Source organism: Caldinitratiruptor microaerophilus (assembly GCF_025999835.1).
GTDB classification, from domain to species: domain Bacteria; phylum Bacillota; class Sulfobacillia; order Symbiobacteriales; family ZC4RG38; genus Caldinitratiruptor; species Caldinitratiruptor microaerophilus.
The window spans coordinates 1,600,393-1,658,063 of the sequence record NZ_AP025628.1; the positions used below are offsets into that span (position 1 = coordinate 1,600,393).

Consider the following 57,671-nt stretch of genomic DNA (forward strand, 5'->3'; position numbering starts at 1 on the left):
ACTGCCCCGGCCCCAGGAGCGAACCGGCGCCCTCGATGGCAAGCACCGGGTGCACGTGCCACTGGCCCGGCCGGCGCCCTTCGACCGTCATCCGGAACTCGTAGACCCCACCCTTCCGGACGAAGATCGAGCCGGGCGCCGGCTTGCCGTTCACGATCCTCTCCTTCATCACCACCACCGGACCCGGCGCCACCACGCCCAGGTACGCCACCTCGGGCTCCGGTAGCGTAGGCGGCCAGGTCTCCAGGATCTTCGCCGTGCCCGTGATGGTCAGGGACTCGCCCTGCTTCACCGTGTCCGCGGAGAACCTCACGTCGAAGAAGGCGACGGTCTTCTGCCTCAGGAATGCCTCCTGAGCGCGCTCGCCGTGGGCGAACACGCCCGAGGTCAGTCCCACCGAGAGCCCGATGGCCAGGGCGAACGTGAAAAGAAGCCGCTTCATTCTCATTCCCGTTCACTCTCCCTGCCGTTCCGGGGACCGTCCCCGCGCGGCACCACCGGTCCGCCCCGGATGACCTCCGCCAGTCCCGGCACGACCTCGTCCCACGCCATGACGAGAAACCCTGCAACACCCAGAAGCACCGAGAGAAGGGCCGGGCGGGTGATGTCGACCTCTGAGTCCGCACCGCCGTGCGCCAGGGCGAGCGGCGCCTGCAGCCACAACGACCCCATGACCGTCAAGACGACGGATACGAACCGGCGCCTCACCGATCACCCCGCCTTTCTATACCTGCTTCAGGAACCTGCGGATGGGCCAGACGGCCAGGTAACGGCCGATGAACTGGCCAACCCAGTACCCGGCGATCGCCAGCGTAGCGCCGAAGGCGAAGGCGACGTACTGGGCCTCCTGCAGGAAGGTGCGCAGCGACCCGTGCTCGATGACGCGCAGGTATTCCGGGGTCTGCATTCGGAGATAAGCGATGCCCTGGACGTCCGCAAGAGTGACGACGTGCCCCATGAACTGCACGGGTTGCAGGAAGGGCGCCAGCGGAACATAGTTGCCCACCCACAGGGCGAGGGTCCACACCATCCCGCCGATCAGGGAGGTGAGCACGAAGCTCCGGGTCTTCAGGAGGATCCAGTCCATCAGGATCCCGGCCAGGATGGTCGACTGCGGCCACACGAAGTTGAGCGGATAGGAAACGAGGACCTTCCACTGCAGCCACCGGCCGATCCACGAAGCGAGGAACAGGCACACGGACGTATAGGTGGCGCCCGTGGGGAACCGCCACGCCGCCCACTGGATGTACTGGAGCGCCGACGGAATGATGATCATGGCAAAGGGCGTGATGGTCATCCACCACTGCCGGTCCTTCCAGTCCGTCCACATGTCCCAGTCGCCCGCGAACAGGAGCTTCGTGATGTCCGCGGCGGCCGCCACCACGAACGCCGCGGTGACCCAGAAGACGAGATCCCACTTGCGGTCGATGAACCGGTACTTCTTGTTCACGAGCTGCCGGAGCTCTTCCACCCGCGCGACCGTCGCCACACCGCTCCCTCCTCCACATCCAAGACTCATCTTGATCGTGCGGCCCTGCCGGCGCCACGCGGACGGCGGCAGGGCCGCAACCACAGGGGGTCAGCTGGCCGCCCCCACCTCAGTGGGCATCTCGATCTCCTTCTCGATCTGGTACAGACGGATGATCGTCTCGGCCCACAGGGCGAAGATGCCGCCCGCCAGCCACCCGTACGTCACGAACGGCCAGTGGAAGGGGGCCGCGAAGAACTCCTCCGCCCACCACAGGCTGTGGCCCCATTCGTTGAACGCCACCTGCAGCATCTCGGTGACCGAGGCGGCGATGAGGAAGGCGAAGGACCAGGGGAACCCCCTGGACGGGCCGTACACAGCTGGCAGACGCGTACGGCCGTAGAGGTAGGTGCCGATGCTGAACGTGATGCCGAGGGGGAATGCCATGTAGAACATCACCACGTGCGGCGGCGTGATTGCCGTGTCACGGACCACGGTCTGGTGCCACGCACCGTCCTGGTTCGGGAAGAAGCTGGCCATGAAGTAAAGGATGAGGCTCGTGATCCCCACGAGGCCCCAGAAGGTGGCGATCCGGCGCACCTCCTCCCGGGCGTCGACCTTCTCCGCGGCCAGCGCCCGGCCCGACTTGACGAGCCACCCCCACCAGAGGCCGGTGAACGCACCCACAGACAGGATCTCCGCGACGAACAGGCTACGCCAGTACAGGGTGAAGTCGTAGCTGGCGGAGTCGAGCCCGGCGGTCCAGAACCGGAGCACGTACAGCTCGAGCCCCAGGAAGAGCGCCAGCACGGCGGCGTAGCCCCACAGGAGGGTCCGCCAGCCACCGAGCCAGTCCGTCGGGCCGTATCGCTCGGAAACCACCCGCCGTTCCTTCACGGATGCCAGGGTTGCCATCGTTCCTCCTCCTCCCGAAATACCGATCTGTTCATCAAACGATACGATCGCAGCCCGCCGTTGTCGGTAGTCCGGACCTTCGCCTTTACGGGGTCCTCTGTCCCACCCCCTATGGTCGTGGCGCCGCGCCCCGGCCAGGCAGAATTCACGGCCTGCGTCACGGGACCAGGACCGCCCGTCCCTTGACGCGGCCGCCGTGGAGGTCGGCGATAGCCTGGTTCACCTGGTCCAGGCGGTAGTGCACCGTAGCAAGACGCACCCGGCCCTCACCCGCCAGGGTCATGAGCTCCACGAGGTCCGTGTAGGTGCCCACCAGGTTCCCGACGATGTTCTTCTCGCTGAAGATCATGTCGATCGCGGGCACCCGGATCGTTCCCCCGTACCCGATCACGAAGTAGTAGCCCGCGTTCCTCGTCATGGCGAGCCCCTGTTCGATGGAGCCTCCCTCCCCCACGAAGTCCAGCACGGCCTGCGCGCCCCTTCCGCCGGTGAGGTCGAGAACCTCGCGGACGGCGTCGTCGCCGCCCTTGACCCGGTACTCCGCCCCGAGCTCCTGGGCAAGGCTCAGGGCCAGGTCGGAGCGGTCGACCACGATGATCCGGGCGGGCGACAGGGTCCGCAGCACCTGGAAGGCGATGTGCCCCAGGCCGCCCATGCCGATGATCACCGCGTGGTCGCCCGGCTCGAGCACCCTCACCGCCTTCTTGGCCGCGTGGTAGGCCGTGAGGCCGGCGTCGGCGTGCGGGGCGACCTCCCTGGGCTCCACTCCGTCGGGCAGGCGGACGAGGTTGCGCTCCTTGACCAGCAGGTACTGGGCGAAGCCCCCGTCCCGGTTGATGCCGGGGAACACGCCGTTCTCGCAGTGCATGTCGTTGCCCCGGCGGCAGGCCGGGCAGACGCCGTCGGTGATGAGGGGGTGGACGATCACCGGGTCGCCCCGCCGGAAGCGGCGCACCCCGCGCCCCACCTCCTCCACCCAGCCGGCGTTCTCGTGGCCGAGGATGTAGGGCAGGTCGACCTCGACCTTGCCCCGCCAGATGCCCTCGATGATGTGCAGGTCCGTGCGGCAGAGCCCGGCGCCACCGATGCGGATGATCACGTCGTCGGGCTCCTGGATCTCGGGGTCGGGCACCTCTTCCACCTTCAGGAACTCGGGCCCCCGGAACTCCGGATCGTATTCGTACAGCCTGGCGGCCTTCACGCGGCATCACCTCGGTTGGACAGTCTCGGGTTCGGCGGACCCGTATCGCGTCCGGAGCAGCCCCTGGCAGAACTGGGCGTTGAACTCCATGCTGATGCGGGTGCGCCGGGCCTCCCGGAGCACATCCCGGAGCTGCGCGGGGTTCAGCAGTAGCCCGTTCTCCCGCGTGAAGGCCGGGGCGGTGGGGAGATCCTCCAGGCCCATCTCGCGGCAGATGCCAAGGTACCGGTCCACCAGGTCGCCCGCTTCCGCGTCGCTTTCCGCGAGGCGGCGAAGGTCGGCTACGCACATCGCCACGATCTCGTCGTCGGACAGCCCCCGGCGGATGAGGAGGCGGACAAGGCGCTCCTGGCGGGCGAGGAAGGCCTTGAGGCGGAACAGCCAGCGCAGGTCCTCCAGGTTCCCGTCGGCGAGGCCCGAGAAGGCGGCGCCAAAAGGTCTGCCGGTCGCCACCCCGGCGTTCACCTCATCGGCTGCGAAGTGGTCCTCCAGCCGGACCTGCACCTCGGATACCCACGGCAGCTCCCGGACCCGGTCCCGGATATCTTCGGCCATGATGTAAGCGAAGTTCGGCGAGCACCAGTACGTGGGCAGGCGGAACCGGACACGCACCACGGGGCCGTCGACGTCCACCCCGCTGATGAACCCGAGGTCCGTGACAGGGCGGTCGAGCTCCGGGTCGTAAACCTGCTGGAGCCGGGCGTAGACCTCCTCCACTCGCATCCGCGTCCCCCCTGGCGGCCTCACGCCATCATGGCGGCGACCGCGTCCCCCTGAAGCCGGGCCCTGTGAGCGGCGATGTCGATCCCGTAGAGTCGGGCGGCGTTCTCGCCCAGGATCTTCTTCTTCGCGGCGAGGGTCAGGTCGACCCCGGTCTCCTCCCTCAGGTCCTCCGGAAGCTCGAAGGCCATGAACTTCTCGATGATCCACCGCGGCGTCCATATCGCGTAGTCGCTGCCGAAGAGGAGCCTGTCCTCGCCCACCCACCACAGTAGCTCGGCCATGACCTCCGCGAAGTACCGCGGCCGGGCGTGGACGAACGGCATCACGACAGCCAGCCCGCCGTAAACGTTCTTCTCCTGCGTCGCGATCCAGCAGAAGTCTTCGAGCCGCGGCAGACCGCAGTGGTCGACGATGAAGTTGAGGTCCGGAAAGGCGGTCGCCACCTCGTCCACATCGTGCACGTCGAAGGCGTCCTTGTTGAGCGGCCAGACCGTCGGGCCCTTGTGCACGTGGATGTTCGTGATGCCAAGCTGGCGGCACTTCTCGAGGTAGCGGATGGCCCAGGGGTCGGTGAGCCGCCAGCCCTTGGAGTCACCGCGCCACTCCGCGGTGTAAAGCTTCACGCCCTTGATGTGGTAGCGCGAGGCCAGGAACTCCAGGTACTCCAGCCCCCGCTCCCCGTCCCGGGGGTCCCAGGCACCGTTGAGGATGAAGCGGTCCGGGTACATCTCCTTCAGGACTGCGTTCTGCTCGGTCGTGTTGAAGCCGCTGCGGAAGAACTCCTTGAGGTACGTCGGCTGGAAGATCCCGATGTCTACATAGCCCTCCACGAAGAGGTCGTGGACCATCTGCTGCGGTGTGTACTTGCGGAATTTCTCGATGGGCCAGATCGCTTCCCTCGGGCTGAGGTTGCGATGGTAATCGTAGAAGCAGTTGATCCACCCCGTGCCGTACTGGTTCGCCTGGTTCTCGGGCGAGCCGTCCCACAGATGCACGTGGGCGTCGATGACGAAGATCTCCCCGCCGTCTGGTGTGCGGAACACGTCAGGCACCTCCCAGCAGAGTAAGACAGGAACCCATGGTCGCCAGGCCGGAAACCGGGACACCGTCCCCGTCAGACCGGCACTCGTTCACCGCGCACCATGCGGACGAACTCGCGCAGGAGCGCGGGATGGTCCGGCCAGGCGCGGGCCGACACCAGGTTGCCGTCCACGACGGCCTCCTGGTCGACGAACGTACCGCCCGCCGCCTCGACGTCGGGCTTGAGGGCCCAATACGCCGCCATCTTCCTGCCCTTCACCACCCCCGCGGCAACGAGTACCAGGGCGGCATGGCAGATCGCGCCGACGGGCTTCTGGTTCTCGAAGAAGTGGCGCACGATCTCCAGGGCACCGGGTTCGTTGCGGATCCACTCGGGTGCCCTGCCGCCCACCAGGTACAGGGCGTCGTAGTCTGCAGGCCTGACCTCTAAGAAGCCGAGATCGGCCTGCACCCGGTAGCCGGGCTTCTCCGTGTAGGTCTCCATGTCGGGTTCGAAGTCGTGCACCACCGTTTGCAAAACCTTCTTGCGCGGCGCCGCGACGTGAACCTCGAAGCCCTCCTCCCTGAGCCGCTGAAGCGGGTACATCGTCTCCAGGGCTTCGGCGCCGTCCCCGGCCATCAGCAGTACCTTCACGCGACTTCACCTCCGGACGGTCCGATGGTCTGGAAAACCACCTTGCGGAGAATCCCCGCAAGCCTTCGTCCCTCGACCTGAAACCGTCTTGGCGTCACCGCGATCCCCATCGCGCCAGCCACTGTCTCGCCGCCGTCCCGGGCCAGTACAGGCGCCGCCAGGCAGCAGATCCCCTCCTGATACTCCTCCCGGTCCACGGCCAGACCCGTCCGGCGGACCCGTGCCAGCTCGGCTCGGAGCCGCTCCGGGTCGGTAATGGTGCGCGGCGTGAAGCCCCTCAGGCCCAGGAGGCGTATGTAAGTGTGCAGGGCGGTGTCGGAGAGGTGCGCCAGCAGGATCTTGCCCACCGCGAGGGCGTGCGCCTCGCCGCGGATTTCACGGCCCATCCGCAGCCCAGGCTGACCTTGGTGCCCCTGCACCGCCTCGACCAGCGCCGCCTGTCCGTCGTACACGACGAGGTAGGCCCGGCAGCCGGTGGCTCTGTTGAGGTCCCGCAAAGCGTCGCGGAGGACCGGCAACGGACAGGAGCCGGATGGCCTGACCGGGGACAGGAGGTCTTCCCGGAACGCGCTGACGTAGTGACGACCGTCTGCGGGGCTCCGGTAAGCGAATCCTTCCTGGCAGAGGCTGTTCAGGAGGTAATAGGCCGTGTGGGGGCTCTTGCCCAGATGCTGGGCCACCTCGGCAGGGGTGACGCCGGCGGGATGGTCCGCCAGGTAGGAGAGCACCCTCAGCACCGCTCTCGCCGTGCTCAGGGCCCGCTGACGCCCCGGATCCGTCGGAACGCGGGGCACGGTGTCCACCTCCCGAACCCCTCGGGATCGAGTTCAGTGTAGAAAATTCTACCCTATCTCTCAACAAAGCCACTTCCGTTGCAACATGTGCAAGGCATGCCGCCGAACCCGGCCCTTGTGCATCACCTCCCGCGCCGGCGTGCGCGGCGAGGCCGCCCACCGGCCGGCTGCCCGGATCACCCTCGTCGCCGCAAGCCTCCGGAGATGCAAAGCCCGTGCCGGGAGGGGCACGGGTACACACGCGGTCGGCGGCTCGCGGATGCCCCTGTCGGTGTCGCGCCCTGCGACACCGGCCGCCAACAGGCCGCAGTGTCGCAAACGGCGACACGTAGCCGACGAAACCGCGTTCGTCGTGATAGTTCATGATAGTTTTCGGTAGATGGTGCTCCGGTGGATGCCCAGTCTCCGGGCGGCAGCCGTCACGTTCCCACCCGACTCGGAGAGAGCGACCCGGATGAGCTCCCGCTCCTGTTCTTCAAGGGTACCCACATCCGAGCGAACCGGCAGAGACAGGGACCGAGTCCTGCGAACCGCCGGCCCAGCCGGCGCGGGGTGGGTTGCCGGGGGGCCAGGCGCGGCGAACCGGTCCCGGCTCGCGGCGTATACCTCCGGGGGCAGGTGCTCGGGCCGCACGACCGGACCATCGACCTGGAGGGCCAAACGATACGCGACGTTGCGCAGCTCCCGAACGTTGCCCGGCCACGGGTACTCCCAGAGAAGGGCCAGGGCCTCCGAACTCACGTGGAGCGGCGGCCGGGCCAGCTCCTCGCACGCGCGGCGGAGGAAGTGGTCGAGGAGGAGGGGGATGTCGTCCCGGCGCTCGCGCAAGGGGGGCAGGGTGAGGCACACCACCGACAGCCGGTAGAACAGGTCTTTCCGGAAAGTACCCTCCCGCATGGCCTTCTCCAGATCCCGGCTCGTCGCTGCGATCACCCGGATGTCCAGCCGGATGGGGGCACGCCCGCCGATGCGGACGACCTCGCGTTCCTCCAGCACCCGCAACAGGTGTACCTGGGCGTCGGGCGGCATCTCGCCGATCTCGTCGAGAAAGATGGTACCGCCACGCGCCAGCTCGAACTTGCCAGGCTTTCCCTCCCGGCTGGCACCCGTGAAGCTGCCGGGATCATACCCGAAGAACTCGCTGGCAACGAGTTCGCGCGGGATTGCCCCGCAGTTCACGGCCACAAACGGTCCGTGGGCGCGGGAACTCGCCGCGTGAATGGCCTGGGCGAGCCGCTCCTTGCCGGTTCCGCTTTCCCCGAGAATGAGCACTGGAAGCGAATGGGCGGCAGCCTGTTGCCCGGTCAGGATCACGCGGCGGAATGCCTCGGACTGACCCATCAGTTCCTCGAACCGGCACCGGGGCAGAGCCTTGGTCCCGCTGCCGCGCCCACTCACCGCACCTGCCCGCATCAGCGCGCCGACTACCCGGCCGCCCTGGATGACGGCACGGAGCTCACACCGGTACCGGCCTCGCCGGCCCTCCACATCCCACTCCACTGCCGATCCCAGTTCCAGCCACCGGTTCGCCTCCGGCAACCCGAACGGTCGGCCGTTCGGATCCAGAAGTCCCTCCTCCATGAGCGCGTCCGAACCGGCGAGGACCCGGCCGCCCCGGTCCAGGGCCGCCAGCACCTCCTGTGCCTGTCTACGGGCGGAGGAATAGGCCGCGATGACCGCCGCTCGTTCCCACTCGGCTTCCCTGTGCAGTTCGCCTTCGACGGCCCGGGCCACGGACGTCACCAGCACCAGGGAGTGGGGATGCACCGCCGCGAACGGCCCCGTGAGATCGATCACGCCGAGCAGAGACCCGGTCACCGGATCGCGCACGGGGGCGGCCGAACACGTCCAGGAGTGGACGATCTGGCACCAGTGTTCGGCGGCGAAGATCTGCACCGGCAGGCCCGTGGCCAGCGCGGTGCCGATCGCGTTCGTGCCGGCGGTCGCCTCGGCCCAGCGGGCGCCCGGCACGAAGTTCATCCTCTCAGCCCGCCGGCGGACCAGGCGATCCCCCTCGACCGACAGGAGCAGGCCGGACGCGTCGGCGATTACCACGAGGTGGCCAGAGTCGGCAGACGCGGCCTTCATCTCATCGAGCCAGGGCTGAGCGACCTGCAGGAGCCTGTCGTACCGGCAACTCCGGGCGATCTCCTCCTGGGATGCCACAATGGGGGCACGATGGTTCAGTGGGTGCACGCCGCCGCTCCGGCACCGGGTCCACGATGCAGCTACGACCTCGCGGACGCGTTCGGCGCCCCCTTCACCTGACACAAATCGCTCCCAGAGACCTTCGAGCACTTTGTTGTGGCGCTTGGGACTGGTGTAGATGTCGATGGCGATGTTCGGGTTCCGCACGCTCCCCCCTCCCCGCCTGCTGGTTGCGGACAGGGTTTCCTGTGTTGTCAGGCAACAATTATTCTACCGAAGTGAGCAAACTCCTCCGTCCCAAAGCACTTTCCGTCGACCATATCGATCAACGCATGCAATTTGATCAAAACAGTACGTCCCCGTACCCACGCGCAGGCCGCCCGCACCCCGACTCCCGTTGCCACACGTGCCAGAACGGTGCTATGATGAAGGCGCCGGGCGGCATCCGGAAGAGCCGCACCGTACGTACAATGCATGCGCCGCATCCCACGCTTGGACCCTGTCACGGGCCGAGACGAGCGGGCCGTCTGCGGCGTTTCGGAGCCGGGGTCCGCCCCGCCTCCCGGACGCGCACGACCGAGGGCCTCCTGCCGGCCAAGGCAGGGGGCCCTTTCCCGTGGGGCGGCGAAGGGAGGGGCTCCGCATGGCCACACGGGTCACCGTCACGCGGCTGCGGGAGATGAAGCGCAAGGGCCAGAAGATCGTGATGCTCACGGCGTACGACTACCCCACCGCCCGCCTGCTCGACGAGGCGGGGGTGGACGTGCTCCTGGTGGGCGACTCGCTCGGCATGGTCGTCCTGGGCTACGAGTCAACCCTGCCCGTGACCCTCGCCGACGTCCTCCACCACACCCGCCCGGTGGCCCGGGCGGCCGAGCGGGCCCTGGTCGTGGCGGACCTGCCTTTCATGACCTTCCAGATCTCACCCGAGGAGGCCCTCCGCAGCGCCGGCCGGCTCATGCAGGAGGGCGGCGCGCACGCCGTGAAGCTGGAGGGCGGGCGAGAGGTGGCCCCCACGGTCGCCCGGCTGGTGCAGGCCGGCGTCCCGGTCATGGGACACCTGGGCTTCACGCCGCAGTCCGTGCACGCCCTGGGCGGCTATCGGGTGCAGGGACGCACCGAGGACGCCGCCCGCCGGCTCCTCGACGATGCCGCTGCGCTGGTCGAGGCCGGGGTGTTCGCCATCGTCCTGGAGATGGTCCCGCGCCAGGTGGCCCGACTCGTCACCGAGCGGGTCCCCGTGCCGACGATCGGCATCGGGGCGGGGCCCGAGTGCGACGGCCAGGTCCTGGTCCTGCACGACCTCCTCGGCCTCTACACCCGCCAGTCGCCCCGCTTCGCCCGGCGGTACGCCGACCTGGCCAGCGTCATCCGGACGGCGGTGGGCGAGTACGCGGACGACGTCCGCGGGGGGGCCTTCCCCGGCCCCGAGCACAGCTTCGACATGGATGACGCCGTCCTGGAGCGCCTGTACTGAAGGAGGTCTCGCCTTGGAGGTCCTCACCACCGTCGCGACCATGCGTGAGCGGAGCCGGGCCTGGCGCGCGGCGAAGTGCCGCCACGGGTTCGTGCCGACCATGGGCTACCTGCACGAAGGCCACATGGCGCTCGTCGAGCGGGCCCGGGCGAACTGCGACGTGGTCACCGTCAGCATCTTCGTCAACCCGCTGCAGTTCGGCCCGCAGGAGGATTACGCCCGGTACCCCCGCGACCTGGACCGCGACCTGGCGATGCTGCGGGAGGCCAGGGTGGACGCCGTCTTCGCGCCGTCCGTGGCCGAGATGTACCCGGAGGAGCCCCTCGTCTTCGTCGAGCCCACGCGGCTCTCCGACCACCTCTGCGGAGCCAGCCGGCCGGGACACTTCCGGGGCGTGGCCACGGTGGTCCTCAAGCTCTTCAACATCGTCCAGCCGGACGTCGCCTACTTCGGCGAGAAGGACGCGCAGCAGCTCGCCATCATCCGCCGCATGGTGCGGGACCTGAACGTCCCGGTGGAGATCGTCGGGGTCCCCACCGTGCGGGCGGCCGACGGGCTGGCGCTCTCCAGCCGCAACGCCTACCTGGGGCCCGAGGAGCGGGCCGCCGCGCCGGTACTGTACCGGGCCCTGCAGCTGGCCCGGGACCGGATCCTGGCCGGCGAGCGCGACCCCGGCCGCGTCAAGGCGGCGATGCGGGAATGCATCGCCGCCGAGCCCCAAGTCCGGATCGACTACGTCGAGATCGTGGACGCCGGGAGCCTGCAGCCGGTCGAACGCATCGAGGGGCGCGTGCTGGTCGCCGTGGCGGCCTTCGCCGGCCCGAGCCGGCTCATCGACAACGTCACGGTCGACGTGCCGGCCGAAGACTGAAGCCGCTCCTGTCGTCCCGCGCCTCCTTCTCACCTCCGGCGGCCTGCTCCCTGGAAACCCGGCTACCGCCCGATCCGTGCCGCTTGCAGGCACGCCGTGTCGCGTTCCAGTAGCGCCACCAGAACCTCCAGCAACGGAAGGTAGGGCCAGGGCACGTTCTCCCGCCTGGCATCCGCCAGGAGTCCCGGCACCCAGTCCAGGTGCTCGGTCAACATGCGAGCCTGGTCCTGTGGAGTGCCCCACCGGGCCAGAAGAGCCATGAACTCAAGCTCCAGCACCAGGTGGTCTGGGGTGCCCTGAAACTCCGGCGGGACCGTCACACCGGCAGCCCGGTACAGTTCGGCCACGTGCAGGGCGTGGTCGCTGAGGAGAAACCCGGTTTCGCCCGCAAGCGAAGCCGCCTCCCCCCTTTGCGTCCATGGCCGGTAGCAGGACTCGACCGGGACGAGGAGCCCTCCGGGCCGTCCGAAGGTACGCTCCCACGCCTCCCGCAGGGGGAGCCTGTCGGCAGGCGGCTCGGTCAGGTCGGCCGGCGGCTGCATCCCCACCTCTGCGAGTGCGTCCGTCAGCTCCCGGATCAGGTCTCGAGGCGGCTGGTCGCCGGGCGGTGGGGCCATGAGCGCCGCAATCGCGCTGTACAGCCGGGCGCGGCTCGCCCTGCGGTCGCCGTGTCTGATCGTTCCCAGCGCCTCCACCCGGGCTCACCTCCCGGGCTCTGGACCGCCCGCGGCCCTTTCGCCCAACTGGATGAGGCTCTCGTACCACTTGCGGTGGTGGCTCCGGGCGAAATCGCGGCTCACCTTGCCCGTGATGATGCCGGAGAGGGCTGCCCGGCTCCCGGGGTGGCCGACCGCGAGGTAGATGTGCCCAAGGGCAGCGGCGCCGAGGAGGAAGGCGAACAAGGTGTGAATGGGTTGGGCCCACATGACGATCACCCTGGGGAGCACATCACGGTAGACGAGCATCCAGCCCGTGATCACCATCACGGGGTAACCGGCGATCTGAAGGAGCGAGTTGACCTTCTCACCGGCGTTGAACTTGCCCTGTGGCGGGAGTTCGACGTGAAGACCGAAGAACTCCCGCGGAAAGAGGCGCAGGAACCGGCGGTCGTCGGCGTCCCAGGTGCAGCACTCCCGGAGCCACTCGCGCACGGCGGGCCGGGCTCCCAGGAGAAGGATGGGGACGGTCAGGAACGTGAAGGGCCACGCGGCCCAGCGGTGGATCTGGCCGAAGAGCCGAAGCGTGTCGGGACCTAGAAGGCCGGGGAGCCCCGACACCACCAGGGCAGCCCCCGTCACGAGAAGCACCAGGAACGTGATCGCGTGGTTCCAGTGCGCCAGGCGCTCGGCCAGGCTGAAACGAACCACCTCGTTGGATGCGCTCACCTCAGGCCCCTTCATGCTGCTTCCTCCTTTCCCGCAGGGCCCGGAGCCCGTGCACGGCGAGGCTCAGCGCCGCTGCCGAGGCCGCACCGGCCAACACGATCTGCCCCAGGGGTTGGATGACGCTCTGCCAAGGGTACAGGTAGCGCGGGGCCTCGAAGTCTGCAGGCAGGAGGTCGCGTTCCATGCCTTCGGGCAAGCGGTAGTAGAAGCTGGTGCCGGCCACCCGGATCACGTCAGCCTCACGGATCGCCCTGGCGATGGCACTCTCGGGGTCGTCCAGGTCCCCGAAGAGGCGCGCCCCACCGATGCAGGTGCGCACGCAGGCCGGCTCCCGCCCCTTCTGCAGGTCGGCATAGCAGAAGGAGCACTTCCGGACGATCTTCCGCTCCTCGTCGTAGGTGCGGGCGTCGTACGGGCAGGCCGTGACGCAGTACCGGCAGCCGATGCAGTCCTCCTCCCGCACGACCACCGGTCCCTCGGCGGTCTTGTACGTCGCGCCTGTCGGGCAGACCTCGGCGCACGGCGGTGCTTCGCAGTGCATGCACTGCGTGGTGACGAAGGTGCCCTTCAGGCTGGGGTACTCACCGGCCGTCGTGAGGTTCACCTTGGTGAACCGGTTCTCCGGCGCCAGCCCGTAACTGGCCTGGCAAGCCACCGTACAGGCGGAGCACCCGACACAGCGTTCGAGGTCGACGAACATGGCGTAGCGGCTCATGGATCACCCACCTACCTTCCGGACCGTGACCACAACCTCGCACTGGGCGGCAGCGCCAGAGATCGGCGCGACCCGAATGGGCACCAGACCGGAGTCGTTCGCGCCCTTCCCGTACGCGCGGCGCTGCGCCCTGGAGAGGCAGCCGAACCCGTGGGCCATCCACACGCAGTCCGGCCGGATCCCCGCGGTGACCTTCGCCCTGAGCCGCTCGCTCCCCGTGACCGACGCCACTTCCACCAGGTCGCCGTCGCGAATGCCGAGCCGGCCGGCCGGGTCGGGATGGATCCAGAGCTCGTTCTCCGGCATCAGGGCGTGCAGGTAGGGGTTGTTCTGGCTGGCGGTATGCGTGTGCACCGCCACGTGGCCGTGGAGGAGCCGGAACTCGCCCTCCTTGGGCTCGACCAGCGGGGGTTCCCACGCCGGGACGGGCGAGCCGCCCGCCCTGGCCACGGCCTCGGAGCGAAGCTCCACTTTCCCCGAGGGGGTCTTCAGGCGGTCGTAGTTCGGCGGCTGGACCGGGACCCTGACCACACCCGCCTTCTCCAGATCCGCGGTCGTGAGCCCCAGAGGCCTGAGCAGTGCGTCGTTGTACTCTTCCAGGGTGAAGGTGAAGTACTCGCCGATGCCCACCGCCTCTGCGAGCCGGCGCAGGATCTCGTCTTCCGGCAGCGTGTTGTGCAGGGGCGCCACCGCCGGGCGGCGCAGGGCGACGGTGTCACCGGTCACCCAGACGGGGTCGGAGCGCTCGAGGTAGTGGGACTCCGGCAGCACGTAATCGGCGGCGGTGGCCGTGTCGGACATCTGCACGTCGATGACCACCACCAGCTCCAGCTTCCGCAGGGCCTGTAGCCAGCGGCGGCTATCCGGGCAAGAGCGCACCGGGTTGAAGTGGCTGATGATCGCGGCCTTGATCGGATACGGCTTGCCCGTCTCGATGGCTTCGGGCAGAGTGTGGATCATCCCCAGGTCCTTGGCCAGCGGCCAGCGGGGGCCGCCCGCCCCGTCGAAGCGCGGCGCCGCCGGCTTGGGGGGCTTGGGACCCAGGTCATCGATGCTTCCCAGCTTCACCGAGGCCGGGAACACCAGCCCGCCCTTGGCGCCCAGGTTGCCCAGCAGGGCGTTGAGACAGGCGGCCGCCCGCGCGGCCTGGAACCCGTTGTAGTACATGGAACCCAGCCCGCCGTGCCAGCAGGGGTCGACCGCCGCGGCCGGCCGCGCGGCGGCCAGCTCCCGGGCAACGCGCCGGATCGTCTCCGCGGGAACGTCCGTCACCCCGGCAGCCCACTCCGGGGTGTACTGCTTCACCGCCTCCCGGAGCTCCGCAAAGCCGGCCGTGCGCGCTGCGACGAAGTCCCGGTCGTACAGGTCCTCCTCGACCAGGACGTTCATCAGGGCCAGGAGGAAGGCGCCGTCCGTCCCCGGCCGGATAGGCAGCCACTCGGTCGCCCAGGCGGCGAACTCCGAGTAGCGGGGGTCCAGGACCACGAACTTGGCCCCGGCCGCCTTGGCCTGCGCGAGCTTCTGCAGGTCGTTGTTCTTCACGCCGCCCAGGTGGTTCCGACCCGGGCTGATGAGGTAGCGCACGTTCGCGTAGTCCACCGCCGGGAGGGCGCCGTAGGTCGCCACGTACGCGGCGGTTCTGTGCGAGTAGCACGTCGGGGCGTGGGACGAGAAGTTCGGGGTCCCGAACGCGTCGCAGAACCGCTTCTCCCATGGCGCGATCAGCTCCGGGTGAACGGCGAAAACGAGGGCTTCCGGTCCGTAACGCTCCCGGATGGACTTCAGCTTCTCACCGATCTCGGCGATGGCCTGGTCCCAGGAGATCGGCACGAACGACCCGTCCGGGTTGCGCTTCAAGGGCTCACGCAGCCGGTCGGGGTCGTAAAGGGACATCATGCCGGCGTTCCCGCGCGCACAGAGCCTACCCCGACTCAGCGGGTGGTCCGGGTTTCCCTCGAGGCGCACGACGCGACCGCCCCGGACCACCGCGATGACGCCGCATTTCACACCGCACATCTCACAGATGGTCGGAATCCTCTCCTCCTCCGCTTCGGCCGCCGCAGCCGTCCGCCAGCTGTCGAAGCCCGGCACGGCTAGGCCGGCGGCCAGGGCTCCGCTGGTGGCCGCGGAGATCTTGAGGAACTGGCGTCTCGTCACCTGGGCCAAGGGCATCGCCTGTCACCCCTCGGTAATGTGAACTCATTCACCATCCCGCTCGCCCCTATTGTGTCATTCCGGGTCTGCTGTCTGTAAATGACCCGTTCGTCTCAGCCGTACCCCTGACCGAAGGACTAATTCCGACAACTCGGGCGGCTGACCGCCGTTTCCCGCGCCGCAGGCGCAACGGGACAGACACATGCCTGGCCACGACCGCTGGATCGACCCCGGCAGCCGGTGTGTTCCAAAGTGCTACCCCCCAAGAGGGTAAATCGCATCACAGGGCCGCCGCCGTCATCCCTGTCTGCCGTGGTCCTTCCCCCTCTCGCGCAGCGCCCGCAGGCCGTGCACGGCGAGGCTGACCGCAGCCGCGGCGGCCGCCGCGCCCATCAGGGCCTGCCCCAGGGGCTGGACGATCGACTGCCACACGAAGGCCAGGGTCGGCGCCTTGAAGTCGGGCGGCAGCGCGGCCCGGTCGACGCCCTCGGGCAACCGGAAGTACACGCTCGTCCCCGCGACCTTCACGACGCCGGGCTGGGCGATGGACCTGGAGACCTCGCTTTCGGGGTCATCGAGGTCGCCGCAGATGCGCGCCTGCCCGAGGCAGGTCTGCGAGCAGACCGGCCGCTGCCCCTGGGCGAGCCGGTCGAAGCACATGGAGCACTTGCGGACCACCCGGCGCTCGTCGTCGAACACGCGAGCCTCGTACGGACAGGCCGTGACGCAGTAGCGGCAGCCGATGCAGGCCTCGTCGTCCACCAGCACCGGGCCGCCGGCCGTCTTGTACGTGGCCCCGGTGGGACAGACCTCCGCGCAGGGCGGCTCCTCGCAGTGCAGGCACTGCCGCACCACGAAGGTCGACCGCAGTTCGGGGTAGTCGCCCTCCTCGTGCCGGGCGACCCGGGTGAACCGCTCGTCCGGATCGAGCCCGTTCCAGTTCTGGCAGGCCACGGTGCAGGCCTGGCAGCCGACGCACCGGGTCAGGTCGATGAGGAACCCGAGACGCGCCACGGCTCATGCACCTACCCTTCGCACGGTGACGGTGGCCTCGCCCTGCCCGAGCGCGCCGGCGACGGGCGTCATCAGGATCGGGTACAGGGCCGAGTCGTTCGCGCCCTTCCCGTACGCCAGCCGCTGCTGGGGCACGCCGCAGCCGAAGCCGTGAGCCATCCAGACGCAGTCGGGCCGGATCCCGGGGGTGACCCGGGCCCGCAGGCGCTCCCGCCCGTACTCGTTCGCCACCTCGACGAGGTCCCCGGTGCGGATGCCCCGGGCGCGGGCGGCCTCCGGGTGGATCCACAGCTCGTTCTCCGGCATGAGCGCGTGCAGCTGCGGGTTGTTCTGCGTGTAGGTCTGGGTGTGCACCGGCACGTGTCCGTGCAGGAGGCGGAGCCGGTCACCCTCCGGCTCGGTCCTGGGCGGCACCCAGCTGACCACCCGGGTCCCGCCGGCCCTGGCCACGGCCTCGTTCACCAGCTCGACCTTCCCGCTTGCCGTGGGCAACTTCGTGTAATCGAAGGGGGTGGCGGCCACCCGGACCACGCCGAGCTCGTTCAGCTGGTCCACGGTCCACCCGTGGGGCTCCAGCATCTTGTTGTTGTAGTCCCTCATGGAAAACTGGAAGTACTCGCCGACCCCCGTGGCCTCGGCCAGGGCCCGGACAATCTCGTAGCCCGGGCGGGTGTCGTGCAGGGGCCTCACCACCGGCTGGCGGATGCTGATCGTGTCCCCTGCCACGCTGATGGCGTCGTCCCGCTCCAGGAAGTGCGACTCGGGCAGCACGTAGTGGGCCAGGAGGGCGGTCTCGCTCATGCGGATGTCGATCGCCACGAGGAGGTCGAGTTTCGCGAGTGCCGCCTGCCAGCGGGCGGAGTGGGCGCCGGATCGGACCGGATTCGTCCGGTAGAAGATCACCGCCTTGATGGGGTAAGGCTTCTCCGTTTCGATGACCTGCGGCAGCGCCTGCATCGAGCCCAGGCTGAGGGGCCACTCGGGCCCGCCGGCACCGTCGAAGCGCGGCCGGTCGGGGTACGGGTACGGGGTCCACGCCCCGGACACGCCGGGGGGTGCGGTCGTGCTTCACCCTCCGCCCCCGTCGCCGCCCCCGGCCCCCTCCGGCGGGTTGTCGATCCGCCCCAGGGCCACCTTCGGGGCCATCACCAGCCCGCCCTTCGCGCCGAGGTTGCCAAGGAGCGCGTTCACCACGGCTCCCGCCCGGGCGGCCTCGAAGCCGTTCCAGTACATGCCGTTGCCGCCGTGCCAGCCGGGGTCCACGACGGCCGCCGGCCGGGCGGCGGCCATCTCCCGGGCGATCCGGCGGATGGTCGCGGCCGGGATGTCCGTGAGCGTCTCCGCCCACTCCGGAGTGTACGGGGCGATCGCCTGCCGGAACTCCTCGAAGCCCACCGTCCGGCCGGCGACGAAGTCCCGGTCGTAGAGGTCCTCCTCGACGAGCACCCAGGCCAGCGCGAGGAGGAAGGCGGCGTCGGTCGCCGGGCGGATCGGCAGCCACTCGTCCGCCCAGCCGGCCAGCTCGGAGTACCGGGGGTCGAGGGCGACGATGCGCGCGCCGTGGGCCCTGGCCTCGGCCAGCTTGACCACGTCGCCGGCCTTCACCCCGCCGAGGAGGTTGCGCCCCGGGCTGAGGTAGTACCGTACGTTCTTGTAGTCGACGGAGGGCAGCGAGCCGAACACCTGGGCATACGCCACGTTGCGGTTGGCGAAGCACAGGGCGGCGTGCCCGGTGTGGTTCGGCGACCCGAACGCCTCCACGAAGCGGCGGTACAGCCCGCTGTTCAGGTTCTGGTACTCGGCCCAGACCAGGGTCTGCGGGCCGTACTGCGCCTTCAGCTCCTGCAGCTTGGCGGCGATCTCCTGGATCGCCTGCTCCCAGGAGATCGGCCGGAAGCGCCCGTCCGGCCCCCGCTTGAGCGGCTGCCGGAGCCGGTCCGGGTCGTAGAGGGACGCCGGGGCGGCGTTCCCCCGGGCACACGGCCGGCCGAGGTTGACCGGGTGATCGGGGTTCCCCTCCACGCGCACCACGCGCCCGTCCCGGACGACGGCGAAGACGCCACACCGGCTGCTGCACATCTCGCACAGGGTGGGCACCCGCCGCTCCGTCCCGGCGGCGCGCGCCCGGGCGCTCCGGGGAAGCCCGACCAGGGCGGCACCGGCTCCCAGACCCGACACCTTCAGGAAATCACGCCGGCTCAGGCCTGTCGTGGCCAATTCCGTTCACCTCCCGAACCTCGCGGCGGCCCCGCCCCGGGCGCGCCCGGGGCGGGGCGCTCCGGGCCTCACTGGACGGTCGGGAAGTTGTTCTTCTCCACCCACCCGGACATGCCGAAGTGCAGGGCGATGGCGTTGTAGCCCGCCAGGCGCAGGGCGGCCACCGTCTGGCCGGCCGTCTGACCGGTGTAGCAGATCACCACGATCTGCTTGTCCTTCGGGAGCTTGTCGAGGTTGTCGCCCACCGCGGTGAACGGAATGTTGACGGCGCCCTGGATGTGGCCCTTCGCGTAGTCCTCCGGCTTGCGGATGTCGAGGAGGAAGTACGGGCTGGAACCGGAGTCCAGGCTGGCCTTCAGGTCAGGCGGCTTGATCTGGTGGTTGGTGGGCGGGATCGTTCGGAAGTACTGGACGACAGCCTCCGTCAGGATCTTGCCCTTGTCGACCTCCGGAGCCGGCTGCGGCGCCGGGGCGGCCTGGGCCTCTCCGGCGGCCGCCTGGGTGCCGGTCTCCGGCTTGGCGGCGGGCTGGCCCCCACAGCCGGCGAGCGCGGACACGGCCAGGACGAGGAGCAGCGTCCAGGCAGCGATTCGGCGCAGGAACCCGGGCATGTGGACCCCCTCCTTCGTGTTCGCCTCCGCGGGGAGGCGTGGGTTCGGTGATCACGTCAGTCTCAATTGTGAACGTGATCACTTCCACGACAACACTTCACCGGTAGGCTTCCGGGTGCCTACCGGTGCGGCCATTCGGGTTCCTCATGGGTAACAGCGACGCTTATATGCCCCTGGCTTATACCCCTTGCTCCCGGCTGACCCCCTGCCCGGGTGACGCGGGGCGCGCCCCGGGCCGGCCCACCGACAGGAGCAGCCACGAGCCGCCCACGCCGCCCGCCACGGCCGACAGCATCCACACCCAGGCGTGCAGCGAGAAGGACGCCATGCCGCCGATGAGCGCCCCCACGGTGCAGCCAAGGCTGATCCACGCGCCGAACCCCATCAGGAGGCCCCCCGCCGCCCGCAGCCCGGCATCCCGGGCAGTGAGGGGCCTCCGCCACCGCAGCTCGTGCCCCAGGGCCGCCCCGGCGAACCCTCCCAGCACCAGTCCGGCGGCGAACGCCGTCGCCCGGCCCGGCGCAGCGAGGGCCGGGGTCAGCGACCAGGTGCGCCCTGTGAGCGCCAGGTAGGCCCCCGCCAGCGCGGCGGTCATGAGGGCGCCCGCCTCCGGGGGCCACGGCGCCCGCAGGAGGCGGCGCCAGCGCGCCCCGGCCGCGCCGGCCCCGCCCGTCTGGGGCAACTCCTCCCCCACGGCCGGCTGCCGCCGGTCCCACAGCGCCAGACCGAGGATCCCGCCGCCGAGGACCGCCAGGGACAGCGCCGCCGACCCCGGCAGCCCGAGCACGTCGGGGAGCGCCAGGCCGCGATGCAGCTGATCGAGCCGCTCCGGCAGCGGCAGGAGGAGGCGCCCCAGCCCGGAGCCCGCCGCCCAGCCGGCGACCGTCCACAGGTAGGCCGCCTGCCCTTCGCCCAGCCGCCACAGGCTGCCGGCGAGGCAGCCGCCCGCCAGCACCATGCCCGTCCCGAAGAGAAAGGCCCCGGCCACCACCCCGGGGGTGATCGCGGCCCAGTAGCCGTGGTGCCCGAGTCCGGCCGCGGCGTGCCGGGCGGCAGCCCACCAGCCGGCCGCCACCGACCCGGCCAGCAGCATGAGGATCGCCCGTCCCATCTGCAGCGCGCGGAACAGCACCGCATCGCGGACCGCCCCGGCGAAGCAGAGGCGAGAGCGCTGCATGGCCGCCCCCGCGAAGAACCCCCAGACCCAGTCCGCCCGGGCCGGACCGGGGACCAGGGCGATCACGCCGGCCGCGCCCAGCGCCAGCACGGCCGCAGGGGTCCAGGACCGGCGGGCGGCCGAGGGCATGGGACATCGCCTCCCGAAAGGCGTTCGGAGCGAAATCGGTGAAGAGTTGCGCGTGGAGTTGGGGGTGGAGACGATGCTTTCACTGGAACAGCTCGAGATGTTCTGCGCGGTGGTGCGGTCCGGGAGCATGTCCCGGGCGGCCGCCCTGCTCCACGTGAGCCAGCCGGCCATCAGCCAGCAGATCCGCGCGCTCGAGGCGGAGTTCGGCACCCAGCTCCTCGTGCGCACCCACCGGGGCGTCGAGCCCACCCCCGCGGGCGACGCGCTCGTCCGCTACGCCCGGCGGATCCTGGTCCTCGGCCGCAGCCTGCGGGCAGAGATCGAGGCGCTGCGGGAGGCCGCGGCCCACCGGCTCGTGGTCGGCGCCACGCCGGTGATCGGCGGCTACGCCCTGCCGTGCACGATCTACCTCTTCCGGCGCCGGTACCCGGACGCCCGGATCGACCTGGTCATCGCCAACACCACCGAGGTGCTGCAGCGCCTGCAGGACGGCCTCCTGCACATGGCGGTGATCGAGGGGCCCCTGCCGTCCGACGTCTCCCTGCAGGATCACTGGGCCACCCAGGTCCTCACCGAGGACACGCTCGTCCTCGTCACCCCGGCCAAGGGGCCGCTCGCCGAGAAGGAGCGCTTCCACGTGCAGGACCTGCGCGAGGTGCCGCTCATCCTGCGGGAGAAGGGCTCCGGCACGCGGCGGGCCATCGAGGAGCGGTTCCCGACGGGCGGCGTGGCGTTCGAGGACCTCAACGTGGTCATGGAGCTCAGCAGCCTCGAGGCGATCAAGACGTCCGTCGAGGCCGGCCACGGGGTGGCGCTCCTCAGCCGCTGGACGGTGCGGAAGGAGGTGCACGCGGGTGCGCTGCGAATCGCTCCGCTCGACGGGGTGACCATCCGCCTGCCGTGGACCCTGATCTACTCCCGGACACAGAGCCGCACGCCCCTGGAGCGGCAGTTCCTCCGCACGCTCCGCTCCCCGACCGAGCGGGGGTTCTGCTGACCCCCCGGTCACCTGCGCTCGATCGTGAACCGCCAGACGCCCCAGTCCACTTCCTCGACGCGGAAACGGCACGGGAGCCGGCGCAGGCGCTCCCGCAGGAGCCGCACGGTGCAGCTGTGGTCCACCTCGACCACCAGTCGGTCGCCGGGCGCCAGGCGGAGGAGGTGGCGCTCCGTTTCCTGGACGGGTTCGGGGCACATCACCCCGAGCAGCACGAGCCTGTACTCGGCCACACGCCCCCTCCCCCGGGTTCGGCGGGCGGCCGCCCTCTCCCGCCGGACCCTTCGCCGGTGCCGGCAGGGGTCCCTGCAGGGAACGTGGCGGCCGCCACGCTTCTACGTTCCGGCGGGTGCGGACCCGGGGCCGGGTGCCGGGCTCTCGCCCCGGGCCAGCGAGGCCAGCAGCAGGCGGGCCGTGGCCGGATTGGTCGCCACCGGGATGTTGCGGACGTCGCACAGGCGCAAGAGGGCGCTCACGTCCGGTTCGTGCGGGTGGGCGGTGAGCGGGTCGCGCAGGAAGATCACCAGGTCGAGGCCCCCCTCGGCGATCCGCGCCCCCATTTGCTGATCGCCGCCCAGGGGGCCCGAGAGGAAGCGATGCACCGTCAGCCCGGTGTTCTCGGCGACGAGCCGGCCCGTGGTCCCGGTTGCAAACAGTTCGTGGCGCGCGAGCAGGTCCCGGAACTCGCTGCACAGCGTCACCATGGCAGGCTTCAGCTTGTCGTGAGCGATCAGCGCGATCCGCACGCGCCCACCCCTTCTCAGAGCCCCCGCCGGGCCAGGTACTCGACGAGGTCCGCCAGCCGGGCCGAGTAGCCCCACTCGTTGTCGTACCAGGCCAGGACCTTCACCATGTTGCCGATGGCCAGGGTGGAGGGGCCGTCGACGACGCTCGAGAAGGTCGTTCCCTTGAAGTCCGAGGAGACGAGGGGCTCGTCCGAGAAGCCGAGGATTCCCTTCAGGCTCGTCTCGGCGGCCTCCCGGAGCGCCGCGTTCACCTCGTCGGCGGTCACCGCCCGGTCGAGGTCGGCGGTGAGGTCGACCACCGACACGACCGGCACCGGCACCCGGAGCGCGAAGCCGGTGAGCCTCCCCTTCAGTTCCGGCATCACCAGGGCGACGGCCTTGGCGGCGCCGGTGGTGGTCGGGATGATGTTCATGGCCCCGGCGCGGGCCCGGCGGAGGTCCTTGTGCGGGAAGTCGAGGATGACCTGGTCGTTCGTGTAGGCATGTACCGTGTTCATCATGCCCCGCACGATCCCGAACCGCTCGTGCAGGACCTTCGCCACCGGTGCCAGGCAGTTGGTCGTGCAGGAGGCGTTCGAGAGGACGTGGTGGCGGGCCGGGTCGTAGGTCTCGTGGTTCACGCCCATGACGACCGTGAGGTCTTCCCCCTTGGCGGGGGCCGAGATGATCACCTTGCGCGCGCCCCCGTGCGTGATGTGGGCCCGGGCGGCCTCCGCCTGGGTGAACTTGCCCGTGGACTCGATCACCACGTCGACCCCCGCTTCGCGCCAGGGGATCTCCGCCGGCTCCCGGATGGCGGTGACCCGCACCCGACGGCCGTCCACCACGATCGCGTCCTCTTCCGCCCGCACGTCGGCGCCGAGCGGGCCGTAGTTCGAGTCGTACTTCAGCAGGTGGGCGGACGTCGTGGGCGGGGTGAGATCGTTGATCGCCACGACCTCGATCCCCGGCCGCTCCAGGGCGATCCGGAAGAAGCGCCGCCCGATGCTGCCAAACCCGTTGATTCCCACGCGCACGGCCATTTCGCAATCCCTTCCTCAGCAAACGAGATGTACGGATGGCTCCGCCCCCGCCGGCCCCTCAGTGGGCCGTCCGGGACAGCGCCGGCACCCCGAACGGATCCGGGAGGCCCAGGAGGGGCAGCGTCACCAGGGCAGCCGCGCCCACCGCCACCCCGTCCTCCCCGTGCGTGGCCAGGCGGATCGGCACGTGCCGCCCTTGCACCGGCAGGGCGCGGGCCTGGGCCGCCTCCCGCATCGGGCCGAGGAGAAGCTCCCCGGCGCGGCTCGTGCCGCCGCCGATCACGACGCACTCCGGGTCGAAGAGGTTGATGAGGTTCCCCACCGCCACCCCGATGTACCGCCCCGCCTGCGCCAGCACCTCCCGGGCGAGCGCGTCGCCCCCCTGCGCCGCCTCGATGACCGTGGTGGCCAGCACCCGGTCGAGGTCTCCGCCGACCCGGCGGGCGATGTCCGACGGGCGCCCCTGCTGGATCTGACGCACGGCCGCCCGGGCGATGGCCCCGGCCGCCGCCACGGCCTCCAGGCAGCCGTAGCGGCCGCAGGCACAGCGCGGCCCCTCCTCCACCACCTGTACGTGACCCAGCTCGCCGGCGCCCTCGTGGGCGCCGGCGTAGAGTTCGCCCCCCACGATCAACCCGGCGCCGATGCTCACACCGACCCGCACGGCGATGAGGCTGCGGGGGGGCGAGGCCGGGCTGCCCGCACGGCGCCAGAGGGCTGCCTGCATCTCCCCGAGCGCCAGGCAGCGGGCGTCGTTCTCCACCACGACAGGGAAGCCCGTCGCCTCCTGGACCTGTTCGGCCACGGGCTGCTCCGGCCCCGGGAAGTGAGGGCTGTGACGCCACACCCCGCCGGCCCGGTCGACGAGACCCGTGAGTCCCACCCCGACCCCCACCACAGGCGCCCCGGGCGGAGCCTGGTCCAGCACCGTGCGGATACCGGCCAGGAGCCGCGCCACCGCCGGCGCCGGATGGCCCGGCTGGATGCGCTCCTTGTGCCGGACCAGGATGTTCCCCGCCATGTCGGCAAGAACCGCCCGCACGTGCCCCGCCGAGAGCTCGGCGCCCACCGCCAGCCGGGCGGCCGGGTTGAGGTGGAGCAGAATCGGCCGCCGCCCGCCGGACGACTCCCCCGGCCCTGCCTCCTGCACCCAGCCCGCCCGGATGAGTTGGGCCACCACCCCCGAGACCGTCGGCCGGGCGAGCCCCGTCCGCCGCGCCACGTCCGCCCGGGACATGGGGCCCCCGTCCCGCAGCGCGAGCAGCACCCGCCGGCGCGTCACCTCGCGCACGAGGTCGGGGCCATGCACCTCTGCTCACCTCCTCGGGCGGGGATGGCACCCGGACAGGGCGGATCGGGTGCGGACGTCCTCGGGCGCCCGGCCTCGCCCGGCGCGGGGCAGTTCCGTAATCGGCGGTGACCGTTTCTCCACGCGCCCCGGCCAAACGCTGGCGGTTCCGGCCCGTGTTGCCCGCAAGTTCCGCCAACATTATGCCTCTACCGGCAGGACTTCTGCAATCCTCGTGAACAAAGCCCCCGCACCTCGTTCGCGACCGGTGAGACGGGAGGCCGTTTCGGCGCCCTCGACCTGTCCAGGAGCCGCGTTCCCGTCACCGCGGGCGGGCCGGGTCCGGGACGGACTCGACCGGGACCATCCGATTCGAGGCAGCCCGGTTCTCCGTGGACCAGCCGCCTCTGGTCACCAATTCGAGGGAGGCTTGTATCTTCCTTACACCCCAATCGCGAATTTCGCAGTCCGAGTCCGGCAGGCGGTTTGCAGAATCTGCAGAACCAACCGCTGCTAACATAACTCCCGCATTCCAGTAAACCAGGCTCCCGAATGCGGGCGCCTCACCCCACTCCGGGGACGGGCAGCTGCAGTTTGTGCGAACTCACTGCCCCGGGCGGTTCGCCATTTCTGCCGTTGTCCCTCGATGCAATCCTCAGTTCCACCCGGCGCAACGCGCGCGTGCGCCTGGCCCGGCGTGCCCCGCAGGCCAGGGGCCCACGGCGTGGGGCATGCCTGCCCGGACCAGACCCACAGCGCGGCCGACCCCACGGAGGCCCGACGGCGGGAGACTACCTGCCCTCCCGCAGGTGCGCCCACAGGTACGCGAGGGCGTACTGCGCCGTCACCTGCCGGATGTGGTCCCGGCTGCCGCGGAACAGGAACTGCCGGGCCCGCACGCCGCCGGGGTAGGCGAGCCCGATCCAGACGGTGCCGACGGGCTTCTCGGGCGTGCCCCCTCCAGGCCCGGCGATGCCCGACACGGACACGGCGACCGTGGCACCGCTCCTGCGCCGGGCGCCCTCGGCCATGGCCCGGACGGTGGCCTCGCTCACGGCACCGTGCTGCGCGAGCGTCTCGGCGGGGACCCCGAGCACGTCCATCTTCGCCGCGTTGCTGTAGGTGACGTAGCCGGCCAGGAAGTACGCCGAACTGCCCGGCACGTCCGTGATGCGCTTGGCCACCAGGCCGCCGGTGCACGACTCGGCCAGCGCGAGGGTCCAACCCCGCTGCCGGAGGAGGTCACCCACGGCCTGTTCGAGGGTGGTCTCGTCCGTGCCGAAGAGGTGCTGGCCCACGCGCTGGCGGATCGCCTCCACCACCGGGGCGAAGCGCGCCTCGGCGATCGCCGCGTCGGCGGCCTTCGTGGCGAGGCGCAGGTGCACCTCCCCGGGCTTGGCGTACGGGGCGATGGTCGGGTCGGTCTGGGCGGCCAGGATGTCCTGGACGGCGTCCGCCAGCGCCGACTCGCCGATGCCGCAGAACCGCAGCGTGCGGGTGAAGAGCCGCAGCGGCGTCCCGCCCATGCGGCGGGTGAGGTACGGCACGACGTGGTCCTCGAACATCCGGGTGAGCTCGGGCGGCGGCCCGGGCATCAGGACGAGCGCCGGGGGCTCCCCGCCGGGCTGCCGGGGCTCCCCCACCGGCACGATCAGGCCGGGCGCGGTGCCGACCGGGTTCGGGAGCACCGTGGCCCCCTCCGGCACCATGGCCTGCCGCCGGTTGTTCGCCGTCATCGGCCGGCCCGCCCGCTCGAACCAGGCCGCGATCTCCGCCAGCACCGCCGGGTCCTCCCGCAGGGGCCGCCCGGAGAGGGCAGCGGCAACCTCCCGGGTGAGGTCGTCGTCCGTGGGGCCGAGCCCCCCGGACGTGAGGACCACGTCCGCACGCCCGATGGCCTGGCGCAGGGCCCCCTCCAGCCTCTCCGGGTTGTCGCCGACGGTGACCTGGTAGTAGACGTCGACGCCCAGTTCCGCCAGCCGCCGGCTGAGGTACTGGGCGTTGGTGTTCAGGATCTCGCCGAGGAGCAGCTCGGTCCCCACGAATACGAGTTCGGCCCGCACCCTGCATACCTCCCGCCGCCTAGGATTCTCCGGCAGCGAGGCGACTCCTCCCCGGGGCGGATGTCCCTGCCCCTGCCACGCCCGGGCAGGCCCGGCGTCTCCCGGGGAATCCTATCCCTGCTGGCCCACCGGCCAGCGATCCCGCAGCATGCAGGGGGTGCGCCGATGCAGGGAAGTGAGGACGCTCGCTCGCTGGAACTCATCGAGAACCTGGCCCGGGCCAAGCGGGAGCTCGCCCGGGAACTGGAGTCCAACCTCCGGCAGCTGCGCGAGGTGCTGAAGGAGAGCGAGCGGATCGCCCGGCAGCTGGAGGCGGTGCTCCAGGAGACGCAGGCGCCGCTCGAACCTGCCACGGGGGGCAAGGGGTCGCAGAGTGGTCACAACCGGCAGGCCGGGGGAGCGGCCCGCCGTGCGCCCGAGCTCACGGGGACGCTGGCCCAGCTGCTCGGGCCGGTGCTCCAGGGTGGAGACGCGGGGGCAGGCGACGGCGGCGCCTCCCGCCAGCCGGGCCCGGCCCGCGACGGCGGGGGCCGGCCCCGCCGGTTCCGGTTCCCGCGCGCGGCCGGCGATGGGAAGGGAACCGGCGGACAGGGCCAGAAGAAATAGAGGCCCCACCGGCATCCCCGGGGGGAATCCCCATCCGGCTCCGGGGAGGTATCGGCGACTTGCACCCGCCGCCCATCGACCCCATCGCCATCCAGCTCGGGCCCCTCACCGTCCGCTGGTACGGCGTCATCATGGTGAGCGCGATCCTGCTCGGGACCTGGCTCGCCGGCAGGGAGGCGCGGCGCCTCGGGCTTTCGGCGGACTTCGTGTACGACCTGGCGCTCTGGGTGGTGCCGTCGGCCATCGTGGGCGCCCGGCTGTACGAGGTGTTCATCCTCAGCTGGGGCTACTACCGGGAGCACCCGGCGGAGATCCCGGCGATCTGGCTCGGCGGCCTGGCCATCCACGGGGCCGTCTTCGGGGGCGCCCTGGCGGGCTACCTCTACCTCCGCCGCCACCGGGCCGACTTCTGGCTCTGGGCGGACATCGCCGCCCCCTCGGTCATCCTGGGCCAGGCGATCGGCCGCTGGGGCAACTTCTTCAACCAGGAGGCCTACGGCACCCCGGCGCCGGACTGGGTGGTACGCCTCCTGCCGCCGGTGATCCGCGAGCAGATGTGGATCGGGGGCACCTACGTGCACCCCACCTTCCTCTACGAGAGCCTGTGGAACCTGGCGGTCTTCGCCTTCCTGCTCTGGCTCCGGCGCCGCAACCCGCGCCGCGGCGTCGTGTTCCTGGCCTACGTCGCGGGCTACAACCTGGGCCGGTTCGTCATCGAGGGGATCCGCACCGACAGCTCCTTCCTGCCGGGCGGCCTGCGCATCGCCCAGGTCGTGGCGCTCGGCCTCCTCGTCCTCGGCCTGATCGGAATCCCGTGGCGCCGGCGGGTGGCAGGCGCGCGCTACGCGGACGTCCCCGGCGCGCCGCCCGCCTGAAGCCCCTCCGGGCCCTGGCGGGGTCGGGTCTCCTCCAGCGCCCGGATCAGCAGGTACAGGTCCGCACACGTGGGGACCGGGACGCCCAGCCGGCCGGCCTCGGCCACCACGGCGCCGTAGATCGCCTCCACCTCCGTCGGGCGGCCACGCTCCACGTCCTGGAGCATCGAGCAGCGGTTCGGCCCGGTGGCCCGGGCCACCGCCTCGGCCCGGGCCGCCGGGTCGGGGTCGAGGACCGGGGTGCCCCGCCGCCCGGCGACCGCCGCCACTTCCCGGGCAGCGCTCCGGAGCAGCCGGCGGGCCGAGGGGCTCTCCACGAGCGCGCCGTTCGGCACCCGCAGGAGCGCCCCCGGGCCGTTGATCGCCGCGTTCACGGCCAGCTTGGTCCACAGCGCCCGCTCGACCCCGGCCGCGCCCACGACTTCCACCTCGATCCCGGCCCGCCGCAGCACCGCCGCGACCTCCCCGGCGAACGCCGGGGGCGCCCCCCGCCACGGCCCGATCACGGTCGGGCCGGCGCCGGCGTGGACGACCAGCCCCGGCTCCGGCCGGCCCGCGCCGTGAGAGGTCACCCCGACGACCACCCGCCCGGCGCCCACCGCCTCCTCGATCGCCTCCGCGTTGCCGAGGCCGTTCTGCAGGGTCAGCACCGCCGTCCCGGGTCCCAGAAGCGGCAAGGCCCACCGGACCGCCTCCCGCGTCCGGTAGGCCTTGACGGCGATCAACACGAGGTCGACGGCTCCCACCTCAGCCGGGTCAGAGCTGACCCGGGGCCGGACCACCCGAACCGGTTCCCCGCCCATCACAGCCGCTCCACCGGCCGGGACGACCCGCAGCCCCTGCTGCCGGATGATCTCCAGGTGCGGGCCCGGCGGGTTGACCAGCCAGACCTCCTCACCGGCGAGGGTCAGGAACGCGCCAAAGAGGCTGCCGATCGCCCCCGCCCCCACGACGGCGATGCGGCGGCGCGGCGCCTCCCCGGCCATCGCTCATCCCTCCGTGCCGGCGACCGCGGCGAGGGAGGGCCTGGCCAGGATCCGGCGCAGCTCGTCCCCCTCCATGGACTCCCGGTCCTCGAGGATCTCGGCGACTCCGCCCAGGACCGCACGGTGCTGCTGCAGGTAGGCCCGAACGGCCTCCTCCTGCTCCTGCACCACCTTCGAGATGACCTCGTTCACCCGGGCGCGGTCGGCGCTCTCCATGTCCACCACGCCCATCTCGCTGAGCCCGCTCTCCACGATCTGCCGCGCCAGGTGCACGACCTTCTCGAAGTCCGACTGGGCGCCGGTGGAGCGGCTGCCGAAGACGACGTCCTCGGCGATCGCCCCGGCGAGTGCCACGCGGATCTGGCCTTCCAGCATCTCCCGGGTATACAGGTACCGGTCGTTCTCGGGATGCGAGCGCACGTAGCCCATGGCCCGCCCGCGCGGCGTGATGGTCACGGAAGCGACGCTGCCCGGCTCGACCCACTCGGCCACGACCGCGTGCCCGGCCTCGTGGACGGCGACCCGCCGCTTCTCCTCGGGCGTGGGCCGCCGGTCGACCTTCTCCCCGAGGATCACCTTGTCGATGGCCTCGACGAGGTGGCGCTGCTCGATGGCCTCCGCGCCCTCTCGCAGGGCCAGGATGGCCGCCTCGTTCGTCAGGCTCTCGAGCTGGGCGCCCGAGAAGCCGAAGGTCTGCCGGGCGATCTGCTCCAGGTCGACGTCCGGGCCCAGGGGCTTCTGCCGGACGTGGATCTCCAGGATGGCCAGCCGGCCCTTGAGGTCGGGGAGGTCCACCTGGACGATGCGGTCGAACCGGCCCGGCCGCAGGAGCGCCGGGTCGAGGAGGTCCGGCCGGTTCGTCGCGCCGACGACGACGATCTGGACGTCGGCGTCCGTCTGGATGCCGTCCATCTCGACGAGGAGCTGGTTCAGCGTCTGGTCGTACTCGAGGTGGCTCTGGTGCGCCCCTCGCCGGCCGCCCAGCACCTCGAGCTCGTCCAGGAAGATGATCGCGCTCGCCTTCCCGGCGTGCCGCGCCATCTCCCGGGCCCGGCGGAACAGGTCCCGCACCCGGCTGGCGCCCACGCCGGCGTACATCTCGACGAACTCGCTGCCGCTGGCCGCCAGGAACACGCTGTCGGTGTACGAGGCGGCCGCCTTGGCCAGGAGGGTCTTGCCCGTCCCCGGCGGGCCGGTCAGGAGGATCCCCTTCAGGGGCCGGATGCCCAGCTGGCGGATCCGGTCGCGCTGGACCACGAAGTCCAGCGCCTCCTTCAGCTCCTTCTTGGCGGTCTCCTGGCCCCCGATCTCGTCGAAGTCGACCCGCGGGATGGCTCCCGGGCCGGCGGCGGCGCGGGCCCGCGTGGGGGCGCGGAGGCCGGGAACCTGGGAGAAGAGGAAGAACAGGCCCGCCAGCGCGAAGGCGGGGAGCACGTTGTAGCCCTGCAGTCCCAGGAACACCCCGATACCCAGAGCCGCCCCCAGGGCGATCTCGGCGAGCCCCGGCCGCTGCCGCAACGGTTCCCTCACCTCCTGCCCGCCGGGCCGTCGGGCCGCGGCAGGACCGCGTACAGGTAGTCCGATCCCTCGTGCAGTTGCAGGTACAGGCGGTCCGGGTCGATGAACACCCGTGCCCGGTCCAGCCCGAGGGCCCGTGCCCGCTCCTCCACCCGGTCGACGAGGTCGCCGTACCGTCCCGTCGCCAGCGCCTCCTGGAGGAGCGGGTTGATGCGGTAGAACGCCTCCTCAAGCGCCGGGCTGCGGCGGTCGGCCACCTCGAGCCGGAACGGCTCGCCGCCCAGGATGCGGGCGACCCCCTCGTAGAGGTGCCGGTACGTGCGGGAGAGGTCCGGCACGTCCCGCAGTTCCACACGGAGGACCCGGGTCCCGGCCACCGTGTCCTCGCTGTACCCCAGGACCTCGGGCTGGCTGCGGAGGAATCCCTGCAGCGGCTCCTCCCGGGTGACCGCGCGCAGGCCCCAGCTGGCGGCCAGGAGCAGGGCCAGCGTGGCGACGAGGCTGCCCGCCACCCAGCGCCACCTGAGGTTCCGCAGCTGCTCCAACGCGGCGCTCCCCCCGGGAACGGAGCTTCACATAATCCGGCCAAAGGGCACCCCAATTATACCATGGGAGCGGGCGCCCGGCCCTCGCGCAGGGCGCGGGAAGTTGTGCCTGGAGTGGGCGCCTCTGGCGCCAGCCGGGCCACGAGGTCGTAGCCCCGGACCCCCGTGATCTCGGCGGCCACGAAGTCCCCGGGCCGCAGGCCCGCGTCCGGGGCATGGAGCCGCACCACCCCGTCCACGTCCGGGGACTGTCCCTGCGTTCGTCCCACGTACCAGCCGGGCTGGCCGCCGAGCGGGCGCTCCACCAGCACCTCCTCCACGCTGCCGACCCGCTGCCGCCGGAGCCGCAGGGCGATCGCCCGCTGCACGGTCATCGCCCGGCGCCGGCGCTCCTCCCGCACTTCCGGGGGGACCTGGTCGGACATCCGGCCCGAGGGCGTGTCCTCCTCCTGGGAGTACGCGAACACGCCGACGTGGTCGATCTCCGCCCGGCGCAGGAAGTCGAGCAGCTGCTCGAAGTCCTCCTCGGTCTCGCCGGGGTGGCCGGTGATGAAGGTCGACCGCAGGGTGACGCCCGGCACCCGCTCCCGGACGCGCGCCAGGAGGCGAAGGTACGCCTCCGGGTCCGCAGGCCGGTTCATGAGCCGCAGCACCCGGGGGCTGCCGTGCTGGAGGGGTACGTCCAGGTAGCGCACCACCTTGGGCTCGGTGGCCAGCACGTCGATCAGCTCGTCCGTCACCCGGGTCGGGTAGAGGTAGTGCACCCGGATCCACCGCAGCCCGGGGATCTCCGCCAGGCGGCGCAGGAGCTCGGGCAGCATGAGGCGGCGGTAACGGTCCAGGCCGTAGTAGCTCGTGTCCTGGGAGACCACGATGAGCTCCTTCACGCCCAGCCCGGCCAGCCTCCAGGCCTCCTCGAGGACCGACTCGACGGGCCGGCTGCGGTAGTGGCCCCGCATGAGGGGGATGCTGCAGAAGCTGCAGGCGCAGTTGCAGCCCTCGGCGATCTTGAGGTAGGCGGTGTGCGAGGGCGTCGTGAGGACCCGGTCGAAGTTCCAGTCGGCGATGGCGTCGGGGTCGCTCACCGCCTCCACCCGCTGTCCCTCCCAGACCCGGCGCACGACCTCCACGATTCGCGGGTAGTCGGCGGTGCCGATCACCGCGTCGATCTCCGGGATCTCGTCGAGGAGTTCTTCCTTATATCTAGATACCAGGCAGCCGGCGACGACGAGCGCGCGGCACCGGCCCGTCTCCTTGGCCCGGGCCGCCTCGAGGATCGCCTCGATGGATTCCTTCTTGGCCGCCTCGATGAACCCGCAGGTGTTGACGACGAGCACGTCGGCCTCGTCCCGGCGGTTCGTGACCTCCAGGCCCTCCCCCAGGACGAGCCCGATCATCGATTCCGTGTCCACCAGGTTCTTGGCGCAGCCCAGCGAGATGAAGCCGACCTTCAGCGCGTTGCCCAAGTGATCCCTTCCCTCCAGCCGGAACTACCGTCCGCGTGCCGCATCAGCCCGAGGCCCGCAGATCGTCCCGCGCAAGGTCGGCCGCGAAATCCGCCGGATCGATGTCAAGGACGCGGACTCCGGCCTCCTCCAGCGCGATTCTATCGTACACGAGGGAGTTACATGGAGCCAGCCGTGCCACACTCGTGCGCAAGCGAAAAGAACGAGGTGTGGCCGGCCGCACGCGCGGCCGGCCACACCTCCGCCCTCCGGTGGGACGGCCCGGTCGGGACCGTCACCTGCGCAGTGCCGTCTGGAACTGCTCCTCCTCCGTCGACCCCCGCAGGGCCAGCGTCGAGCTCTGGCCGCCGGAGACGACCTCGGAGACGAGGTCGAAGTAGCCCGTGCCGACCTCCCGCTGGTGCTTGGTGGCCGTGTAGCCATACCGCTCCAGCTCGAACTCCCGCTGCTGCAGGCGCACGTAGGCGGTCATCCCCTCCTCGGCGTAGCCGCGGGCCAGCTCGAACATCGAGGCGTTCAGGGCGTGGAAGCCGGCCAGGGTGATGAACTGGAACTTGTAGCCCATCGCACCGAGCTCCCGCTGGAAGCGGGCGATGGTGTCGTCGTCGAGGTGGCGCTTCCAGTTGAAGGACGGCGAGCAATTGTAGGCGAGGAGCTTGCCCGGGAACTCCCGGTGGATGGCCTCGGCGAAGCGGCGGGCTTCCTCGAGGTCGGGTCGGGAGGTCTCGAACCACAGGAGGTCGGCATACGGCGCGTAGGCCAGCGCCCGGCGGATCGCCTGATCCAGGCCGGCCCGCACCACGAAGAAGCCCTCCGGCGTGCGCTCGCCGGTGAGGAACTCGTGGTCCCGGGGGTCGATGTCGCTCGTGAGGAGCGTCGCGCCCAGGGCGTCCGTGCGGGCCACGAGGATCGTGGGCACCCCCATCACGTCGGCGGCCAGGCGGGCGGCGGTCAGGGTGCGGATGAACTGGCCCGTCGGCACCAGCACCTTGCCGCCCATGTGGCCGCACTTCTTCTCGGCGGCCAGCTGGTCCTCGAAGTGGACCCCCGCTGCCCCGGCCTCGATCATCGCCTTCATCAGCTCGAAGGCGTTCAGCGGGCCGCCGAACCCGGCCTCGGCGTCGGCGACGATCGGGGCCAGCCAGTACGTGTCGTCCCGCCCCTCGGCCCAGTGGATCTGGTCGGCCCGCCGCAGGGCGTTGTTGATCCGCCGGACCACGGCGGGGCCGCTGTTCGAGGGGTACAGGCTCTGGTCGGGGTACACCTGCTCGGCCAGGTTCGCGTCGGCCGCCACCTGCCAGCCGCTCAGGTAGATCGCCTTGAGGCCGGCCTTTACCATCTGGACGGCCTGGCCCCCCGTCAGGGCGCCCAGCGCCGCCACGTAGTCCTCCGTGTGCAGGAGGTGCCACAGGCGCTCGGCCCCCAGCCGGGCCAGCGTGTATTCCACGGGGACCGACCCCCGGAGCCGCACCACGTCCTCGGCGCTGTAGTCACGCCGGATGCCGCGCCAGCGCTCGCTTGTCGCCCACTCGCGCGCCAGGCGCTCTGCCTGCTCCCGCACCTGCTCCTGCCGGCTCTCCTGGGTCATCCCCGATATCCCCTTTCGGTCAGTCGATGTGTTCGTAGGCGGGAATGGTGAGGAACTCGACGAACTCGCCCCGGAGGGCCACCTCCTCGAACAGGGCCCGGGCCTCCTCGAACCGCCCACGGCCGAAGGTCTCCGGGCCGAGGGCCTGGCGGATCTTGTCGATCTCCTCGTCTTCGATCCGCCGCACCAGATCCGGGGTCACCCGCGGCCCCTCCGCCAGGTGCGCGCCGTGCCGGACCCACTGCCACACCTGGGAGCGGGCGATCTCGGCGGTGGCGGCGTCCTCCATCAGGTTGTAGATCGCAGCCGCCCCCACGCCCCGGAGCCACGACTCGAGGTACTGGATCGCGACGCTGACGTTGTTCCTGAGCCCCCCTTCCGTGATGGACCCGCCCGGCACCCGCAGGTCCAGGAGGTCACGGGCGCTGACGTCCACCTCGTCCCGCCGCCGCTCGATCTGGTTGGGGCGGGCCCCCAGGATGCCGTCGAACACCTCCGTGGCCACGGGAACCAGGTCGGGGTGCGCCACCCAGGTGCCGTCGAAGCCGCCCTGCGCCTCGCGCACCTTGTCTTCCCGCACCTTGGCAAGCGCCACCTCGTTCACCCGGGGGTCCTTGCGGCTCGGGATGAAGGCGGCCATGCCGCCGATCGCGTGGGCCCCGCGGCGGTGGCAGGTCTTCACCAGCAGCTCCGTGTAGGCCCGCATGAAGGGTACCGTCATGGTGACCTGGGCCCGGTCGGGGAGCACCATGTCCGGGCGGGAGCGGAACTTCTTGATGGCGCTGAAGATGTAGTCCCAGCGCCCGGCGTTCAGGCCGGCGGAGTGGTCCCGCAGCTCGTAGAGGATCTCGTCCATCTCGAACGCCGCCAGGATGGTCTCCACGAGGACGGTGGCTTTGATGGTGCCCCGGGGGATACCCAGGGCGTCCTGGGCGAAGTTGAAGACGTCGTTCCAGAGACGGGCCTCGAGGTGGCTCTCCAGCTTGGGCAGGTAGAAGTACGGGCCGGTGCCTTTCTCGAGCAGCCGGCGGGCGTTGTGGAAGAAGTACAGGCCGAAGTCCAGGAGGCTGCCGGAGACCGGCTGGCCGTCGACCCGGATGTGCTTCTCCACCAAGTGCCAGCCTCGAGGCCGGACCACCAGGGTGGCGATCGTGTCGCCGAGCCGGTACACCTTGCCCTCCGGGCTGGTGTACTCGATCCGGCGCTCCACCGCGTCGACGAGGTTGACCTGGCCGCCGATCACGTTCTCCCAGGTGGGCGAGTTGGCGTCCTCGAAGTCGGCCATGAACACCCGGGCGCCGGAGTTCAGGGCGTTGATCATCATCTTCCGGTCGACGGGCCCGGTGATCTCCACCCGCCGGTCCTGCAGGTCCCGGGGGACCGGAGCCACCCGCCAGTCGCCTTCCCGGATGTGGCGGGTTCCGGGGAGGAAGTCCGGCATCTCCCCGGCGTCCAGCCGCGCCTGGCGCTCCGCCCGCTGCTTGAGGAGCGCCTCCCGGGTGGGGTTGAATTCCCGGTGCAGCCGGGCCACGAAGTCGAGGGCGGCCGGCGTCAGGATCTCGTCGAACCGGGGGCCAAGGGGACCGAGAACCTCCACACCTTCCGCAAGTGCCATCCGTCCGACCTCCGCTCGTCGTCGTCGGAGAACCTCTCTCACTCCCGCCTCTGGACCCTGTATATAGCGGCCCCGGCAGGGAAACGGTAAGCGATCCGCGATGAATGGTCGCTATGCGCGCATGAAACGCCGGGCTGCGGGAAGCGGGCGTTCGGAGAGAGGATTCCCGCGGCCGGTATCGTATAGTAAAACCGCATAGTTTGTCCATTCGTGCGAGCCTGTCTCCCGAGGGGGTGGGAGTGGCCGGCACGGTTGGCGTGCTGTCGGTTCGTGTGTCTAACAAATTAGAAGACGGGGGCTTTCCCGAGCGGTGCCCCGATTCCCGAGGGAGGAGGAAGGACGTTTGGCCCGGATCACGGTCACGGTCAACGGCGTGCGATACGAGCACGACGTGCCGCCGCGGCTCCCCCTGGCGTACTACCTGCGGGACGTGCTGGGGCTCACCGGGACGCACGTGGGGTGCGACACGTCGAGCTGTGGCGCCTGCACGGTCCTCATGGACGGCAAGGCGGTGAAGTCCTGCACGGTGCTCGCGGTGCAGGCCGACGGCTCGTCCATCACCACGGTGGAAGGCCTGGCGGCCCCGGGCTCCCTCCACCCCGTGCAGGAGGCGTTCTGGGAAGAACACGGCCTCCAGTGCGGCTTCTGCACGCCTGGCATGATCATGGCCGCGGTCCAGCTCCTGGACCGCAACCCGAGCCCCACCGACGACGAGATCCGCCGCGGGCTGGAAGGGAACCTGTGCCGGTGCACCGGCTACCACAACATCGTCCGCGCTGTCAAGAGCGCCGCCGCAAAACTGCAATCTCAGGCGGCGGACTGAGAGGGGAGGCAGGCGAATGGCTGGATCTCCGACCGGCATCGGCGCCCGGGTCCGCCGCAAGGAGGACCCCCGCCTCATCACGGGGGCGGCCACCTACACCGACGACATCCAGCTCCCCGGCATGCTCTACGCGCAGATGGTGCGCAGCCCGCACGCCCACGCCCGGATCGTGGGCGTCCACAAGGAGGATGCCCTGGCTGTCTCCGGCGTGGTCGGCGTCTACACCTTCGACGACCTGAAGGACGCGTTCAAGGCCCCCCTGCCCTGCGGCTGGGCGGCCTATCCCCACCTCAAGAACCCGCCGCACTGGCCGCTGGCCACCGGCAAGGTCCGGCACGTGGGCGAGGTCGTGGCCGTCGTCGTCGCCCATGACCGCATGGCCGCGCGGGATGCGGCGGAGCTCGTCCGGGTGGACTACGAGCCGCTGCCTGCCGTGGTCGACCTGGAGGACGCGCTGAATCCGGCGTCGCCCCGGGTCCACGACGAACTGGCCGACAACGTGTCGTTCACGTTCGACTTCGCCTCGCCGGGCGTGGAGGAGGCCTTCCGCACCGCCGAGGTCACGGTGAAGCAGCGGTACTACCAGCAGCGCCTGGTGCCCAACGCGATGGAGCCCCGGGCCGTGGTGGCGGACTACCGGCCCCGGACCGGCGAGCTCACGCTCTGGAGCTCGACCCAGATCCCCCACCTCCTCAAGATCTTCCTCTCCGGCCTCCTGGGTGTCCCCGAGCACCAGCTGCGGGTGGTGGCCCCGGAGGTGGGCGGCGGCTTCGGCTCCAAGCTCCAGGTCTACCCGGAGGAGGTCGCGGTGGCCGCACTGGCCATGCGCCTCGGCCGGCCGGTGAAGTGGACCATGGAGCGCCGGGAGGAGTTCGTCTCCACCCACCACGGGCGCGAGGGCTTCGTGGACATGGAGTTCGCCGCCCGGCGGGACGGCACGATCACGGGTATCCGGGTGAACTGGGTCGCGGACATGGGCGCGTACAACCTCCTCAACGGCCCGTACGTCCCGATCCTGGGCTTCATCGTCATGCCCGGCCCGTACCGGAACAAGAACCTCGAGGTCCACATCAAGGGCGTGTTCACGAACAAGACGCCCACCGACGCCTACCGGGGCGCCGGCCGCCCGGAGGCCACCTTCTTCCTCGAGCGGACGATGGACCTCCTGGCAGCCGCCTGCGGCCTGGACCCTGTGGAGATCCGGCGCCGGAACCTCATCCGCAAGGAGGAGTTCCCGTTCACGACGGCCACGGGCCTGACCTACGACTCGGGCGACTACCACCTCTCGCTCGACAGGGCCCTGGAGATCGTGGGCTACGACAGGCTGCGCGAGGAGCAGGCCCGGCGGCGGCAGCAGGGCGGGAAGCTTCTCGGCATCGGCATCAGCACCTACATCGAGGCGTGCGGCCTGGCGCCGTCGCAGGCCACGGCCGGCAGCGCCTACGGCGCCCACCTGTACGAGTCGGCCGAGGTGCGGGTCCACCACACCGGCAAGGTGACGGTCTTCACCGGTTCCTCCTCACACGGGCAGGGCCACGAGACCGCCTGGGCGCAGATCGTCTCCGACCGCCTCGGGATCCCGCTGGAGGACGTCGAGGTCGTCCACGGCGACACCGCCCGCGGCCCGCTCGGCCTGGGCACGTACGGCAGCCGGAGCCTGGTCGTGGGCGGCACCGCCCTCTACAAGGCGCTGGACAAGATCCGGGACAAGGCCCGGATGATCGCCGCCCACAAGCTCGAGTGCCATCCGGACGACATCGAGTTCGGGGAGAGCAAGCTGTACGTCCGCGGGGCGCCGGACCGCGCCGTGGCGTTCGCGGACATCGCCGCCGCCGCCAACCTCGGCTCGCACGCCGGCGTTCCGCAGGGCATGGAGCCGGGTCTCGAGGCGACCGTGTTCTTCTCGCCCGAGAACTTCAGCTTCCCGGCCGGCGCGCACGTCTGCGTGGCGGAGGTCGACCCGGACACCGGCAAGGTCCAGATCCTGCGCTACGTGGCCGTCGACGACGCCGGAGTCATCGTCAACCCGCTCCTGGCCGAGGGCCAGGTGCACGGCGGCATCGCCCAGGGCATCGCCCAGGCGCTCTTCGAAGAGCTCCGCTACGACGAGAACGGGCAGCCGCTGGGCGCCTCGCTCATGGACTACGCGGTGCCCACCGCCGCCGACCTGCCGGACTTCGAGTCCCACTTCATCTCCGTCCCCGCCACATCCAACCCGATGGGCGCGAAGGGCATCGGCGAGGCCGGCACCATCGCCTCGACGGCGGCCGTGGTGAACGCCGTGGTCGACGCGCTGAGCCATCTGGGCGTCCGGGACATCGAGATGCCGCTCACCCCGCCGCGGGTGTGGCGGGCCATCCAGAAGGCGAAGGGAGGGCGCTGACGCCGTGTTTCCCGCCGAGTTCGACTACTACCGGCCCGACAGCCTGCAGGGCGCCCTGGACCTCCTGAGCCGGTTCGGGGACGACGCCCGCATCCTGGCGGGCGGTCACAGCCTCCTCCCGGCGATGCGCCTGCGGCTCGCCCAGCCCAAGGTCCTGATCGACATCGGGCGACTGCGCGACCTCGCCTACATCCGGGAGGAGAACGGCGAGGTCGCCGTCGGCGCGCTCACCACCCATTACGAGGTGGAGACGTCTTCCCTCCTCGAAGCCCGGGCCACGGCTTTCCCCGACGCCGCGAAGGTCCTGGCCGACGTGCAGGTCCGCAACCGGGGCACCGTGGGCGGGGCCCTCGCCCACGCCGACCCCGCCGCCGACTACCCGGCCGTGGTGCTGGCGCTGGGCGGCCGCGTGGTGTTCACCGGACCGTCCGGCAAGCGCTCCGTCGCAGCCGACGACCTCTTCGTCGGGCCCTTCACCACGGCGATCCGGCCGGGCGAGATCCTCACCGAACTCCGCATCCCGGCCCAGGGCCCCGGCACCGGCAGCGCGTACGTGAAGTTCGTCCGCCGCGCCTCGGACTACGGGATGGCCGGGGTGGCGGCCCGGATCACGGTCGACGGGGCCGGCGTCTGCCGCGAGGCCCGCGTCGCCGTCACGTGCGTGGGACCCACCGCCTACCGTGCGACGGAGACCGAGAAGGCGCTGGTGGGGCAGCGCCTCACCGACGACGTCATCGCGGCGGCCGCCGAGAAGGCCGTGGCGGGCGTCGACGTCGCCGACGACCCTTACGTCCCTGCCGACTACCGATCGCACCTCGCACGGGTCATCGCCCGCCGGGCGATCGCCGCCGCCCGGGACCGGGCGAGCCGTTGACACGCCGCAGCGGCGACCGTATCCTGATAGCGAGCCGAAGGGGGAGTTCGGCGCCTGCGGACCGGCACCGGTTCCGCAGGCGCCCTGTCGCGGCCGGCCGATGGGGCGGGCGTCCGGCGAGCACGCTAACGTCGGGTCCCCACCGCCGCCCAGCAGGCGACCGGACCGCGCCAGCCACGAGGGGGCAGGGACGTTGCAGCACACGGAGCGGCCGCAGGGAGACGTGAAGCGCATCCTCTGGGGCATCCTCGCGCTCAACCTCGCCGTGGCGCTCGCCAAGGTGCTGTACGGCTGGGCGAGCCGGTCGGCGGCGATGGTCGCCGACGGCTTCCACTCCCTCTCGGACGGGACGTCGAACGTGATCGGCCTGGTCGGGATCACGCTGGCGCAGAAGCCCATCGACCGCACTCACCCGTACGGCCACAAGAAGTTCGAGACCTTCACCACCATCGGGATCGCCGCCCTGCTCCTGTTCGTCGCCTTCGAGGTGGTCACGGGGGTCGTGGACCGGATCCGCCACCCGGTGGCCCCGTCGGTCACGGCTTGGAGCTTCGCCGTCATGCTCGCCACGATGGCCGTGAACGCGGGCGTGTACCTGTACGAGTCCCGGGCGGGGCGGCGCCTGGGCAGCGACTTCCTCGTGGCCGACTCCCTCCACACCCGCAGCGACATCCTGGTGAGCCTGTCGGTCCTGGCCGGGCTGGCGGGGGTGCGCCTGGGCCTGCCCTGGCTCGACTGGGCCGTGGCGCTCGTGATCGCCGGCCTGATCGCCTGGTCGGCGTGGGAGATCATCCGCGACGGCGCCAACGTCCTGTGCGACGCGGCCGTGTTCGACCCGGCCTTCATCGACCCGGTCGTGCGGTCGATCCCCGGCGTGCGCGAGGTGCACCAGATCCGCTCCCGGGGCCGGCACGACTCGGCCTACGTCGACCTGCACGTGCTCGTCGACCCGCACCTGCCAGTCGTGAAGGCCCACGACCTCGCCCACCGGATCGAGGAGGCCCTCAAGGGCCGCCTCCCCGCCGTGGTCGACGTCCTCGTGCACGTCGAGCCCGACCTGCCCGGGATGGAGCTGCCCGAGGAGCCCCGGATCGAGCCTGTAACGGCGCCGGCGCACGAGCATGCCGACCGGTGACCCCGGGCTGGCCGGCATCCGGTCGACGAATCGCAGCTTCCAGCGTCCTCCACAGGAGACCCACATCCCCCCGGCGAATCTCTCCGGGCGGCGGGTGCGGACGGGCACCTGCCAGCCGAGGCGCCGGGGGGATGTCGCGTGCAGGTCACCGTCCGGCTCTACGCGGGGCTCTCGCAACTGGCCGGCCGGCCCCGCGCCGCGATCGACGTGCCGGAGCCCGCCACCGTGGCGGACGTCCTGCGCCGGCTGGGCGAGCTGCATCCCGGCCTGGCGCCCCACCTGGAGGGGGTCGTCGCGGTGGTCGGCGGGCGCCACGCCGGGCCGGGGGAGCCGGTGCCACCCGGCGAGGAGGTCGCGCTCGTCCGCCCGATGGCCGGCGGCTCGCAGCAGATTGCGCAGTCTGGCGCACGGAGCGGCAGCGAAAGGAGGCTGTCCCATGGCAGACCGTGACGACGGGAGGACCGTGGCGGAAACGGGGGCGGCACGGGAGACCGTTTTCGTGGGCACGTTCACCGGCGGCGTGGTGGGTCCGAGCCGGCGCATGCTCGGCCCGGTGCGCGACGGCGGGCACATCATCGCCAACACGGCGCCGGGCTGCTGGGGGCCCATGCTCACGCCGGCCTTCAAGGGCGGGCACGAGGTCACGGAGCCCGTGGCCGTCGAGGGCGCCGAGGTCGGCGACGCGATCGTCATCCGGATCAAGGACATCCAGGTGACCAGCATCGCCACCTCGTCCGGGGTGGACCAGCCGGTGGAGGGCCGCTTCCTGGGCGATCCCTACGTGGCGCCCCGCTGCCCCGGGTGCGGCACCCTGAACCCGCCGACGCGGATCGAGGGCACGGGGCCGGAGGCGATCCGCTGCGCCATCTGCGGCGCGGAGGCAGCGCCGTTCCGGATCGCCCACGGCTACACGATGGTCTTCGACAGCAGCCGCCAGCTCGGGGTGACGGTCGGGGCCGAGGCGGCCCGGCGCATCGGCGCCGACGGGCGCCGGTACATGGCCCTGCCACCCGAATCCGGGCAGAACCCGGTCGTGACGGTGGCGCCCGCGGACCTCGTCGGCGTCCTCGCCCGGTTGCGGCCGTTCCTGGGGCACATCGGCACCACGCCGGCCATCGACATGCCGGACTCCCACAACGCCGGCGACTTCGGCTCCTTCCTGATCGGCGCCCCGCACGAGTTCGGCATCCCGGCGGAGAAGCTGGAGCACCGGACGGACGCGCACCTGGACATCGACTCGGTCCGCGCCGGCGCCATCCTCATCTGCCCGGTGAAGGTCCGGGGCGGCGGCGTCTACCTGGGCGACATGCACGCCATGCAGGGCGACGGCGAGATCGCCGGGCACACCACGGACGTTGCCGGGACCGTCACCCTGCAGGTCCACGTGCTCAAGGGCCTGAACCTGGACGGCCCGGTCCTCCTCCCCAACGCCGAGGACCTGCCGCCCCTGGCCCGGCCGTTCACGGCCGAGGAGCGGGCCCGCGCCCTGGCGCTGGCCCGCCAGTGGGGCGTGGCGGCCATCGAGGAGACGGCGCCGATCCAGGTGGTCGGCTCGGGGCCCGACCTGAACAGCGCCACCGACAACGGGCTGCGCCGCATGGCCGCCCTCTTGGACATGAGCGTCGCCGAGGTCCGCAACCGGGCCACGATCACCGGCGGGATCGAGATCGGCCGGCACCCCGGCATCGTCACCGTCACCATCCTGGCGCCGCTCGACCGGCTGGAGCGGAAGGGCTTGCTGCCGTTCGTTCGGGAGCAGTACGGTATCGGGTAGGGAGTGCTGCGTGTGCGGGACGCCCCCCGGCACCGGCCGGGGGGCGTCTTCTGGTGAGGGGGCGTGCGGGTGGAAGAACGCTACAGCAAGGACATGAGCCACACGACGTGGGACCGGGTCTTCCAGCGCCAGGCCGAACGCGCCGACCTCGCCCGGGAGTGGCTCGACCGCCTGGACCTGCGCCCGGGCGAGTGCGTCCTGGACGTCGGATCGGGCCCCGGGTTCATCAGCCTGCTCGCGGCCGAGCGCGTGGGGCCGGCCGGGCTGGTCCACGCCGTCGACCGGTCCGCCGAGGCCCTGGCGTACCTGGAGCGAGTGCAGGTCGAGCGGGGCGTCCGGCAGATCCGGCGCGTGCACGCGGACGTGTGCGCCCTGGACCGGCTCGACCCCGTCCCCGACGCCGCCCTGGTCACCATGATGCTCCACCACGGCGACGACGGGCCGGCGATCCTCTCGGCCGCCTTCCGGCTCCTGCGCCCCGGCGGCCGGGCCGTCGTGGCGGAGTTCCACCCCGACGGGCCGTGCGAGGTCGGCCCGCCCCGCGAGCACCGCCTGGCGCCCGACGTCGTCCGCCGCTGGTGCGAGGCGGCGGGTTTCGCCGTGGCGGAGGAGTGGCGCCAGACCGCGGAGCATTACGCTCTCCTCGTGATCAGGCCTTAGTACTCGATGCCGCACCCGCCGCTGGAGGGATCGAAGCTGTCCGTGGACACCGTCCTCTTCGACTTCGACGGCACCGTCGCGGATACCACGCCCCTGGTCGTCTTCGCCTTCCAGCAGGCGTTCGCGGAGTTCGACGGTCGGCACCTGTCCTGGGACGAGGTCATCGACCTGTTCGGCCCGCCGGAGGGAGCGATCTTCCGGCGGCACTTGCGAGCCGCCGAGCGGTGGGAGGCGGCTCTGGCCCGCTTCAACGAACTCTACCGGGAACTCCACGGTGAGTGGGTCGTCCGCAGCGCAGAGTTGGAGGCGACGCTGTGGGACCTGAGGGCGCGTGGCGTTCGGCTGGGCCTGGTCACGGGGAAAGCGCGGGCGAGCGCGGCCATCTCCCTCGACGCCCTGCAGCTCCACGGTCTCTTCGACGTGGTCGTGGCCGGAGACGACGTCGTCCGCCCGAAGCCCGATCCCGAAGGGATTCTTGCCGCCCTGAGCCGGCTCGGCGCCCGGGCGGATCGCGCGCTGTACGTCGGGGACATGGACGGCGACGTGCTGGCCGGCCGCGCCGCCGGCGTGACCACCGTGGGCGCGGCCTGGTTCCGCGGTACGGGGCGGGAGTTCCTCCACCCGCCCGACCGCGTCTTTCGCCAGGTGGCCGATTTCCGGGCCTTCCTGGAGAATGTGCTCGCCTGACAAGGACGGGCAGGGAACGCACGCGCTGCATTCCCTGCCCAACGAAGCTGCGGGAGATCGGCTGTACCCCCGGTTCTGTCGTGGGTGGTCATCTATCTCGTCGCCCCCGCCGGGGCGGCGCCCCCTCGGCGTTGCCGCCTTGGGGGTGCGTCCTACCCGGGCTCGAAGCCCCTACTTGGACTTGCACCGTGGCGGAGATTGCCCGTGCCACTCCCCCGTCGCCGGGGGACTTGCGTTTCTCTGGCTCTTTACGGGTACACGCCGCTCGGCGGCCGTGCCGCGCGGCCTCGCGGCCGCCGGCTTCCGCCGAGAGGAGCCCCTTGGGGAGGGCCCCGCCGGCTTTCCCCATCGTGGGCTCGCGCCCCCCGGCCTTGCGGCCGGCGCCAGCTTTCTGCCCGCCGGCCCCGACGGCCGGCGGCGCAGCGGTGCCGGGAAGTTCCTCACCGCCATCGACGCCGTCCCGGCCGGTGCGAGCGCCCTGCCGGGCTCCCGGCCGGGCCCCGGCGCGCGGCGGTGCGACCACCTACCGAACTCCCGCAAGACGTATGCGGTTTTCCCCCTCTCGGGGCACTCCATCCTAACACGGCGCCCCGCCGGCGTCAAGCCGTGTACGACCCCGCCGCGGCGGCTGCAGTCCGGCAGGCGCCCGGGAAACGCACAGGCCCGATGCACGGGCACCGGGCCTGGCTCGCTGGTTGCGGGGACAGGATTTGAACCTGTGACCTTCGGGTCATGAGCCCGACGAGCTACCTGGCTGCTCCACCCCGCGGCGTCCTTTCGACGTCACTCATTATAGGCCTCCCGTACGGTCTGCGCAAGCTGCAACTTCGACCGGATCTGGAAAGATCCTCTACTTCTGGGCTACTTCCCCGGGGCCGGCAGGGACTCGAAAACCTGACGGTTACCCGTCAGGCGGCTGGTGCGAGGGAGTGGACTCGAACCACCGACCTCGCGCTTATCAGGCGCGTGCTCTGACCAGCTGAGCTACCCTCGCGTCACCGACCGGGACCCCCCGGTCGGTCCGTCCTGGTGCGGATGGAGGGATTTGAACCCCCACGGCCTTGCGGCCACTAGACCCTGAATCTAGCGCGTCTGCCAGTTCCGCCACATCCGCACGGACCCCGGCGGAACCCTCCCGCTCCGGGCACTAGGGATTCTACCTCGGCCGGCCACAGAAGTCAACTCCGGCCCCCCTTCTGAGCAGGATCAGAACACGCCGAGGGTGCGATCGACCTGCGCCATCATCAGGTCGACCAGGTCTCCGTACGTGCACGGCCGGCACCCGGGCACGAGGGGCGCGCCGGCGACCCCCCGCAGGGCCAGGTCGTCCTCCAGCGCCAGGACGGATTCGAACCGCCCTGCAGGCAGGGCGACCGGCGAGCCGGCCACCGCGGCCAGCACCCCGTCCTCCACCAGTGCCACCGTGACCGGATGGCCGCTGTCGGCCAGGGACGCCGCCAGGGCGACCGCCCGGCGCGCGGCCGCCGACGTCGGGCTGCTGCCGATCAGGATCGCAATCCGTTCCACTCCTTCTTCCTCCCCGGTGCGGAGTTGACGGGCGGCCGCGCGTGCTCGGGGCCCGGGCCGGACTCTCAGAAGCGCAGCAGGTAGCGTGCCTCCGCCACGGCCGCGGCCAGGCGGCGGTCGTCGACCACCTCGACCCCTTCCACGAGGTCGTCCGGAGTGAGGCCCCGTCCGGCCAGGCTCGGCCCGTGCACGAGGACGCGGGGCGCCGGGCCGGCGGCGGGGTGCAGGGACTGACGCAGCGCCTCGGCGAGCGCCACGAAGCCGCTGTCCCGTACCTCCTGCCCCCGCCGGGCGAGCCACACGCCGTCGTCGACCAGGACGGCGGTGGCCGAGAACCCGTTTGCCAGTGCGCCGTTCAGGTGCCGCACCCCTTCTGCCGCCAGGGCCGAGCCGTACGGCGCGCGGGAGATCCAGACGCAGATCGACGGCTGCACGGGTCCTCCCTCCTTACTGACCCAGAGCGATGAACGCCCGGGATTCCTGGACCATCGCGAAGAGGTTCTTGAGGGAACTGGGCCGGGTCCCGTCGATCCGGACCTCCCGCCGGAGCCCCCGCAGCTGCAGGCAAGAGCCGCAGAGGTCGACCCGGAGGCCCTTCTCGATCAGCGCCGGCAGCCGCTCGCCCACCGGGGGCAGCCCCTCCGCCTTCTGACCGGCGGTAGCGGCGTACACGCCGTCCGCCGAGGCGAAGAGGTTCACCCGGTATCCCCGCTCCAGGGCGGCCTCGGCGAGGTTCAGGGCCGTCCGGGCGGCTTCCGACCCGAAGGGGGTGCCGGTCAGGAAGAGCGTCAGTGTGGCGGCAGGGGTTGGATCCGACATGCGCCGTCGCCTCCGGTCGTGCTGCCTTTTCCTTGCAGGCTACCACCCGACGGGGTATACTACAATCGCATGATTTGCATAGAATCCATGCGATTTCCGCATCAAAGGAGGACGTGCCGGTGGACCTGCACCACCTCCAGACGTTCCGGCACGTCGCCCGCGTCCTCAACTTCACGCGCGCCGCAGAGGACCTCTCCCTGAGCCAGTCCGCCGTGTCCCGCCACATCGAGGCGCTCGAGGCGGAGTTCGGGCTCGAGCTCTTCGCCCGCAGCGGCAGGGGCGTGGCCCTGACGGAGGCGGGCCTGAGGCTCCTGGACTACGCCGACCGCATCGTGCGCCTTTCGGAGGAGGCCCGCCGGGCCCTCGGGGAGCTGAAGGACCTGGAGAGCGGCCGGCTGGCGCTCGGCGCCAGCACCACCCCCGGCAACTACGTCCTGGGCCCCGTGGTGGCCCGCTACCAGGAACGTTACCCCGGCATCGACCTCCGGGTGGAGGTCCGCGACACCCAGTCGGTCCTCCGCCGGCTGGAGAAGGGAGCCCTCGACCTGGCGGTGGTGGCGGGACCGGTGGACCAGCCGGGGCTGCAGGCCGAACCCTGTGTGGGCGATGAGCTCCTCCTGGTGGCCGCACCCCATCACCCCCTCGCCCGCCGGGGGACCATCCGCCTCCAGGATCTCGCCGGCACCCGCCTCTTCCTGCGCGAGCCCGGGTCGAACACGCGGCAGGCCGTGGAGGCGCACTTCCGGGCGCGGGGCGTTCCCCTCGGCCCGACGAGCGAGCTCGGCAGCACCGAGGCGATCAAGCGGGCCGTCGGCGCCGCAGGCGGGGTGGCCTTCCTCTCCCGCTACGCCGTGGCGGCCGACCTGGCCGCGGGTACCCTCGTCGCCCTGGACGGCCCCGACAGCCGCATCCCCCGCCAGTTTGTCCTGGCCTACCTGAAAGGCGGCCGGCGCCCACCGGCGGCGCTCGCGTTCGCCGCGCTCCTCCGCAAGATGCGCCCCGCCCTGGAGCGCGCCACGGAGCCAGGCGGCGCCACGGAGCCGCTGCCCGGAGCCGGCCCGGCGAGGCGTGCCGGCTGCGGGGAACCGGCCACGCCGGCCTGAAGCGCGCAGGAAAGGAGGCCCGGCCCGTGTGCGAGCCGCCCATCCGCCTCACGTCGTACTCGCCCGGCTCCGGCTGAGCCTGCAAGATCGGCGCGGCCGATCTGGCGCAGGTCCTGCGCCACCTCCCTCCCGTCAGCGACCCCCGGTTCCTCGGCCGGGTGGGGGACGATGCAGCGGTGTACCGGATCTCCGACGACCTGGCGGTCGTTCAGGCCGTCGACTACATCACCCCCGTCGTGAACGACCCCTACGCGTTCGGCCAGGTGGCGGCGGCGAACGCCCTGAGCGACCTCTACGCGATGGGGGCGACCCCGGTCTTCGCCCTCAACCTCATCGGCTTCCCGGTCCGCAGCCTCCCCCTGGGCCACATGGAACAGATCCTGCTGGGCGGCGCGGCCAAGGCCGCCGAGGCGGGCGTGGTCATCGCCGGGGGCCACTCCATCGAGGACCCGGCCCCCAAGTACGGGCTGGCCGTCACCGGCTTCGTGCATCCCGCACGCCTGATCACCAAGGCGGGCGGCCGGCCCGGGGACGTGCTGTTCCTCACCAAGCCCCTCGGCACCGGGGTGATCACCACGGCCATCGACGAGGGACTGGCGCCTCAGGAGCTGGAGCAGCGCGTCCTGCCCGTGATGACCGCCCTGAACCGGGGGGCGGCGGAAGCCATGGCCCGGGTGGGGGCCACGGCCTGCACGGACGTGACGGGCTTCGGCCTCCTCGGCCACCTGCACGACCTGGCCCGGCGCAGCGGGGTCGCGGCCCGGGTCGACGCGCTCCGGGTTCCCGTGCTGCCCGAGGCCCGGGAGTGGGCCTGGCGCGGGGCCATCTCCAGCGGCACCCGGGGCAACCTGCGGGAGGCCGATTCCTACGTCACCTGGGGGCCAGACGTGCCGGAGGCCGACCGGGTCCTCCTGTGCGACGCCCAGACGTCGGGCGGTCTCCTGGTGGCCGTGCCGCCGGAGCGGGAGGCGGAGTTCGCCCGGCTTCTCGAGGACGCGGGCTGCCTCGCCTGCGGGGCGATCGGGGAGCTGGCGGAGGGGCCGCCGGGCCGGCTCTACGTGGGGACCCTGGCGGGGTTCCCCGATTGACCTGACAGCCAACGCGCCGGACGGTCCACAACGAATGTGTCCCTGGACGGAGGGCCGGCGCAATCGTCGCGCTGGGAACGCCCCGGTCGGTACGTGCGGTACCGCCCGCGCTTTGCACCGGGTACGCTACGCAAGACGGTGCCCCTTCCGGGAGAACTTCGCTGGCGGCTCGGAAGCGCGCCGCCTGGGGTATGACGCGGCGCGCGTGTTCCTCCGCACGGTGCAAGCGGGGGAAGGAACCGGCCTGCTGGTGGTGGAGTACGGGAACAGGGAACGGCTGGGACGGGCGAAAACCCTCTTCCAGGAGATCCGGGATCCCAGGCTTTCCCTGGTCGACGCCCTCAGCTTCGCCATCATGCGAGAACTGGGGCTACGGCGCTGTTTCGCCTTCGACGATCATTTCCCACAGGCCGGGTTCGAGCCCGTGGCGTAGGGCTGTACCCGCTGCCTGCCGGCGGCGGACCCCTCGCCGTCCGAGCGGTGGCGGGATCCGCCCTGCACGGCCCGGCCCGGCGGAAAGTGAAAGACACTGCTCTCCGGCGATCGCCCTACAGGAGTTCAAGCACTTGCGCGCGAATGTACTACGGGTGGCGGCCACCGCGGACGATCCCTGCCGCCGCCCGGAGGCAGGTCTGTGCGCCGGCGCAGCAGCATCCGCCTGAAACTCCTCGTCGCCATGCTTTCGCTCGGGCTCGTCCCGCTCGCCGCCGGAGCGGGCAGTCTCCTCCTGGGCTGGCAGGTCCTGACCGGCACTGTCCGGGCGTCCGTCGCCCAGTTGCCGGTGGGGGCGGCGAACCGGATCGAGGAGCTCCTCTACTTCCGCTACGTCGACGTCGCCCACTACTCCCGGCTCCCGGTCGTGCTGGACCCGGAGGCGCGAGCCGCGCAGGGGCAGCTGTTCCAGCGCATCCTGCAGCTGTACCAGCCCTACGCCTGGCTCGGCCGGCTCAGCCCGGAAGGGGTGGTCCAGAGCGCCTCAGACCCCGGGTCGGTGGGAATGGACCTGGGAAGCCAGCCGTGGTTCCGGGCGGCCCGGGATGCAGCTCTCCGGGGAGGGCCGGCCGCCGAGCCGGCCGTGTCCGTGTCCGACGTGCACCCGCTGGTGCAGGGCGACCTGCAGCCGGTGGTCGGGTTCACCGCGCCCCTCTGGTCAACTGAAGGCGTCCTGACGGGGTTCGTCCACACCGAGGTCTCCATGGCCTTCGTGTCTCACCACGTCACCGCCGTGGACCCGGGACGGCACGGCAAGGTGCTCCTCATCGACCGCCAGGGCCGCATCCTCGCCGACCGTTCCGGCCCCCTCCCGGCCACCCTGCCCGATCCGGGTCTGCCCGACTGGGGAGTCGATGCCAGGGGGTTCCGGCAGCTCGGGAGCGTGCGGCAGGCGCTGGCGGGCGAGAGCGGGGTGCTGCGGGAGCGGGTGGGCCGCCAGGACGTGATCGCCGGCTTCACTTCACTCCGCGGCTTCGGACCTTACCCGGGGCTCGGCTGGTCGCTGATCGTCCTCCTCCCCACCCACGAGGCCCTGGGAGCCGTCTTCACGCAGGCGCGCTTCACCGCCGCGATCCTGGGCGTGGGTCTCGTGCTGGTCATGGTCGTCTCGCTCCTCCTCGCGCGCCACCTGACCGCCCCCGTTCTCCGGCTGGTTCAGGTCTCGCGGAGCGTGGAGCAGGGCGACCTGCGGGACGATTTCCCGGCCTCCCGCAGTGGTGACGAACTGGCCGAACTCACGGAAAGCTTCCGCTCCATGGTCCGCGCCGTCGCCCGCAAGCAGGCCGAACTGCAGGAGGCCAACCGCCTGCAGTCCGAGTTCCTCACCAACGTCACGCACGAGTCCCGGACGCCGCTCACGGTGGTCCTCGCCCTGACGGAGATGCTCCTGGAGGAGATGGCGGGTCCGCTCGGGCCGCGCCAGCGGCACTACCTGGAGAACATCCAGGCCAACGCCCGGCGGGCGCTGGGGTGGATCAACGACCTCCTCGACCTGGCCCGGGCCCAGGCGGGCAAGATGGAGCTGAACGTCCGCCCCGTGAGGCTCCGTGAGGCTGTCGGACCCGTGCGCGAGGGGATCGTGCACCTGGCCCGGCAGAAGGAGATCCGCTACGCCGAGGACCTGCCCGAGGACCTCCCTCCGGTCATGGCCGATCCCGATCGCCTGGGACAGATCCTCACGAACCTCCTGGGCAACGCCGTCAAGTTCACGCCCCCGGGCGGGCGGGTCACCCTGTCGGCGGGACCCGCCCGGGACGGCTTCCTCGAGGTGCGGGTCCGCGACACGGGCATCGGCATCCCGCCGGAGGAGCGGGAGCGGATCTTCGACCAGTTCCACCAGGTCGACTCGTCACTCGCCAGACGCTACCCCGGCACCGGCATCGGGCTGGCGCTGGTGAAGCGCCTGGTCGAGTTGCACGGTGGAACCATCCGGGTCGAGAGCGAGCCCGGGCAGGGCTCCGAGTTCACGTTCACGCTGCCACTGGCGCCCGCCGGCGCGCCGGCCGTGACCCCCTCGCCCCTCCCGGCCACCGACCCGGGGAGGTGACAGTTCGTGCCGAAGCGCATCCTGGTGATCGACGACGACCCCCACATCCGGGAACTGGTGGCCGACCTCCTGCGGCTGGAGGGCTACCACGTGGAGACGGCCGGGGACGGCGAGTCGGGCCTCGCCCTGGCCGCGACCCTGGCGCCGGACCTCATCGTCCTGGACCTCATGATGCCGGCGATGGACGGCTTCGAGGTCACGCGCCGGATCCGCCGCCACTCGCAGGTCCCCATCGTGGTGCTGACGGTCCGTGACGCCGAACTGGACAAGCTCCAGGGGTTCACCCTTGGCGTGGACGACTACGTCACCAAGCCGTTCAGCCCGCTGGAGCTCCTGATGCGCGTGAAGGCCGTCCTGCGCCGTGCCTCGCCGGCGCGGGCCGAGGAGCACGCGGCGGAGGTGGTCCAGTTCGGGGACGTCACCGTCGACCGCCTGACCCACCGCGTGCTCAAGGGCGGCCGGCTCATCCCCCTGACGACCGGCGAGTTCAACGTCCTGTGGGCGCTGGTGAGCCACCCGGGCCAGGTGCTGACCCGAGAGCAGGTGATGGAGCTGGCCTGGGGCCCCGACGCGGTGGGCGGTCCGGAGAGCGTGACGGTCCTGGTGTCCCGCATCCGGGAGAAGATCGAGGACGATCCTGCCTCCCCCCGCTGGATCCAGACCGTGCGCGGCGCCGGCTACCGCTTCGTCCCCCAGCCGCGGTCCCCCGCCTGACCGGCGCCCCGCACGACCTGTCGGACGCTCTTCCCGCCCGGGCTCGCCCGGGCGTCATTTGTCTCTCTTGACTCAGTGGACGCACTTCGCTCTTTCCGTTGAGGCAGGGTTTGTGCGGGGTTCCGAATCCAGCAAGCCCGCTGCCCTATGCTGCCAGTAGGGCAAGCCCGTGACCATCGCTGCGCAGCACAGGGTGGGATCGCGATGCCGGAAACCACGAACACCCGTGACAGCTCCCCACGCCTCACCCGCCGCCGCTTCCTCCGCTACATGGGCATCGCGGGTGCCGCAGCTGGGGCGGCCACGGTCCTGAGCACGTACGAGGGGTTCTTCCGGGTCAGCCGGGCGGCACCCGGCGCCCTCACCCCGACGGCGGAGTTCAAGACGGTGCGGACGGTCTGCTCGCCCAACTGTACGGGAGCCTGCGGCATGCGGGCCTACGTGCGGGACGGGAAGGTCGTCAAGATCCGCCAGGCCGCCGACTTCCCGACCCCGGCGTACAACCCCCGGGGCTGCATGAAGGGGCTGTCGTTCATGCAGACCCTGTACGGCCCTGACCGCATCCGCAAGCCCCTGATGCGGGTGGGCGCCCGGGGCGAGAGGAAGTGGCGTGAGGTCAGCTGGGACGAGGCGCTGGATTTCATCGCCGCCAAGCTGAAGGAGATCATCCGGCGGGATGGCCCGCGCTCGATCTACTTCTTCCCGCAGCTCCCCGGGACCGGACCGGTTCAGAAAGGGTCGGCCACCCGCCTCGCCGCGCTCCTGGGCGCCTCCCACGGCACGTTCTACGACTTCAACGGCGACCTGCCGCTGTCGATGCCCATCACCTTCGGGGTGCAGTGCTCCGAACACGAGAGCAAGGACTGGGCGAACGCGCGCTGCCTCCTCCTCTTCGGGGCCAACCCGGTCGAGACCCGCATCCCGGACGCGCACTTCCTCATGGACGCGGTGGAGAAGGGCGCACCGCTGATCGTCTTCGACCCGACCTTCTCCCCCACCGCCGCCAAGGCGGACGTGTGGGTGCGCCTGCGCCCGGGCAGCGACGGCGCCGTCGCCCTGGCCATGGCCAACGTGATCCTGGCCGACGGCGCGGCGGACCTCGACTTCATGGCGGCCTACACCGACGCCCCTCTCCTCGTCCGGGCCGACACGCGAAAGCGGCTGCGCGAGGCGGACCTGGTGGCGGGCGGCTCGCCGGACCGCTTCGTGGTGTGGGACCAGGTCAAGGGTGGCCCCCACGCCGTCGGCACCGACCGCCTGGGCATCCCCCCCGGCACCCGGCCGGCGCTCGAGGGCACCTTCCGCGTGAAGCTGGCGAACGGCAACGAGGTCGAGGTCTCGCCCGGCTTCCAGCACGTGCTCAACGCCGTCCGCCGGTACACCCCCGAGAAGGCCGAGGAGCTGAGCGGGGTCCCGGCCGACACCATCCGCAAGGTCGCCCGCATCTACGCCTCCCACCGCCCCGGCGCCATCATCATGGGCGGCGCGACCAACCACTGGTACCACGGGGACCTGGCCGGCAGGGCGCTCGCCTTGCTGACGGCGCTCACCGGGAACATCGGCAAGAGCGGCGGCGGCATCAGCATCTACGTGGGCCAGTACAAGCTCCGGTTCGACGTGTCGAAGTGGTGGTTCCCCGACGGGAAGCGGCCGAACTTCGTACCCCCCATGTACCTCATCGAGGGCCCCACCCCCACGATGAACCCGTCCATCAAGCTCCCCGAGAACGGCTTCAAGGCGATCCTCATCTCGCACAGCAACATGATGAACCAGTCGCCGAACCTGAACAAGCTCTGGTCGCGGCTGGAAAAGATGGACCTCATCGTGGTCATGGACTTCCAGATGACCCCCACCGCCGAACTGGCGGACGTCGTGCTCCCCGCCGCCTCGTGGTACGAGAAGTACGACCTCATCGCCTCGCCGCTGCACCCGCACCTGCAGCTCATGCAGCCGGCGATCGAGCCGGTGGGCGAGGCCCGGCCGGAGCTGTGGATCTACCGCGAGTTGGCCCGTCGCCTGGACCCGGGGTTCGCGAAGTACTACGAGATGGACGAGGAAGCCATCATCCGGCTCATCCTCGAAACCGGCGGGCCCGAGATCGAGGGGATCACCCTCGAGGACCTCAAGAAGGGGCCGGTGCGCCTGCGCGTGCCGGACCCGGACGTGATGTTCTACGAGCAGATTCACGAGTTCAAGCCCTTCCCGACCCGGACGTACCCCTTCCCCCTCAGTGCCACCCAGACCTTCGTGAAGACCGGCCGGGCCGAGTTCTACAAGGAAGAGGACCGCTTCCTCGAATACGGCGAGGAGGTCCCGGTCTACAAGCCGCCGTTCCGAGCCAGCGGCGAGGATGCGGGCAAGTATCCGCTGGTCCTCCTCAGCCCCCACTCCCGGTGGCGGGTCCACTCCACCTACTCCAACCTGCCGTGGCTGAACGAGATCCACCCGCGGCCGGAGGTGCACATCCACCCGGACGACGCCCGGGCACGCGGCATCCGCCACGGCGCCCTGGTGGAGCTCTTCAACGACCGCGGCCGTACCGTCCTCTGGGCGCGCGTGACCCGGAACGTGCCGCCGGGGACCCTGATCCTCTACGAGGGCTGGTGGGCCCGCTACTTCGCCAGGGGCCGCGGCGTGAACGAGCTGACCACGAGCGCCATCAACCCGATCCACGAGATCTACTTCCTGCCCAACGTGTGGTCGCCCGTCACCGCATGGAAGGAAGCGCTCTGCGACGTGCGTCCGGTCGAAGGGAGGTCTCTGTGATGTCGGCTGTCACTGCTCCTTCCGCGCCCGGCACGGCGGCGCAGGCTCCCGCCGCCGGAAGGAAGCGCAAGCTCGGGATGGCCATCGACCTGGACCGGTGCCTGGGCTGCTGGGCCTGCGCCATCGCCTGCAAGGAGGAGAACAACATCCCGCTCGGGTTGTGGTGGAACCGGGTGCTCACGGCTGGCGGCGGGGATGACGACGTGGAGGAGCCCGAGGGGCTCGGCATGGTCCTGGAGGGCCCGCTGACCGAGGGAGCCGGGGATCCCTTGCAGATGGGCTACCTGCCCCTCTCCTGCCAGCACTGCGAGGATCCGCCGTGCGCGAAGGTATGCCCGACCGGGGCCACGTACAAGCGAGACCAAGACGGGATCGTCCTCGTCGACTACGACAAGTGCATCGGCTGCCGCTACTGCATGGCGGCGTGCCCGTACGGCGTGCGCGTGTTCAACTGGGGCAAGGCGCGCCGGGTGCCGGACTTCGACTACGGCGAGGTGGCGGCGCGGCCGGCCGGCGTGGTGGAGAAGTGCACGTTCTGCGTCCACCTCGTCGACCGGGGCGAGCTGCCCGCCTGCGTGGCGGCCTGCCCGGGCCAGGCAAGGATCTTTGGCGACCTGAACGACCCGGACAGCGCGGTCTCCCGGGCGATCGTGGCCAAGGGCGGCTTCCGGCTGCTGGAGGACAAGAACACCCGGCCGCAGGTCTTCTACCTCTCCTCGCGGAGGAGGCGGGTGCTGTGATGGCACGGCGCGCGTGGATGCTCTTCCTGGGAGCCCTGACCGCGGCGGGAATGGCGGCCTGGGCCTACCAGCTCGCCCGGGGGCTCACCGTCACCGGACTGACCAACACGGTGAGCTGGGGGCTCTACATCATCGTGTTCATGTTCCTGGTCGGCCTGAGCGCCGGCGGGCTCATCGTCGCCGCAGGGGCTCAGCTCATGGGCGGGCGGCAGTACCGGCCGCTCGCGCCGGTGGCGGTCCTGGTCTCGGCAGTGTGCATCGCCCTGGCGGCACTCATGATCCTGCCCGATCTCGGCCGCCCGGACCGCGTGCTGCGGGTCCTCGTGTCGGCCCGGTGGTCGTCCCCCCTCGTGTGGGACGTCTACATCATCCTGACGTACCTCACGATCTCGCTCGTGGACCTGTGGCTCCTCACCCGGCCCCACGAGGACGAGCGGGCGGTCAGCATCCTCTCCGCCTTCGCTTTGCCGGTCGCGGTCCTGGTGCACTCGGTCACCGCCTGGATCTTCGGGCTCCTGCAGGCCCGGCCGTTCTGGAACTCGCCGCTCATGGCCCCGTTCTTCGTGTCCTCCGCCCTCGTCTCCGGCCTCTCCCTGGTGCTGCTGGTGGCCTTCGCGGCCCGCCGGTGGCTGGGCCTGCGGGTGGAGGACCCCGTCCGGGACGGGCTCGGCAAGCTCCTGGCCCTGTTCGTCGCCGTCGACCTCTACTTCCTCGGCAGCGAGGTCCTGACCACCGCGTACTCCGGTTCGGCCGACCACCAGGCGCAGCTGGACCTTCTCCTGCGCGGCCCGCTGGCCCCGTCCTTCTGGGTCGAGGTGGCGCTCGGCGTCTTCGCGTTCGTGGTGTTCGCGGCGCGCCGCACCCGCCTCTCCATCCCCTGGGCCGCCGCCGGCGCCGGTGCCGCCATCGCGGGCGTGTTCCTGAAGCGCGTCAACATCGTGATGGCGTCCATGATGCTGCCCCTCGTCCATCTGCCGCCGGGACTGACCTCCGGCCGGCCTGCTACCCCGCCTGCCTCCATCTGGCGCACCGTCGGGCAGTACACCCCGACGTGGGTAGAGGTCGTGATCGTCCTCGGCCTGCTCGCCCTCGGGTCGCTCGTCGTCACGGCCGCCCTGCCGTGGGCCGTCCGGGCCGCGCGGGGTGGCGCGAAGGCCGTCGCGAAGCCGAGCGGTGGCCCCGTCCTAGCCTCGGCGTCGGACGGACGGGCTGCTCCCTCAAGGTAAACGTTTGGGCCGGCTCGTGTGACACGGGCGCCCTCCGGACAGGAAAGTCGTTCCCGACTCTCTTCAACGGACCGGAAGCACTCCCTGACAAGGGGCCTCGCAAACAGCCAGGGCGCCATGCCCGGGACCGCGGCAGAGAACGTGAAGGTGCAACAGAAGAACCCCATCTGCACTCCCCGGCGAGCTATAGGAAAGTAATCGAGGAGGTCCGTGCAGATTTATAGAGAGGGCCAATGCTTAATCCCAGTATCCATTGACGTTTCCTATTGACAATGTCAATGGCTTGACGGGGGTGGCATTGGTATTGTCTATTGAAGGTGGGGGTTTCCCTTGACCCGTTCTGCGACAACGGGACGTCCCGAGGGGGGTCGTTCATCGTGTCGCAGCCGGACGTGAAGGGCCGACATGCGGGTCTTGATCGCTGATGACGCGGCACTGGTGCGTCGGGCACTGGCAATCATCTTGGAGGACCAGGGCCACGTGGTCGTGGAAGCGGGTACCGGCGGCGAAGCCGTGACCCGCTACTTCGCGAACCGGCCGGACCTGGTGCTGATGGACGTTGCGATGCCCGGAATGAATGGAGTCACGACTGCAGACCTCATCCGTCGTGAGGACGGACAAGCAAGGATCGTCTTCATCAGTGCGGTTGTCTCTGATGGGCTTGTGCGGGCTGCACAGCGTTTGGGAGCTCTGGGGGTGCTCCTGAAGCCACTGGATGTGGGGCAGCTCCACAAGTTTTTGGAGGTTGAAAACATACCAATTCAGACGGAACTGTAAGTTTTCGTCACATTTGTGGGGGAACAGGAACGGGGGCGACATCTCGT

The 57,671-nt window shown here is 71.0% G+C and carries 55 protein-coding genes and 3 tRNA genes (1 of these 58 running past the window's edge); 22 read left to right on the plus strand and 36 right to left on the minus strand.

Features of this window, described 5'->3' with window-relative positions:
* From caldi_RS07740 to caldi_RS07785, 10 genes are all read right to left on the minus strand, one after another.
* Window positions 1-448, minus strand: the 5' portion of a protein-coding gene (locus caldi_RS07740) for a methane monooxygenase/ammonia monooxygenase subunit B (protein WP_264844524.1). 767 nt of this gene lie to the left of the window's left edge; the window shows 448 of its 1,215 coding nt (coding positions 1-448); the start codon lies at window positions 446-448; its stop codon lies beyond the left edge, outside the window.
* A complete protein-coding gene (locus caldi_RS07745) occupies window positions 445-708 on the minus strand; it encodes a hypothetical protein (RefSeq protein ID WP_264844525.1) in 264 nt (87 codons plus the stop codon). The genes caldi_RS07740 and caldi_RS07745 overlap by 4 nt, the downstream gene beginning before the upstream one ends.
* Before the next feature lie 16 nt (window positions 709-724).
* Window positions 725-1,489 carry a methane monooxygenase/ammonia monooxygenase subunit A gene (locus caldi_RS07750; RefSeq protein ID WP_264844526.1) on the minus strand — a complete coding sequence of 255 codons (765 nt, stop codon included), beginning with the start codon at window positions 1,487-1,489 and terminating at the stop codon, window positions 725-727.
* A gap of 90 nt (window positions 1,490-1,579) precedes the next feature.
* Window positions 1,580-2,383, minus strand: coding sequence for a methane monooxygenase/ammonia monooxygenase subunit C (locus caldi_RS07755; protein WP_264844527.1), 804 nt, complete (start codon window positions 2,381-2,383; stop codon window positions 1,580-1,582).
* 157 nt (window positions 2,384-2,540) lie between these two features.
* Window positions 2,541-3,584 (minus strand): NAD(P)-dependent alcohol dehydrogenase, encoded by a 1,044-nt coding sequence (locus caldi_RS07760; RefSeq protein WP_264844528.1) that lies wholly within the window; start codon window positions 3,582-3,584, stop codon window positions 2,541-2,543.
* Window positions 3,585-3,590: 6 nt separating this feature from the next.
* Window positions 3,591-4,307 (minus strand): iron-sulfur cluster assembly protein, encoded by a 717-nt coding sequence (locus caldi_RS07765; RefSeq protein WP_264844529.1) that lies wholly within the window; start codon window positions 4,305-4,307, stop codon window positions 3,591-3,593.
* Between the two features lie 20 nt (window positions 4,308-4,327).
* Window positions 4,328-5,350, minus strand: coding sequence for an amidohydrolase family protein (locus tag caldi_RS07770; protein ID WP_264844530.1), 1,023 nt, complete (start codon window positions 5,348-5,350; stop codon window positions 4,328-4,330).
* 71 nt (window positions 5,351-5,421) lie between these two features.
* Window positions 5,422-5,982, minus strand: a complete 561-nt coding sequence (locus caldi_RS07775) for a DJ-1/PfpI family protein (RefSeq protein ID WP_264844531.1) — start codon at window positions 5,980-5,982, stop codon at window positions 5,422-5,424.
* Window positions 5,979-6,776, minus strand: coding sequence for an IclR family transcriptional regulator (locus tag caldi_RS07780; protein WP_264844532.1), 798 nt, complete (start codon window positions 6,774-6,776; stop codon window positions 5,979-5,981). The genes caldi_RS07775 and caldi_RS07780 overlap by 4 nt, the downstream gene beginning before the upstream one ends.
* Window positions 6,777-7,136: 360 nt before the next feature.
* The gene (locus tag caldi_RS07785) at window positions 7,137-9,131 is read right to left on the minus strand and encodes a sigma-54-dependent Fis family transcriptional regulator (protein ID WP_264844533.1); all 1,995 of its coding nucleotides are present in this window, start codon (window positions 9,129-9,131) and stop codon (window positions 7,137-7,139) included.
* A gap of 436 nt (window positions 9,132-9,567) precedes the next feature.
* Here caldi_RS07785 and panB point away from each other — a divergent pair, with 436 nt between their 5' ends.
* Complete coding sequence (gene panB / locus caldi_RS07790) at window positions 9,568-10,401, plus strand: 3-methyl-2-oxobutanoate hydroxymethyltransferase (RefSeq protein ID WP_264844534.1); 834 nt, start codon at window positions 9,568-9,570, stop codon at window positions 10,399-10,401.
* 13 nt (window positions 10,402-10,414) lie between these two features.
* Window positions 10,415-11,272 (plus strand): pantoate--beta-alanine ligase, encoded by an 858-nt coding sequence (gene panC / locus caldi_RS07795; RefSeq protein WP_264844535.1) that lies wholly within the window; start codon window positions 10,415-10,417, stop codon window positions 11,270-11,272.
* Between the two features lie 62 nt (window positions 11,273-11,334).
* Here the strand turns inward: panC and caldi_RS07800 are convergent, their stop codons facing one another.
* The 9 genes from caldi_RS07800 to caldi_RS07840 all read right to left on the minus strand — a co-directional run bounded on the left by caldi_RS07800 (window position 11,335) and on the right by caldi_RS07840 (window position 20,674).
* A complete protein-coding gene (locus tag caldi_RS07800; RefSeq protein WP_264844536.1) occupies window positions 11,335-11,967 on the minus strand; it encodes a TorD/DmsD family molecular chaperone in 633 nt (210 codons plus the stop codon).
* Between the two features lie 6 nt (window positions 11,968-11,973).
* Window positions 11,974-12,672 carry a formate dehydrogenase subunit gamma gene (locus caldi_RS07805; RefSeq protein ID WP_264844537.1) on the minus strand — a complete coding sequence of 233 codons (699 nt, stop codon included), beginning with the start codon at window positions 12,670-12,672 and terminating at the stop codon, window positions 11,974-11,976.
* On the minus strand, window positions 12,659-13,372 hold the full coding sequence (locus tag caldi_RS07810; protein ID WP_264844538.1) for a 4Fe-4S dicluster domain-containing protein: 714 nt from the start codon (window positions 13,370-13,372) through the stop codon (window positions 12,659-12,661). Before caldi_RS07810 ends, caldi_RS07805 begins: the two co-directional genes overlap by 14 nt.
* 3 nt (window positions 13,373-13,375) lie before the next feature.
* Window positions 13,376-15,544 (minus strand): molybdopterin-containing oxidoreductase family protein, encoded by a 2,169-nt coding sequence (locus caldi_RS07815; protein ID WP_264844539.1) that lies wholly within the window; start codon window positions 15,542-15,544, stop codon window positions 13,376-13,378.
* A 279-nt stretch (window positions 15,545-15,823) separates the two neighbouring features.
* On the minus strand, window positions 15,824-16,540 hold the full coding sequence (locus caldi_RS07820; RefSeq protein ID WP_264844540.1) for a 4Fe-4S dicluster domain-containing protein: 717 nt from the start codon (window positions 16,538-16,540) through the stop codon (window positions 15,824-15,826).
* A 3-nt stretch (window positions 16,541-16,543) separates the two neighbouring features.
* Complete coding sequence (locus caldi_RS07825) at window positions 16,544-17,587, minus strand: molybdopterin dinucleotide binding domain-containing protein (RefSeq protein WP_264844541.1); 1,044 nt, start codon at window positions 17,585-17,587, stop codon at window positions 16,544-16,546.
* Window positions 17,588-17,608: 21 nt separating this feature from the next.
* Window positions 17,609-18,757: a molybdopterin-dependent oxidoreductase gene (locus tag caldi_RS07830; RefSeq protein ID WP_264844542.1), complete on the minus strand. Its 1,149-nt coding sequence runs from the start codon at window positions 18,755-18,757 to the stop codon at window positions 17,609-17,611.
* 68 nt (window positions 18,758-18,825) lie between these two features.
* Complete coding sequence (locus tag caldi_RS07835) at window positions 18,826-19,368, minus strand: rhodanese-like domain-containing protein (protein ID WP_264844543.1); 543 nt, start codon at window positions 19,366-19,368, stop codon at window positions 18,826-18,828.
* A gap of 178 nt (window positions 19,369-19,546) precedes the next feature.
* Window positions 19,547-20,674 (minus strand): YeeE/YedE family protein, encoded by a 1,128-nt coding sequence (locus caldi_RS07840; protein WP_264844544.1) that lies wholly within the window; start codon window positions 20,672-20,674, stop codon window positions 19,547-19,549.
* A gap of 73 nt (window positions 20,675-20,747) precedes the next feature.
* On the opposite strand from caldi_RS07840, the gene caldi_RS07845 reads away from it, so the two are divergent.
* The gene (locus caldi_RS07845) at window positions 20,748-21,671 is read left to right on the plus strand and encodes a LysR family transcriptional regulator (protein WP_264844545.1); all 924 of its coding nucleotides are present in this window, start codon (window positions 20,748-20,750) and stop codon (window positions 21,669-21,671) included.
* A gap of 8 nt (window positions 21,672-21,679) precedes the next feature.
* On the opposite strand, the gene caldi_RS07850 is transcribed toward caldi_RS07845, so the two are convergent.
* The 5 genes from caldi_RS07850 to caldi_RS07870 form a co-directional block, all read right to left on the minus strand.
* Entirely contained in the window at window positions 21,680-21,904 is a 225-nt protein-coding gene (locus tag caldi_RS07850; RefSeq protein WP_264844546.1) for a sulfurtransferase TusA family protein, read from the minus strand.
* Window positions 21,905-22,006: 102 nt separating this feature from the next.
* On the minus strand, window positions 22,007-22,417 hold the full coding sequence (locus tag caldi_RS07855; protein WP_264844547.1) for a methylglyoxal synthase: 411 nt from the start codon (window positions 22,415-22,417) through the stop codon (window positions 22,007-22,009).
* A gap of 14 nt (window positions 22,418-22,431) precedes the next feature.
* Entirely contained in the window at window positions 22,432-23,439 is a 1,008-nt protein-coding gene (gene gap, locus caldi_RS07860; protein WP_264844548.1) for a type I glyceraldehyde-3-phosphate dehydrogenase, read from the minus strand.
* A 58-nt stretch (window positions 23,440-23,497) separates the two neighbouring features.
* On the minus strand, window positions 23,498-24,748 hold the full coding sequence (locus caldi_RS07865) for an ROK family transcriptional regulator (RefSeq protein ID WP_264844549.1): 1,251 nt from the start codon (window positions 24,746-24,748) through the stop codon (window positions 23,498-23,500).
* Window positions 24,749-25,518: 770 nt separating this feature from the next.
* Entirely contained in the window at window positions 25,519-26,790 is a 1,272-nt protein-coding gene (locus caldi_RS07870; protein WP_264844550.1) for a competence/damage-inducible protein A, read from the minus strand.
* Between the two features lie 165 nt (window positions 26,791-26,955).
* Between caldi_RS07870 and caldi_RS07875 the strand changes: the two genes are divergently transcribed.
* Together caldi_RS07875 and lgt are read left to right on the plus strand one after the other, a co-directional pair.
* The gene (locus caldi_RS07875) at window positions 26,956-27,396 is read left to right on the plus strand and encodes a hypothetical protein (protein WP_264844551.1); all 441 of its coding nucleotides are present in this window, start codon (window positions 26,956-26,958) and stop codon (window positions 27,394-27,396) included.
* Window positions 27,397-27,455: 59 nt separating this feature from the next.
* Complete coding sequence (lgt, locus tag caldi_RS07880) at window positions 27,456-28,271, plus strand: prolipoprotein diacylglyceryl transferase (protein WP_264844552.1); 816 nt, start codon at window positions 27,456-27,458, stop codon at window positions 28,269-28,271.
* Here lgt and caldi_RS07885 read toward each other — a convergent pair.
* The 6 genes from caldi_RS07885 to aceB all read right to left on the minus strand — a co-directional run bounded on the left by caldi_RS07885 (window position 28,238) and on the right by aceB (window position 35,989).
* Window positions 28,238-29,257, minus strand: coding sequence for a ketopantoate reductase family protein (locus caldi_RS07885; RefSeq protein WP_264844553.1), 1,020 nt, complete (start codon window positions 29,255-29,257; stop codon window positions 28,238-28,240). The genes lgt and caldi_RS07885 overlap by 34 nt on opposite strands.
* A gap of 3 nt (window positions 29,258-29,260) precedes the next feature.
* A complete protein-coding gene (locus caldi_RS07890; RefSeq protein ID WP_264844554.1) occupies window positions 29,261-30,775 on the minus strand; it encodes an AAA family ATPase in 1,515 nt (504 codons plus the stop codon).
* A gap of 8 nt (window positions 30,776-30,783) precedes the next feature.
* Complete coding sequence (locus caldi_RS07895; RefSeq protein WP_264844555.1) at window positions 30,784-31,320, minus strand: hypothetical protein; 537 nt, start codon at window positions 31,318-31,320, stop codon at window positions 30,784-30,786.
* A 56-nt stretch (window positions 31,321-31,376) separates the two neighbouring features.
* Window positions 31,377-32,786: a 30S ribosomal protein S12 methylthiotransferase RimO gene (gene rimO, locus caldi_RS07900; protein ID WP_264844556.1), complete on the minus strand. Its 1,410-nt coding sequence runs from the start codon at window positions 32,784-32,786 to the stop codon at window positions 31,377-31,379.
* Window positions 32,787-33,060: 274 nt separating this feature from the next.
* Window positions 33,061-34,374, minus strand: coding sequence for an isocitrate lyase (gene aceA / locus caldi_RS07905; RefSeq protein ID WP_264844557.1), 1,314 nt, complete (start codon window positions 34,372-34,374; stop codon window positions 33,061-33,063).
* A 19-nt stretch (window positions 34,375-34,393) separates the two neighbouring features.
* A complete protein-coding gene (gene aceB / locus caldi_RS07910; RefSeq protein ID WP_264844558.1) occupies window positions 34,394-35,989 on the minus strand; it encodes a malate synthase A in 1,596 nt (531 codons plus the stop codon).
* Between the two features lie 343 nt (window positions 35,990-36,332).
* Between aceB and caldi_RS07915 the strand changes: the two genes are divergently transcribed.
* The 8 genes from caldi_RS07915 (at window position 36,333) to caldi_RS07950 (ending at window position 44,325) form a co-directional block, all read left to right on the plus strand.
* Window positions 36,333-36,812 carry a (2Fe-2S)-binding protein gene (locus caldi_RS07915; protein WP_264844559.1) on the plus strand — a complete coding sequence of 160 codons (480 nt, stop codon included), beginning with the start codon at window positions 36,333-36,335 and terminating at the stop codon, window positions 36,810-36,812.
* A gap of 16 nt (window positions 36,813-36,828) precedes the next feature.
* Window positions 36,829-39,195: a xanthine dehydrogenase family protein molybdopterin-binding subunit gene (locus caldi_RS07920; protein ID WP_264844560.1), complete on the plus strand. Its 2,367-nt coding sequence runs from the start codon at window positions 36,829-36,831 to the stop codon at window positions 39,193-39,195.
* A gap of 4 nt (window positions 39,196-39,199) precedes the next feature.
* On the plus strand, window positions 39,200-40,069 hold the full coding sequence (locus caldi_RS07925; protein ID WP_264844561.1) for an FAD binding domain-containing protein: 870 nt from the start codon (window positions 39,200-39,202) through the stop codon (window positions 40,067-40,069).
* Window positions 40,070-40,262: 193 nt separating this feature from the next.
* Window positions 40,263-41,204, plus strand: a complete 942-nt coding sequence (locus caldi_RS07930) for a cation diffusion facilitator family transporter (protein ID WP_264844562.1) — start codon at window positions 40,263-40,265, stop codon at window positions 41,202-41,204.
* Between the two features lie 138 nt (window positions 41,205-41,342).
* Window positions 41,343-41,654, plus strand: a complete 312-nt coding sequence (locus caldi_RS07935; protein WP_264844563.1) for a MoaD/ThiS family protein — start codon at window positions 41,343-41,345, stop codon at window positions 41,652-41,654.
* Window positions 41,641-42,978, plus strand: a complete 1,338-nt coding sequence (locus caldi_RS07940) for an acetamidase/formamidase family protein (protein ID WP_264844564.1) — start codon at window positions 41,641-41,643, stop codon at window positions 42,976-42,978. The genes caldi_RS07935 and caldi_RS07940 overlap by 14 nt, the downstream gene beginning before the upstream one ends.
* Window positions 42,979-43,047: 69 nt before the next feature.
* Window positions 43,048-43,638 (plus strand): class I SAM-dependent methyltransferase, encoded by a 591-nt coding sequence (locus caldi_RS07945; RefSeq protein WP_264844565.1) that lies wholly within the window; start codon window positions 43,048-43,050, stop codon window positions 43,636-43,638.
* A 42-nt stretch (window positions 43,639-43,680) separates the two neighbouring features.
* A complete protein-coding gene (locus caldi_RS07950; RefSeq protein ID WP_264844566.1) occupies window positions 43,681-44,325 on the plus strand; it encodes an HAD family hydrolase in 645 nt (214 codons plus the stop codon).
* A 692-nt stretch (window positions 44,326-45,017) separates the two neighbouring features.
* On the opposite strand, the gene caldi_RS07955 is transcribed toward caldi_RS07950, so the two are convergent.
* The 6 genes from caldi_RS07955 to caldi_RS07980 form a co-directional block, all read right to left on the minus strand.
* Window positions 45,018-45,094: transfer RNA gene (locus caldi_RS07955), tRNA-Met, on the minus strand.
* Window positions 45,095-45,242: 148 nt separating this feature from the next.
* A tRNA-Ile gene (locus tag caldi_RS07960) sits at window positions 45,243-45,319 on the minus strand.
* 33 nt (window positions 45,320-45,352) lie between these two features.
* Window positions 45,353-45,439 (minus strand) — tRNA-Leu (locus caldi_RS07965).
* Between the two features lie 92 nt (window positions 45,440-45,531).
* On the minus strand, window positions 45,532-45,852 hold the full coding sequence (locus caldi_RS07970; protein ID WP_264844567.1) for a DsrH/TusB family sulfur relay protein: 321 nt from the start codon (window positions 45,850-45,852) through the stop codon (window positions 45,532-45,534).
* 65 nt (window positions 45,853-45,917) lie between these two features.
* On the minus strand, window positions 45,918-46,286 hold the full coding sequence (locus caldi_RS07975; RefSeq protein WP_264844568.1) for a DsrE family protein: 369 nt from the start codon (window positions 46,284-46,286) through the stop codon (window positions 45,918-45,920).
* 13 nt (window positions 46,287-46,299) lie between these two features.
* Window positions 46,300-46,671 (minus strand): DsrE/DsrF/TusD sulfur relay family protein, encoded by a 372-nt coding sequence (locus tag caldi_RS07980; RefSeq protein ID WP_264844569.1) that lies wholly within the window; start codon window positions 46,669-46,671, stop codon window positions 46,300-46,302.
* Between the two features lie 119 nt (window positions 46,672-46,790).
* Between caldi_RS07980 and caldi_RS07985 the strand changes: the two genes are divergently transcribed.
* The 9 genes from caldi_RS07985 (at window position 46,791) to caldi_RS08025 (ending at window position 57,624) form a co-directional block, all read left to right on the plus strand.
* On the plus strand, window positions 46,791-47,774 hold the full coding sequence (locus caldi_RS07985; protein WP_264844570.1) for a LysR family transcriptional regulator: 984 nt from the start codon (window positions 46,791-46,793) through the stop codon (window positions 47,772-47,774).
* A 41-nt stretch (window positions 47,775-47,815) separates the two neighbouring features.
* A complete protein-coding gene (gene selD, locus caldi_RS07990; RefSeq protein WP_406568123.1) occupies window positions 47,816-48,862 on the plus strand; it encodes a selenide, water dikinase SelD in 1,047 nt (348 codons plus the stop codon).
* 205 nt (window positions 48,863-49,067) lie between these two features.
* Complete coding sequence (locus caldi_RS07995; RefSeq protein WP_264844572.1) at window positions 49,068-49,295, plus strand: PIN domain-containing protein; 228 nt, start codon at window positions 49,068-49,070, stop codon at window positions 49,293-49,295.
* A 201-nt stretch (window positions 49,296-49,496) separates the two neighbouring features.
* Window positions 49,497-51,401, plus strand: a complete 1,905-nt coding sequence (locus caldi_RS08000) for a sensor histidine kinase (protein ID WP_264844573.1) — start codon at window positions 49,497-49,499, stop codon at window positions 51,399-51,401.
* A gap of 6 nt (window positions 51,402-51,407) precedes the next feature.
* The gene (locus tag caldi_RS08005) at window positions 51,408-52,115 is read left to right on the plus strand and encodes a response regulator transcription factor (protein WP_264844574.1); all 708 of its coding nucleotides are present in this window, start codon (window positions 51,408-51,410) and stop codon (window positions 52,113-52,115) included.
* Between the two features lie 204 nt (window positions 52,116-52,319).
* Window positions 52,320-54,881 (plus strand): molybdopterin-containing oxidoreductase family protein, encoded by a 2,562-nt coding sequence (locus tag caldi_RS08010; RefSeq protein ID WP_264844575.1) that lies wholly within the window; start codon window positions 52,320-52,322, stop codon window positions 54,879-54,881.
* 77 nt (window positions 54,882-54,958) lie between these two features.
* Window positions 54,959-55,621 carry a 4Fe-4S dicluster domain-containing protein gene (locus caldi_RS08015; RefSeq protein ID WP_264844754.1) on the plus strand — a complete coding sequence of 221 codons (663 nt, stop codon included), beginning with the start codon at window positions 54,959-54,961 and terminating at the stop codon, window positions 55,619-55,621.
* Window positions 55,621-56,847, plus strand: coding sequence for an NrfD/PsrC family molybdoenzyme membrane anchor subunit (gene nrfD, locus caldi_RS08020; protein ID WP_264844576.1), 1,227 nt, complete (start codon window positions 55,621-55,623; stop codon window positions 56,845-56,847). Before caldi_RS08015 ends, nrfD begins: the two co-directional genes overlap by 1 nt.
* Window positions 56,848-57,252: 405 nt before the next feature.
* Window positions 57,253-57,624 (plus strand): response regulator transcription factor, encoded by a 372-nt coding sequence (locus tag caldi_RS08025; RefSeq protein ID WP_264844577.1) that lies wholly within the window; start codon window positions 57,253-57,255, stop codon window positions 57,622-57,624.
* Window positions 57,625-57,671 lie beyond the last annotated feature (47 nt).

Coding starts and splice junctions, on each gene's coding strand:
- caldi_RS07840 (WP_264844544.1), bottom strand. CDS start 20,674: ATGCCCTCGGCCGCCCGCCGGTCCTGGACCCCTGCGGCCGTGCTGGCG.
- caldi_RS07805 (WP_264844537.1), bottom strand. CDS start 12,672: ATGAAGGGGCCTGAGGTGAGCGCATCCAACGAGGTGGTTCGTTTCAGC.
- caldi_RS07875 (WP_264844551.1), top strand. CDS start 26,956: ATGCAGGGAAGTGAGGACGCTCGCTCGCTGGAACTCATCGAGAACCTG.
- caldi_RS08025 (WP_264844577.1), top strand. CDS start 57,253: ATGCGGGTCTTGATCGCTGATGACGCGGCACTGGTGCGTCGGGCACTG.
- caldi_RS07815 (WP_264844539.1), bottom strand. CDS start 15,544: ATGCCCTTGGCCCAGGTGACGAGACGCCAGTTCCTCAAGATCTCCGCG.
- caldi_RS07940 (WP_264844564.1), top strand. CDS start 41,641: ATGGCAGACCGTGACGACGGGAGGACCGTGGCGGAAACGGGGGCGGCA.
- gap (WP_264844548.1), bottom strand. CDS start 23,439: ATGGCCGTGCGCGTGGGAATCAACGGGTTTGGCAGCATCGGGCGGCGC.
- caldi_RS07920 (WP_264844560.1), top strand. CDS start 36,829: ATGGCTGGATCTCCGACCGGCATCGGCGCCCGGGTCCGCCGCAAGGAG.
- caldi_RS07835 (WP_264844543.1), bottom strand. CDS start 19,368: ATGCCCGGGTTCCTGCGCCGAATCGCTGCCTGGACGCTGCTCCTCGTC.
- aceA (WP_264844557.1), bottom strand. CDS start 34,374: ATGACCCAGGAGAGCCGGCAGGAGCAGGTGCGGGAGCAGGCAGAGCGC.
- caldi_RS08010 (WP_264844575.1), top strand. CDS start 52,320: ATGCCGGAAACCACGAACACCCGTGACAGCTCCCCACGCCTCACCCGC.
- caldi_RS07755 (WP_264844527.1), bottom strand. CDS start 2,383: ATGGCAACCCTGGCATCCGTGAAGGAACGGCGGGTGGTTTCCGAGCGA.
- nrfD (WP_264844576.1), top strand. CDS start 55,621: ATGGCACGGCGCGCGTGGATGCTCTTCCTGGGAGCCCTGACCGCGGCG.
- caldi_RS07845 (WP_264844545.1), top strand. CDS start 20,748: ATGCTTTCACTGGAACAGCTCGAGATGTTCTGCGCGGTGGTGCGGTCC.
- caldi_RS08015 (WP_264844754.1), top strand. CDS start 54,959: ATGGCCATCGACCTGGACCGGTGCCTGGGCTGCTGGGCCTGCGCCATC.
- caldi_RS07885 (WP_264844553.1), bottom strand. CDS start 29,257: ATGGCCGGGGAGGCGCCGCGCCGCCGCATCGCCGTCGTGGGGGCGGGG.
- caldi_RS07980 (WP_264844569.1), bottom strand. CDS start 46,671: ATGTCGGATCCAACCCCTGCCGCCACACTGACGCTCTTCCTGACCGGC.
- caldi_RS07765 (WP_264844529.1), bottom strand. CDS start 4,307: ATGCGAGTGGAGGAGGTCTACGCCCGGCTCCAGCAGGTTTACGACCCG.
- aceB (WP_264844558.1), bottom strand. CDS start 35,989: ATGGCACTTGCGGAAGGTGTGGAGGTTCTCGGTCCCCTTGGCCCCCGG.
- caldi_RS07810 (WP_264844538.1), bottom strand. CDS start 13,372: ATGAGCCGCTACGCCATGTTCGTCGACCTCGAACGCTGTGTCGGGTGC.
- panB (WP_264844534.1), top strand. CDS start 9,568: ATGGCCACACGGGTCACCGTCACGCGGCTGCGGGAGATGAAGCGCAAG.